58 protein-coding genes, 1 rRNA gene, 7 pseudogenes and 2 riboswitches (1 of these 68 running past the window's edge) are annotated in these 49,586 nt (G+C 41.2%); of the genes and pseudogenes, 13 read left to right on the top strand and 53 right to left on the bottom strand.

Annotated features, from left to right (window positions below; translation table 11 throughout):
• Window positions 1-132 (bottom strand): 16S ribosomal RNA (locus JMN17_RS12565); the annotation flags it as partial.
• A gap of 463 nt (window positions 133-595) precedes the next feature.
• A riboswitch (TPP riboswitch) is annotated at window positions 596-697 on the top strand.
• A gap of 100 nt (window positions 698-797) precedes the next feature.
• On the opposite strand from JMN17_RS12565, the gene thiT reads away from it, so the two are divergent.
• Complete coding sequence (gene thiT, locus JMN17_RS12560) at window positions 798-1,376, top strand: energy-coupled thiamine transporter ThiT (RefSeq protein WP_087993345.1); 579 nt, start codon at window positions 798-800, stop codon at window positions 1,374-1,376.
• A gap of 42 nt (window positions 1,377-1,418) precedes the next feature.
• Here the strand turns inward: thiT and JMN17_RS12555 are convergent, their stop codons facing one another.
• The 3 genes from JMN17_RS12555 to JMN17_RS12545 are packed head-to-tail and all read right to left on the bottom strand — an operon-like array spanning window position 1,419 to window position 4,036.
• Complete coding sequence (locus tag JMN17_RS12555) at window positions 1,419-1,940, bottom strand: GNAT family N-acetyltransferase (RefSeq protein WP_087993346.1); 522 nt, start codon at window positions 1,938-1,940, stop codon at window positions 1,419-1,421.
• A gap of 17 nt (window positions 1,941-1,957) precedes the next feature.
• Window positions 1,958-3,493, bottom strand: a complete 1,536-nt coding sequence (gene floT / locus JMN17_RS12550; protein WP_202328222.1) for a flotillin lipid rafts scaffold protein FloT — start codon at window positions 3,491-3,493, stop codon at window positions 1,958-1,960.
• An 18-nt stretch (window positions 3,494-3,511) separates the two neighbouring features.
• A complete protein-coding gene (locus JMN17_RS12545) occupies window positions 3,512-4,036 on the bottom strand; it encodes an NfeD family protein (protein ID WP_087993348.1) in 525 nt (174 codons plus the stop codon).
• A gap of 169 nt (window positions 4,037-4,205) precedes the next feature.
• Between JMN17_RS12545 and JMN17_RS12540 the strand changes: the two genes are divergently transcribed.
• The gene (locus JMN17_RS12540; protein ID WP_202328221.1) at window positions 4,206-4,694 is read left to right on the top strand and encodes a DinB family protein; all 489 of its coding nucleotides are present in this window, start codon (window positions 4,206-4,208) and stop codon (window positions 4,692-4,694) included.
• Window positions 4,695-4,698: 4 nt separating this feature from the next.
• Here the strand turns inward: JMN17_RS12540 and JMN17_RS12535 are convergent, their stop codons facing one another.
• The 3 genes from JMN17_RS12535 to betB all read right to left on the bottom strand — a co-directional run bounded on the left by JMN17_RS12535 (window position 4,699) and on the right by betB (window position 8,062).
• Window positions 4,699-5,277 (bottom strand): MOSC domain-containing protein, encoded by a 579-nt coding sequence (locus JMN17_RS12535; protein ID WP_202328243.1) that lies wholly within the window; start codon window positions 5,275-5,277, stop codon window positions 4,699-4,701.
• A gap of 88 nt (window positions 5,278-5,365) precedes the next feature.
• Window positions 5,366-6,574: a choline dehydrogenase gene (gene gbsB, locus JMN17_RS12530; protein WP_202328220.1), complete on the bottom strand. Its 1,209-nt coding sequence runs from the start codon at window positions 6,572-6,574 to the stop codon at window positions 5,366-5,368.
• 15 nt (window positions 6,575-6,589) lie between these two features.
• Window positions 6,590-8,062: a betaine-aldehyde dehydrogenase gene (gene betB, locus JMN17_RS12525; protein WP_202328219.1), complete on the bottom strand. Its 1,473-nt coding sequence runs from the start codon at window positions 8,060-8,062 to the stop codon at window positions 6,590-6,592.
• A 198-nt stretch (window positions 8,063-8,260) separates the two neighbouring features.
• Here betB and cudC point away from each other — a divergent pair, with 198 nt between their 5' ends.
• The 4 genes from cudC (at window position 8,261) to JMN17_RS12505 (ending at window position 11,937) form a co-directional block, all read left to right on the top strand.
• A complete protein-coding gene (gene cudC / locus JMN17_RS12520; RefSeq protein ID WP_087993352.1) occupies window positions 8,261-8,803 on the top strand; it encodes a choline uptake/conversion transcriptional regulator CudC in 543 nt (180 codons plus the stop codon).
• Window positions 8,804-9,009: 206 nt separating this feature from the next.
• A complete protein-coding gene (gene bslA, locus JMN17_RS12515) occupies window positions 9,010-9,555 on the top strand; it encodes a biofilm surface layer hydrophobin BslA (protein ID WP_087993353.1) in 546 nt (181 codons plus the stop codon).
• A gap of 147 nt (window positions 9,556-9,702) precedes the next feature.
• A riboswitch (cyclic di-AMP (ydaO/yuaA leader) is annotated at window positions 9,703-9,851 on the top strand.
• A 73-nt stretch (window positions 9,852-9,924) separates the two neighbouring features.
• Window positions 9,925-10,593 carry a potassium uptake protein KtrA gene (gene ktrA / locus JMN17_RS12510; protein WP_202328218.1) on the top strand — a complete coding sequence of 223 codons (669 nt, stop codon included), beginning with the start codon at window positions 9,925-9,927 and terminating at the stop codon, window positions 10,591-10,593.
• 6 nt (window positions 10,594-10,599) lie between these two features.
• Window positions 10,600-11,937: a TrkH family potassium uptake protein gene (locus JMN17_RS12505; protein WP_202328217.1), complete on the top strand. Its 1,338-nt coding sequence runs from the start codon at window positions 10,600-10,602 to the stop codon at window positions 11,935-11,937.
• Between the two features lie 36 nt (window positions 11,938-11,973).
• On the opposite strand, the gene JMN17_RS12500 is transcribed toward JMN17_RS12505, so the two are convergent.
• The 3 genes and pseudogenes from JMN17_RS12500 to JMN17_RS12490 all read right to left on the bottom strand — a co-directional run.
• Window positions 11,974-12,237 carry a YiaA/YiaB family inner membrane protein gene (locus JMN17_RS12500; protein ID WP_087993356.1) on the bottom strand — a complete coding sequence of 88 codons (264 nt, stop codon included), beginning with the start codon at window positions 12,235-12,237 and terminating at the stop codon, window positions 11,974-11,976.
• Between the two features lie 107 nt (window positions 12,238-12,344).
• Window positions 12,345-13,193 (bottom strand): glucosaminidase domain-containing protein, encoded by an 849-nt coding sequence (locus tag JMN17_RS12495; RefSeq protein WP_148963916.1) that lies wholly within the window; start codon window positions 13,191-13,193, stop codon window positions 12,345-12,347.
• A 284-nt stretch (window positions 13,194-13,477) separates the two neighbouring features.
• Window positions 13,478-13,699: pseudogene (locus JMN17_RS12490) on the bottom strand (MFS transporter); the annotation flags it as partial.
• 667 nt (window positions 13,700-14,366) lie between these two features.
• Here JMN17_RS12490 and JMN17_RS12485 point away from each other — a divergent pair.
• The gene (locus JMN17_RS12485; RefSeq protein ID WP_202328216.1) at window positions 14,367-14,555 is read left to right on the top strand and encodes a hypothetical protein; all 189 of its coding nucleotides are present in this window, start codon (window positions 14,367-14,369) and stop codon (window positions 14,553-14,555) included.
• A 27-nt stretch (window positions 14,556-14,582) separates the two neighbouring features.
• Here JMN17_RS12485 and JMN17_RS12480 read toward each other — a convergent pair whose 3' ends face one another.
• The 7 genes and pseudogenes from JMN17_RS12480 to JMN17_RS12445 form a co-directional block, all read right to left on the bottom strand.
• Window positions 14,583-15,047, bottom strand: coding sequence for a hypothetical protein (locus JMN17_RS12480; RefSeq protein ID WP_202328215.1), 465 nt, complete (start codon window positions 15,045-15,047; stop codon window positions 14,583-14,585).
• The gene (locus JMN17_RS12475) at window positions 15,035-15,448 is read right to left on the bottom strand and encodes a hypothetical protein (RefSeq protein ID WP_202328214.1); all 414 of its coding nucleotides are present in this window, start codon (window positions 15,446-15,448) and stop codon (window positions 15,035-15,037) included. The genes JMN17_RS12480 and JMN17_RS12475 overlap by 13 nt, the downstream gene beginning before the upstream one ends.
• 40 nt (window positions 15,449-15,488) lie before the next feature.
• A complete protein-coding gene (locus JMN17_RS12470) occupies window positions 15,489-16,571 on the bottom strand; it encodes a hypothetical protein (RefSeq protein ID WP_041336177.1) in 1,083 nt (360 codons plus the stop codon).
• A 131-nt stretch (window positions 16,572-16,702) separates the two neighbouring features.
• Window positions 16,703-16,948: a helix-turn-helix domain-containing protein gene (locus JMN17_RS12465; protein WP_202328213.1), complete on the bottom strand. Its 246-nt coding sequence runs from the start codon at window positions 16,946-16,948 to the stop codon at window positions 16,703-16,705.
• Window positions 16,949-17,408: 460 nt separating this feature from the next.
• Window positions 17,409-17,963 carry an SMI1/KNR4 family protein gene (locus tag JMN17_RS12460; RefSeq protein WP_202328212.1) on the bottom strand — a complete coding sequence of 185 codons (555 nt, stop codon included), beginning with the start codon at window positions 17,961-17,963 and terminating at the stop codon, window positions 17,409-17,411.
• An 18-nt stretch (window positions 17,964-17,981) separates the two neighbouring features.
• The gene (locus JMN17_RS21765; RefSeq protein ID WP_242519882.1) at window positions 17,982-18,962 is read right to left on the bottom strand and encodes an HNH endonuclease signature motif containing protein; all 981 of its coding nucleotides are present in this window, start codon (window positions 18,960-18,962) and stop codon (window positions 17,982-17,984) included.
• Window positions 18,963-19,082: 120 nt separating this feature from the next.
• Window positions 19,083-19,184, bottom strand: a pseudogene (locus tag JMN17_RS12445) (peptidoglycan-binding domain-containing protein); the annotation flags it as partial.
• A 140-nt stretch (window positions 19,185-19,324) separates the two neighbouring features.
• Between JMN17_RS12445 and JMN17_RS21930 the strand changes: the two are divergent.
• The 3 genes and pseudogenes from JMN17_RS21930 to JMN17_RS12435 all read left to right on the top strand — a co-directional run.
• Window positions 19,325-20,702: pseudogene (locus JMN17_RS21930) on the top strand (ribonuclease YeeF family protein); the annotation flags it as partial.
• Window positions 20,703-20,869: 167 nt separating this feature from the next.
• Window positions 20,870-21,358 carry an HNH endonuclease gene (locus JMN17_RS22140; RefSeq protein ID WP_242519901.1) on the top strand — a complete coding sequence of 163 codons (489 nt, stop codon included), beginning with the start codon at window positions 20,870-20,872 and terminating at the stop codon, window positions 21,356-21,358.
• A 15-nt stretch (window positions 21,359-21,373) separates the two neighbouring features.
• Window positions 21,374-21,841, top strand: coding sequence for a DUF6985 domain-containing protein (locus JMN17_RS12435; protein WP_202328210.1), 468 nt, complete (start codon window positions 21,374-21,376; stop codon window positions 21,839-21,841).
• 60 nt (window positions 21,842-21,901) lie between these two features.
• Here the strand turns inward: JMN17_RS12435 and JMN17_RS12430 are convergent.
• From JMN17_RS12430 to JMN17_RS22010, 3 genes and pseudogenes are all read right to left on the bottom strand, one after another.
• Window positions 21,902-21,997 (bottom strand): annotated as a pseudogene (locus tag JMN17_RS12430) (peptidoglycan-binding domain-containing protein); the annotation flags it as partial.
• A 549-nt stretch (window positions 21,998-22,546) separates the two neighbouring features.
• The gene (locus tag JMN17_RS21925; protein ID WP_257962800.1) at window positions 22,547-22,678 is read right to left on the bottom strand and encodes a hypothetical protein; all 132 of its coding nucleotides are present in this window, start codon (window positions 22,676-22,678) and stop codon (window positions 22,547-22,549) included.
• Entirely contained in the window at window positions 22,678-23,751 is a 1,074-nt protein-coding gene (locus JMN17_RS22010) for a tetratricopeptide repeat protein (RefSeq protein ID WP_207194256.1), read from the bottom strand. Before JMN17_RS22010 ends, JMN17_RS21925 begins: the two co-directional genes overlap by 1 nt.
• 266 nt (window positions 23,752-24,017) lie before the next feature.
• Between JMN17_RS22010 and JMN17_RS12420 the strand changes: the two genes are divergently transcribed.
• The 3 genes from JMN17_RS12420 to JMN17_RS12410 all read left to right on the top strand — a co-directional run bounded on the left by JMN17_RS12420 (window position 24,018) and on the right by JMN17_RS12410 (window position 26,828).
• Window positions 24,018-25,910: a T7SS effector LXG polymorphic toxin gene (locus JMN17_RS12420; protein WP_202328242.1), complete on the top strand. Its 1,893-nt coding sequence runs from the start codon at window positions 24,018-24,020 to the stop codon at window positions 25,908-25,910.
• Window positions 25,911-25,931: 21 nt separating this feature from the next.
• Window positions 25,932-26,291 carry a ribonuclease toxin immunity protein CdiI gene (gene cdiI / locus JMN17_RS12415; protein WP_202328207.1) on the top strand — a complete coding sequence of 120 codons (360 nt, stop codon included), beginning with the start codon at window positions 25,932-25,934 and terminating at the stop codon, window positions 26,289-26,291.
• 96 nt (window positions 26,292-26,387) lie between these two features.
• Entirely contained in the window at window positions 26,388-26,828 is a 441-nt protein-coding gene (locus JMN17_RS12410; protein ID WP_202328206.1) for an SMI1/KNR4 family protein, read from the top strand.
• A 46-nt stretch (window positions 26,829-26,874) separates the two neighbouring features.
• Here the strand turns inward: JMN17_RS12410 and JMN17_RS12405 are convergent, their stop codons facing one another.
• From JMN17_RS12405 to JMN17_RS12255, 33 genes and pseudogenes are all read right to left on the bottom strand, one after another.
• Entirely contained in the window at window positions 26,875-27,696 is an 822-nt protein-coding gene (locus tag JMN17_RS12405; protein ID WP_202328205.1) for a peptidoglycan recognition protein family protein, read from the bottom strand.
• Window positions 27,697-27,748: 52 nt separating this feature from the next.
• A complete protein-coding gene (locus JMN17_RS12400; protein ID WP_100276292.1) occupies window positions 27,749-28,012 on the bottom strand; it encodes a phage holin in 264 nt (87 codons plus the stop codon).
• Between the two features lie 15 nt (window positions 28,013-28,027).
• On the bottom strand, window positions 28,028-28,306 hold the full coding sequence (locus JMN17_RS12395) for a hemolysin XhlA family protein (protein ID WP_445291678.1): 279 nt from the start codon (window positions 28,304-28,306) through the stop codon (window positions 28,028-28,030).
• A gap of 77 nt (window positions 28,307-28,383) precedes the next feature.
• Window positions 28,384-28,641: a hypothetical protein gene (locus JMN17_RS12390; protein ID WP_202328204.1), complete on the bottom strand. Its 258-nt coding sequence runs from the start codon at window positions 28,639-28,641 to the stop codon at window positions 28,384-28,386.
• A gap of 10 nt (window positions 28,642-28,651) precedes the next feature.
• Window positions 28,652-28,822, bottom strand: a complete 171-nt coding sequence (locus tag JMN17_RS12385) for an XkdX family protein (protein WP_202328203.1) — start codon at window positions 28,820-28,822, stop codon at window positions 28,652-28,654.
• A 16-nt stretch (window positions 28,823-28,838) separates the two neighbouring features.
• A complete protein-coding gene (locus tag JMN17_RS21915; protein WP_277986979.1) occupies window positions 28,839-28,961 on the bottom strand; it encodes a hypothetical protein in 123 nt (40 codons plus the stop codon).
• Window positions 28,958-29,350 carry a hypothetical protein gene (locus JMN17_RS12380; RefSeq protein WP_202328202.1) on the bottom strand — a complete coding sequence of 131 codons (393 nt, stop codon included), beginning with the start codon at window positions 29,348-29,350 and terminating at the stop codon, window positions 28,958-28,960. The genes JMN17_RS21915 and JMN17_RS12380 overlap by 4 nt, the downstream gene beginning before the upstream one ends.
• 14 nt (window positions 29,351-29,364) lie before the next feature.
• Entirely contained in the window at window positions 29,365-32,781 is a 3,417-nt protein-coding gene (locus tag JMN17_RS12375) for a phage tail spike protein (protein ID WP_202328201.1), read from the bottom strand.
• Between the two features lie 12 nt (window positions 32,782-32,793).
• Window positions 32,794-33,558: a distal tail protein Dit gene (locus JMN17_RS12370; protein WP_202328200.1), complete on the bottom strand. Its 765-nt coding sequence runs from the start codon at window positions 33,556-33,558 to the stop codon at window positions 32,794-32,796.
• A gap of 338 nt (window positions 33,559-33,896) precedes the next feature.
• Window positions 33,897-37,202: pseudogene (locus JMN17_RS12365) on the bottom strand (tail tape measure protein); the annotation flags it as partial.
• 4 nt (window positions 37,203-37,206) lie between these two features.
• A complete protein-coding gene (locus JMN17_RS12360; RefSeq protein WP_242519881.1) occupies window positions 37,207-37,542 on the bottom strand; it encodes a hypothetical protein in 336 nt (111 codons plus the stop codon).
• A 20-nt stretch (window positions 37,543-37,562) separates the two neighbouring features.
• Window positions 37,563-38,075: a tail assembly chaperone gene (locus tag JMN17_RS12355; RefSeq protein WP_202328198.1), complete on the bottom strand. Its 513-nt coding sequence runs from the start codon at window positions 38,073-38,075 to the stop codon at window positions 37,563-37,565.
• A 54-nt stretch (window positions 38,076-38,129) separates the two neighbouring features.
• On the bottom strand, window positions 38,130-38,375 hold the full coding sequence (locus JMN17_RS22135; protein WP_202328240.1) for a fibronectin type III domain-containing protein: 246 nt from the start codon (window positions 38,373-38,375) through the stop codon (window positions 38,130-38,132).
• 13 nt (window positions 38,376-38,388) lie between these two features.
• Window positions 38,389-38,721: a fibronectin type III domain-containing protein gene (locus JMN17_RS12345; protein WP_242519880.1), complete on the bottom strand. Its 333-nt coding sequence runs from the start codon at window positions 38,719-38,721 to the stop codon at window positions 38,389-38,391.
• Window positions 38,645-39,157: a phage major tail protein, TP901-1 family gene (locus tag JMN17_RS12340; RefSeq protein ID WP_202328196.1), complete on the bottom strand. Its 513-nt coding sequence runs from the start codon at window positions 39,155-39,157 to the stop codon at window positions 38,645-38,647. Before JMN17_RS12340 ends, JMN17_RS12345 begins: the two co-directional genes overlap by 77 nt.
• 13 nt (window positions 39,158-39,170) lie before the next feature.
• Window positions 39,171-39,569 (bottom strand): DUF3168 domain-containing protein, encoded by a 399-nt coding sequence (locus JMN17_RS12335; protein WP_202328195.1) that lies wholly within the window; start codon window positions 39,567-39,569, stop codon window positions 39,171-39,173.
• A gap of 18 nt (window positions 39,570-39,587) precedes the next feature.
• Window positions 39,588-39,761 (bottom strand): annotated as a pseudogene (locus tag JMN17_RS21750) (HK97 gp10 family phage protein); the annotation flags it as partial.
• Window positions 39,762-39,944: 183 nt separating this feature from the next.
• Window positions 39,945-40,625: a hypothetical protein gene (locus JMN17_RS12330; protein WP_202328194.1), complete on the bottom strand. Its 681-nt coding sequence runs from the start codon at window positions 40,623-40,625 to the stop codon at window positions 39,945-39,947.
• A gap of 122 nt (window positions 40,626-40,747) precedes the next feature.
• Window positions 40,748-40,990 (bottom strand): annotated as a pseudogene (locus tag JMN17_RS12325) (HK97 gp10 family phage protein); the annotation flags it as partial.
• Window positions 40,977-41,321: a phage head closure protein gene (locus JMN17_RS12320; protein ID WP_202328193.1), complete on the bottom strand. Its 345-nt coding sequence runs from the start codon at window positions 41,319-41,321 to the stop codon at window positions 40,977-40,979. The pseudogene JMN17_RS12325 and the gene JMN17_RS12320, both read right to left, overlap by 14 nt.
• A complete protein-coding gene (locus tag JMN17_RS12315) occupies window positions 41,318-41,617 on the bottom strand; it encodes a phage head-tail connector protein (RefSeq protein ID WP_202328192.1) in 300 nt (99 codons plus the stop codon). Before JMN17_RS12315 ends, JMN17_RS12320 begins: the two co-directional genes overlap by 4 nt.
• Before the next feature lie 8 nt (window positions 41,618-41,625).
• Window positions 41,626-41,877 (bottom strand): hypothetical protein, encoded by a 252-nt coding sequence (locus tag JMN17_RS12310; protein WP_202328191.1) that lies wholly within the window; start codon window positions 41,875-41,877, stop codon window positions 41,626-41,628.
• A gap of 1 nt (window position 41,878) precedes the next feature.
• Complete coding sequence (locus JMN17_RS12305) at window positions 41,879-42,214, bottom strand: hypothetical protein (RefSeq protein WP_202328190.1); 336 nt, start codon at window positions 42,212-42,214, stop codon at window positions 41,879-41,881.
• Window positions 42,215-42,218: 4 nt separating this feature from the next.
• Window positions 42,219-43,136 carry a phage major capsid protein gene (locus JMN17_RS12300; protein WP_202328189.1) on the bottom strand — a complete coding sequence of 306 codons (918 nt, stop codon included), beginning with the start codon at window positions 43,134-43,136 and terminating at the stop codon, window positions 42,219-42,221.
• Window positions 43,137-43,150: 14 nt separating this feature from the next.
• Window positions 43,151-43,732 (bottom strand): DUF4355 domain-containing protein, encoded by a 582-nt coding sequence (locus tag JMN17_RS12295; RefSeq protein WP_202328188.1) that lies wholly within the window; start codon window positions 43,730-43,732, stop codon window positions 43,151-43,153.
• Window positions 43,733-43,829: 97 nt separating this feature from the next.
• The gene (locus JMN17_RS12290) at window positions 43,830-44,069 is read right to left on the bottom strand and encodes a hypothetical protein (RefSeq protein WP_202328187.1); all 240 of its coding nucleotides are present in this window, start codon (window positions 44,067-44,069) and stop codon (window positions 43,830-43,832) included.
• Window positions 44,070-44,083: 14 nt separating this feature from the next.
• Window positions 44,084-44,350 carry a hypothetical protein gene (locus JMN17_RS12285; protein WP_202328186.1) on the bottom strand — a complete coding sequence of 89 codons (267 nt, stop codon included), beginning with the start codon at window positions 44,348-44,350 and terminating at the stop codon, window positions 44,084-44,086.
• Window positions 44,351-44,352: 2 nt separating this feature from the next.
• The gene (locus tag JMN17_RS12280; protein ID WP_202328185.1) at window positions 44,353-45,276 is read right to left on the bottom strand and encodes a phage minor head protein; all 924 of its coding nucleotides are present in this window, start codon (window positions 45,274-45,276) and stop codon (window positions 44,353-44,355) included.
• Entirely contained in the window at window positions 45,263-46,666 is a 1,404-nt protein-coding gene (locus JMN17_RS12275; protein ID WP_202328184.1) for a phage portal protein, read from the bottom strand. Before JMN17_RS12275 ends, JMN17_RS12280 begins: the two co-directional genes overlap by 14 nt.
• A 4-nt stretch (window positions 46,667-46,670) precedes the next feature.
• Window positions 46,671-47,879, bottom strand: a complete 1,209-nt coding sequence (locus JMN17_RS12270) for a PBSX family phage terminase large subunit (protein ID WP_202328183.1) — start codon at window positions 47,877-47,879, stop codon at window positions 46,671-46,673.
• Window positions 47,869-48,582: a phage terminase small subunit gene (terS, locus tag JMN17_RS12265; protein ID WP_202328182.1), complete on the bottom strand. Its 714-nt coding sequence runs from the start codon at window positions 48,580-48,582 to the stop codon at window positions 47,869-47,871. The genes JMN17_RS12270 and terS overlap by 11 nt, the downstream gene beginning before the upstream one ends.
• A 167-nt stretch (window positions 48,583-48,749) precedes the next feature.
• The gene (locus JMN17_RS12260; RefSeq protein ID WP_202328181.1) at window positions 48,750-48,905 is read right to left on the bottom strand and encodes a hypothetical protein; all 156 of its coding nucleotides are present in this window, start codon (window positions 48,903-48,905) and stop codon (window positions 48,750-48,752) included.
• 267 nt (window positions 48,906-49,172) lie between these two features.
• Window positions 49,173-49,586, bottom strand: the 3' portion of a protein-coding gene (locus JMN17_RS12255; protein WP_041850216.1) for a sigma-70 family RNA polymerase sigma factor. The gene runs 48 nt beyond the window's last position; 414 of the gene's 462 nt are visible here — the last part of the coding sequence; its start codon lies beyond the right edge, outside the window; its stop codon occupies window positions 49,173-49,175.

The following is a 49,586-nucleotide window of genomic DNA, read 5'->3' as shown; positions in this document are numbered from 1 at the left end:
GCAGGTTACCCACGTGTTACTCACCCGTCCGCCGCTAACATCAGGGAGCAAGCTCCCATCTGTCCGCTCGACTTGCATGTATTAGGCACGCCGCCAGCGTTCGTCCTGAGCCAGGATCAAACTCTCCATGAAGTAATGGAGCGCAGATTAAGTTCGTCACATCCTGTGACAACATCTGCATGACCTGCATCGTGCAGGCCCCTGACTACGCACATCGCTGTGCGATTTATATAAAAAATGAATTAACAGGTACGTTTTGTCTTGTTTAGTTTTCAAAGATCATCCGTTACCTCTCAACGAAGCAGCTTTACTAATATAACATTTCACTTCTTTATTGTCAACAACTTTTTTCAAATTGTTTTGAAGCTTCTTGTTTTGTCCGCTGTTCATCAGCGACGTTTAATAATATAACATCTGTATTTATTTATTGCAATAGTTTTGACGAAAAAAATTCTATAAAACAAATAAACTATAATCCTCGTCATGTCATCTATCGTGTATTTATCATATAACTATATTAAAAGAACATCTACATCAGTAGAATGATCTTGTTGTTTTTTTCTTTTTCTTGTATAGTAGAAACGAATTAAATATTGATGACCACAAGGGGAGCATTAAAGCTGAGAGTGAGCGGTTTCGTTCTGACCCTTTGAACCTGTTAGTTAACGCTGGCGTAGGGATGTGGCAAAGTCAAATGAATTGCAGATCGTAAAGCAGTGCGTGGAACTTTTCTCATCCTTCCGCGTGCTGCTTTTTTGTTGTCCTTTTGGATTGTCTATCGATGGAAGGGGATTTTTATGAATCAATCTAAGCAACTGGTTCGCCTTATTGAAATTGCAATTATGACTGCGGCTGCTGTCATTTTAGACATCGTCTCAGGAATGTTTCTCAGAATGCCTCAAGGAGGCTCGATCTCCATCATGATGATTCCGATCTTTTTGATTTCGTTTCGATGGGGTGTTAAAGCAGGCCTTACTACCGGCCTGCTGACAGGACTAGTTCAAATAGCAATCGGAAACTTATTCCCACAGCATCCTGTACAGCTATTTTTGGACTATATGATCGCGTTCACAGCAATTGGGATAAGCGGCTATTTCGCTTATCCTGTCCGCAAAGCAGCAACAGCAAAAAATAAAGGGAAACTGATTGTTTCAGTGGTCAGCGCAGTTTTTATCGGCAGTTTCCTGCGTTATGCCTCGCACGTCATTTCAGGAGCTGTGTTTTTCGGCAGCTACGCTCCAAAGGGAACGCCGGTATGGATTTATTCTTTAACTTATAATGCTACTTATATGGTTCCTTCATTCATCATCTGTGCAATTGTCCTTTGTTTATTATTTATGACAGCACCGCGTTTACTCAAAATAGACAAAGCCTAACGTGACAACCCCCAGCGCAATCCGCCGGGGGTTGTTTTTTTGTTATCTGTTAAGAGATCTTTTCAAAGCAGAAAGATCCGGCCAGCCAAACCCTATTTCTTTCAGCCTTTCTCCGGCAATTTCAAAGCTGTCCTCCGCTTTTCTTTCAGGAGAATAGGCCTGATAAAATGAAATCGAGGGGTTTTGCTCAATTACCCAAACAAACATGCTTGAAAAGCCATGATGAAGCAAAAACTCTGCTCCTTTTGCTAAGAGCGCTCTGCCTGCACCTTGCCGCTGATGCTCCTCTAAAAGGTAAATCGCATATAGCTCGCTGTCATAGCCTTCTTGTTCAGAGCGAATAGGGCCAAATGAAGCAAAGCCGAATATTGAGTCTTTTTCATCTTGAGCGACAAATACACCTTTTAACGAGCGGCTTTTCCATTTGTCTTCAAATTCCTTGTAGTCCAAACCATTTAAGTAGTCAGCCGGGATGATGCCGCGATATGTTGTTCTCCAGCTGTCGACATGCACTTTTGCAATGTCTTTTATATCCTTTAACTTTGCTTCTCTCACAGTTGCCATTTGGTTCTATCCTTTCATTAGTCATTCTTCTCTTGTTTGGACCCGTTTGCTTCTTTTATTTCATTTGTTAATTCGTGAAGGCTTTGTTTTACGTTTCCTTTTCCTGAAAAGTTTTCAATCATTTCTTTTACGTCAATTCCCGATGAGGCTTTTAAGCTTTCTTGAAGGCTTGACATTAAGTTTGTCGCATAGCTGGTTACTTTGTTGGCGCCGCTTGAATCACCGCTTCCCCCTGTATCAACAACAGTGATTTTATCAATATTTGAAAGAGGTGATGCCACTTGTTTCGCGTATTCCGGAAGCATTTTTACGATCATATCGAAAATCGCAGCCTGTCCGTACTGTTCAAAAGCAGCGGCGATTTTCTCTTTTGCTTCCGCTTCAGCCAAACCTTTTAGACGGATAACCTCAGCTTCTGTTTCCCCTTTCGCTTTTTCAGCTTCTGCTTTTGCAAGTCCGTCAATTCTGACTTTCTCCGCTTCTGCCTTCGCCATTGCTTCTATACTGTACTTGTTGGCATCAGCTTCCGCGAGTTGCTTGGCTTTCTCAGCTGCCGCGGACTGTTCGACTGAATAACGTTCTGCATCTGCTTTTTTCTTTACTTCTGAGTCGTATTGACGTTCACGGCGAAGAATTTCTTTTTCTTCTAGTTCGATTTGTTTTTGGCGTTCGATAATTTTAACCTGCATTTCCTGCTCTGTGACTTGCTTGCGCGCTCTTGCAGTCTCTAAATCGTATGCCTGATCGGCATTCGCTTTTGCCGTATCTTGTTCTCTGCGGTATTCAGCCATTTTGAGCTGATTGGTTTTTTCAGCTTCAGCGATTTCCGTCGCCCGTTCAAGTTCTGATTTTTTTGCATCTTTATCTGCTTCCGCCCGCTTAATCCGGGTTTCTTTATCAGCCTCTGCTGTTGCGATATCAGCATCACGTTTTACTTGAGCAATTCTCGGTTTCCCTAATGATTCAAGGTAACCGTTTTTATCACGTACATCTTTAATGGTAAAGGAGACAATCACAAGCCCCATTTTTGCGAGATCCTGTGAAGCGACACGCTGCACCTCTTGAGAGAATTTTTCTCTGTTTTTATAAATTTCTTCGACTGTCATTGAGCCGAGAATGGAACGAAGATGGCCTTCTAAAACCTCACGCGCTTCCTGCTCCCGGTCATCTTTTGATTTTCCTAAAAATTGTTCGGCCGCTGTAGCGATTTCCCCTATAGAACCGCCTATTTTAATAATCGCAGTTCCATCAGCCATTACAGGTACTCCTTGTTCTGTATAGACTTCAGGTGTCGAAACATCAAGTTTGCTTGATAATAGGCTTAGCGGCTCTGCCTGCTGGAAGACGGGAAGGACAAAGGTTCCTCCGCCGCGAACGATTTTAAGACGGTTGCCCCCTTCATCGACATGAACATTTTTATTACCAAGATAGCTCCCCGTTACGATTAACGCTTCGTCAGGCCCTGCCGTACGATACTTTGTGATAAAAACGGCTAACAGTGCAATTAATAAAAAGAATACAACTCCGATGACAATAATGATCGGCATAGTCATTTCACATTCCTCCTTGTTTTAAATAGATTCATGCGGAGTAACCGAAAGAACTCCGTTGTCGATATCTACGACCAAAACCGTTGTTCCGTAACTGATCTGCTGATTCTCAAAGCTGACCGCTGACTTCGAGATGGTGCCGCCTATCCCTTCAATGACCACTTCACCAAACCCGTCAACAGGAACAGCTGTAATCACTTTACCGATTCTCCCTCTTAGATCATCTTCTTTATAAGCCAATGATTCCTCTGCGGATGATAATGGTACCAGAACAAAAATGTGAAGCAATATCACCAGAATGAGCGAAAGGATGCAAGAGAAAAGAGCGGTCAACAGGCTGGACAGGGGCAATATGAGCTCGCCTATATACCCGCCTGCTGAAAAACATGTGAAAAACGCGAGCACCAATGTTGGATTAAGAAACGGAATGCCTTCTGACAGTCCTGCAAATACATCTCCGAAAAATAAAAATAATAGCGTAAGACTGCCCGCAATAATAAGCGTATAAAGATAAATCGTTTGTATAGGTACGCCAAACAACTCCAAATTCCTCATCCTTTCTTCATCAATGCATTGGTGAACGGCTGCCGTTACCATTTATACGAGACATAACGAAAAAAGGTTTCGAAATTTTTAGATAAAACACCCGTTTCGAAGTGCTTTATAAATGATAATTGCTTATATATATGGTAATGTCATTTTAGGAGGAGATATGATGAGTATCTTTAATGAAGCCAGATTAGAGACGTGGAACGAAGTAAAAAGACTTTCTGATGAAAGGCTGAATCAAAAGCCTTCTGCTGAAGAATGGAGTATAAGGGAAGTTCTTGATCATTTGAAAAAAATCGATATGGCCGCACAACAAATGCTGAAGGAGCGTGTAAAGGAAGCTCCTGTTAAAGAAGTTGAAGAAAAAACGCTTGAGGTTGCACAGGACAGAAACAATAAGCGGAAAGCTCCGAGTCACCTAGAGCCTGAGCATGATTTTATTTCAGGCAGCCAAATGAAACGCGAGCTTGACGTGGTGAGAGAACAGCTGACAGCTGCAATTGCCTCGCTAAAAGAAGAAGATTTTGAGAGAGTGCTTCCGCATCCTGTGTTTCAGGAGCTGACTGTCAGACAGTGGATCGATTTTATCGGTCACCACGAAAAACGGCATCTCAGCCAGATTAAAGAAATTAAAGAAAAAGTGGGAAGGGCCTGATTATTCAGACCCTTTCTGCTTTTCGTTTGACTTTTCTATGATAGGAATAAACTTCGATTTCATCGCCTGCGTAAACAGCGCCCGGTCTCTCCACAATACAGACAATTCCTCTTATGCCCAATGCGTGGCGGACGAAAGCCGGCGCCAGCTTCGGCTTGTCCGGATAATAAGACTGAATGACTTCACCCGGCTGGATACACGGATCATTTTCTCCCTCACATAGCAAAGCGGCACCGCTTGGAAAAATGAGCCGGCTCCCTTCTTTTAATGAAGTGAAATCGTGTATTCCGCTGACTGCGATATTCGCCCCGAGCCATTCCGGCAAAATACTCGACACTCCCATTTTTAAAGCCAACTCATCACATTCCTCTATTGAAACAATTGAAATTTGTCTGCGGTTGAAAATTTCGGTCCCCCTTGAAAACATTGGTTCTCTGGCTCCCGCTTTTTTGGTCAGTCCAAAATGCAAGTCACCGGGGATGCCGCCATAATCAATATCGAGCTTGTCCATTCGCTTTGTTACGAAACTTTCTGTATCTGCGATATACAAGCCTTCTGTTTTTGCAGTCATACGCTTCCACATCATTCGGCACCTTCCTTCTTCTTTAACATGTCCATTTATGTTTCATTATCCAAAAAAATCCCGCTCTGTAAAGGAGCGGGACATCTGATTATACAGTTTTAGGTGTAAGGTTAAAACAGCGCTTGTAGATCCAATTGTATGCTTTTTCATTTAAGTCTCTAGGGTTTCCGTAGGTTTGCGGATCTTTCATCGCTTCTTTTGACAAGCGTTCGATCATATCAGGCGATACTCCCTGCTCTTCTAAAGTCGGTACTTCTAAGTCTCCGACCAGGTCATACATCCAATTGACAGATGCTTTCGCAGCTTCTTCTGTTGTCATATTGCTAGTATCAATACCGAACGCTTTTGCAATACGTGCAAATTTCTCAGGATAGCCCTTCCAGTTGTATTCCATGACAGGACCCATCATCGCAGCCACACATTGACCGTGAGCGACTGGAATAATGCCGCCAAGCGTTTGGCTCATCGCATGAGCCGCGCCCGCTGATTCACTGCCGTAAGAAAGACCTGCAAGCATCGCAGCCTGCGCCATTCCGTATCTTGCTTCCAGATCCTCTCCGTCAGCAAATGCTCTTTTAATGTAATGAGCGGCATATTCAATCGCCATTAAGGCAACTGCATCCGTGATTGGCTGAGCAAATTTCATTGTATAGCACTCAATGGCATGAGCAAGCGCATCAATTCCCGTCATGGCTGTTACATGCGGAGGCATTGAAATATGAAGCTCAGGATCAATAATGGTCAGGTGCGCTGCGATCAGCGGACCGCCCGTGTTGAACTTGAATTCTCTTTCTTCATCCGTGATAACAGCCCATTGGGTTACTTCTGAACCTGTTCCGGCTGTTGTCGGAATTGTTGTCAGCGGAGGGATCCGGTTTTCCAGCGGTTTTTTTCCATCTGCCGCTTCATAATCAAGTACGCTTCCTTCGTGTGTTGCTTCTACTCCAATTGCTTTCGCTGTGTCCATGGAGCTTCCGCCTCCGACTGCCACTAAACCATTACAGTTCTCTTTTTTGTATAGCTCAGACCCTTCATTCACAAGACGGACAGGCGGGTTTGGCTCTACTTTATTAAAGAGCACAACTTCAATGCCCGCTCCTTTTAGTGATTCGATTACAGGGTCAACGACGCCGGCTTTATAAATCCCAGGGTCTGTGACAAGGAGTGCTTTCGAAACGCCCAGCGCAGCTATTTCTTCTCCCGTATGCTTGACGGCTCCGATTCCGTGCTTAATCACAGTCGGAATTTCAAATGTGTGGAATTTGTGCATGCTTTCTACTTTCATATTTAATGTCATTATAATCTCTCCCTCTTATGAATTGAACCAATTAACCGCTGCCGGTTTTGTATTGCGATACACATGTTTGACTTCTGTATATTCTTCAAGGCCTATTTTTCCAAGCTCGCGTCCGAATCCGGACTGCTTATAGCCGCCCCATGGCGCCTGCGCAAAATACGGATGGAAATCGTTAATCCAAACCGTTCCCATTCTCAAGCGGGCTGCTACGCGTTCACACTTTTCAATATCTTTAGACCATACCGCTCCGGCCAAGCCATAGATGGTATCATTCGCAAGCGCGATTACCTCATCTTCCGAGCTGAAGGTTTCGACGGTCAATACAGGACCGAATACCTCTTCCTGAACTATTCTCATATCCGATTTACAGTTTGAGAAAATAGTAGGTTCATAGAAAAAGCCGTTTTGCAGCGCAGGGTCTTCCGGACGTTTACCGCCTGTCTCGAGCTTCGCGCCTTCTTCTATTCCGATCTCTACATATTTTTCTACCTTTGCCCTGTGCTCTGCAGAAATAAGCGGACCGCTTTCAGTCTCTGCGTCAAAACCATTTCCGAGTTTTATGCGTTTTGCCCGTTTGACAAGCTCTGCTAAAAATTGATCGTAAATAGCATCTTCAACAAGCAAGCGGGAACCGGCGGAGCATACTTGGCCGGCATGGAAAAATACAGCGTTTAATGCCTGATCGACCGCAACTTCTAAATCTGCGTCCTTGAAAACGAGATTTGGATTTTTCCCGCCCAATTCAAGTGCGATTTTTTTGACGTTTCCGCTTGCCGCCCGCATGATTTTTTTGCCTGTTTCGATTCCCCCTGTAAACGAAACCAAATCGACGTCTTTGTTTGCGGCAAGCTCGTCCCCCACTGTTGCTCCCGGTCCAAGGACGAGATTTGCGACACCTTTTGGAACACCCGCTTCTTCCATCAGCTTGAACACTTTGATTGTCGTTAGCGGCGTGATCTCACTCGGCTTCATGACGATCGTATTTCCTGCAGCCAGTGCAGGCGCGATTTTCCAGCTCGCTTGCAGGAGCGGATAATTCCATGGAGTAATCTGGCCGCAAACCCCGATTGGCTCTCTGATGATTTTGCTCTCTGAATCAGGGATCGGAGAAGAAATGATCTCTCCGCCATCTTTGTCTGCCAATCCGGAGTAATATTGAAATACATTGGCGATATCGTCCATATCGGCCTTACTTTCTTCGAGTGTTTTTCCTGTATCAAGAGATTCAAGTTCAGCCAGCTCATCAAGATCACGTCTAATTAATCCCGCAATTTTCAGAACAATTTTCCCGCGTTCAAGCCCGGATAGAGATGACCACTCTCCTTTGTCAAAGGCTCTTCGCGCGGCTTCGATCGCCTTGATGGCGTCCTCTCGCCCTCCCTCGCTTACGGTTGCAATTTCTTCTTGATTAAATGGGTTGATAATGTTGCGGATCTGCTCTTTTTCGGCGCTGATCCATTCACCGTCAATGTATAATGTTTGACTCATATAAGCCTCCTTGACGTAAGTAAAGTTTGTTAAATAAAAATTTAATGTTTTTAACAACCTTAATCTAACATATGGTTTTTAAACTGTCAAAGCCCCATTTTGATTTTTCTTTTTGACTTTTCTTTATGTTTCGTTAAGATAAAGAACATAAAGAAATAACTTAACGAATTTAATTCTCTAAAGGAAAAGAGGGTCAGTATGGATGAAAATCCAGAATTTGCAGTTATAGAACAGGCTCGGGATCTTGTTATCGACTCCATTGCTGAAACGATGGATCTTTACGGAATTACCCGCAGTGTCGGGATTTTATATGGGACGATGTATATGCGGGATGAGATGACGCTTGACGAAATGCGTGAGGAATTGCAAATGAGCAAGCCAAGCATGAGCACAGGTGTCAAAAAACTTCAGGACTTAAATGTGGTGAAAAAAACTTTTCACCGGGGCATCCGCAAGCATACATTTGTAGCTGAAAAAGATTTTTTCAAATTTTTCACGAATTTCTTTCCGCCTAAATGGGAGCGGGAAGTTCAAGTAAATGTAGCAGCGATTGAGGAAGCCCAGGCTGATTTACAAGAGGTTTTAAACAAGGAAGGCCTCAATGAAGACCTCAAAAATGAAGCGCTGCAGCTTTACGAGCAGCTGGAAAGCTCTAGAGCCTACTATGATTGGCTGAAACGGCTTGCTGAATCGGTGCAGAGCGGGGAAATTTTTAAGTTTATACCAATCGAAAGAAAGTAAAGAAGAAAACGCCTGGGAAACCGGGCGTTTTTCTGTTCGTTTGTATGTAATTACTACAAATTTGAAAAATACGGGAAAAACACCCCATTTACTTCCAAAATATTTGATGTTAATTTTATGTAGGTAAAATTTGTATTTGGCCATTCAGTGGAGGTGAAAAGCGGGCAGGCCTGTATATTTTATAACTTTTAAGGGGGAATTTTATTATGAAACGTAAATTATTATCTTCTTTGGCAATTGGTGCATTAAGTCTCGGTTTACTCGTTTCTGCACCTACAGCTTCTTTCGCGGCTGAATCTAAATCAACTTCCGCTCATACTGAGTCTACTATGAGAACACAGTCAACAGCTTCATTATTTGCAACAATCACAGGGACCAGCAAAACGGAATGGTCTTTCTCCGATATCGAATTGACATACCGTCCAAATACGCTTCTCAGCCTTGGCGTTATGGAATTTACATTGCCAAGCGGATTTACTGCAAATACAAAAGACACAATGAACGGGCGTGCGTTGCGTGAAACACAGATCCTTAATAACGGGAAAACAGTAAGAATCCCTCTGGCACTTGATTTGTTAGGAGCTGGCGAATTCAAATTAAAACTGAATAACAAAACTCTTCCTGCCGCTGGTACATATACTTTCCGTGCGGAGAATAAATCATTGAGCATCGGAAATAAATTTTATGCAGAAGCCAGTATTGACGTTGCTAAGCGCAGCACTCCTCCGACTCAGCCATGCGGCTGCAACTAAACATGAAGACCGGTTAACGCCGGTCTTTTTTTGTGTTTTGACCTCCCCTTTACCCTCTATTTCCAATTATCTTTTTTCTTGATAAAAATTTAAATTGACAAACTCTAGAAACAGGAGTAAATTCTTGAGTGTTCAATTTCATAGAAGTCTCTTTTACCGCTTAATCAAACACGAACGGGGGAACCAACGATTGGCTGTTTTATTCACAGCCTAGGGGTGAATCTTACTTAGTAAGAGGGGGTACTCTGAATCCCTAATCCGACAGCTAACCTCGTAGGCGTATCCAGAGAGGAGGTCTATTAACGGCCATTCTTCGAGATGGTCTTTTTTGCTTCAAAAACGTTAATTTTACTAAGGGAGTTATGAACATTGGGAAAAATAAAAAATAAGCAATTTGCCGTGATCGGGCTGGGCCGGTTTGGCGGAAGCATTTGCAAAGAGCTGCACAGAATGGGGCATGAGGTCCTTGCAATTGATATCAACGAAGAAAAGGTAAATGCATACGCTTCTTACGCAACTCATGCGGTGATTGCCAACGCCACCGAAGAAAACGAATTGCTATCGTTAGGAATACGCAATTTTGAATATGTGGTTGTTGCGATCGGAGCGAATATTCAAGCAAGTACCCTGACCACCTTATTATTAAAAGAATTTGACATCCCGAATATTTGGGTCAAAGCTCAAAACCATTATCACCATAAGGTGCTTGAAAAAATCGGCGCTGACCGTATCATTCACCCTGAAAAGGACATGGGCGTCAAGATCGCACAAAGCCTTTCTGATGAGAACGTTTTAAATTACATTGATTTATCTGATGAGTACAGTATTGTCGAGCTGCTGGCAACACGCAAGCTTAATTCAAAATCAATTACTGATCTGAATGTAAGAACGAAGTACGGCTGTACAATCCTTGCCATTAAACACCATGGAGATATCCGGCTTTCTCCAGCACCTGAAGACATCATTCACGAACAAGATTGCCTGGTGATCATGGGGCACAAAAAGGATATTAGACGTTTTGAAAACGAAGGGATGTAGACAAAGGTGACACTTCAAAAGGATAAAGTGATCAAATGGGTTCGTTTTACACCACCTCAAGTGCTTGCAATTGGTTTTTTTCTGACCATTATCAGCGGGGCTGTGCTGTTAAAGCTCCCGATTTCTGCAGCGAAGCCATTGTCATGGATAGATGCCCTTTTTACTGCAGCTTCCGCGACAACTGTAACAGGGCTTGCAGTTGTCGATACCGGTACAGAATTTACACTTTTCGGGCAAACTGTCATCATGGCCCTGATTCAGATCGGCGGGCTTGGATTTATGACTTTTGCTGTTTTGATCGTCATGATATTAGGAAAGAAAATCGGATTAAAAGAACGAATGCTGGTTCAGGAAGCCTTAAACCAGCCGACAATCGGCGGTGTCGTAGGTCTTGTCAAGGTTCTGTTCCTGTTTTCGATCAGTATTGAGCTGATAGCAGCTCTTATCTTATCCATCCGGTTTGTGCCCCAGTATGGCTGGGCATTCGGCTTGTTTGCCAGTCTGTTTCATGCAATATCTGCTTTTAACAATGCCGGGTTTTCGTTGTGGCCGGATAACTTGATGAGCTTCGTTGGAGATCCTACAATTAACATAGTAATTACTTGCTTGTTTATTACAGGAGGGATCGGATTTACAGTTCTGTTTGACATCATGAAAAACCGGCGATTTAAAGCCTTTTCCTTACATACGAAGCTCATGCTTACAGGTACATTGATTCTGAATGCAGTTGCTATGCTGGTGATTTTCACTTTAGAGTATAGCAACCCCGGCACGCTCGGCCACCTGCATATAGGAGATAAACTGTGGGCTTCCTATTTTCAGGCTGTAACGCCGAGAACCGCAGGCTTCAATTCCCTCGATATTGGGAGTATGAGAGAAGGAACGATTGTATTTACGTTATTATTGATGTTTATCGGAGCAGGCAGCGCTTCAACAGCGAGCGGTATTAAACTGACCACGTTCATCGTGATTTTAATGTCTGTTATCGCTTATCTGCGAGGAAAAAAAGAAACGGTTATTTTCCGCCGCTCCATCAAATACCCGATTATCATAAAAGCTCTAGCTGTCAGCGTCACCGGCTTGTTCATTGTGTTTTTAGGGATTTTCGCCCTAACGATTACAGAACAGGCTCCGTTTATTCAAATTGTGTTTGAAACCTTTTCTGCATTCGGTACTGTCGGTCTATCAATGGGATTGACTCCCGAACTCACAGAAGCGGGAAAATGTATCATTATTGTCATCATGTTCATCGGAAGAATTGGTCCTCTGACGTTCGTGTTTTCATTCGCGAAAACAGAGAAATCAAATATTCGTTATCCTGATGGTGAGGTGTTTACGGGGTGATAGCAAAAAATCCGGCGTGCAGGCGCCGGATTTTTTTTATGATTCGATATGAGATTGATTATGTCTTTTTTCCTGCTCCGCGATGATTTCGTTATCTTCTGCGTTATCACGGGTCACTTTTTGTGTAAGAATCGCACCGACCGCTACAAGTATCATAACGGCAATATAATAGCCTTTTTCATTGAGTTCCAGATTATCAGCATTATAGAGTCCGACACTAAACAAAAATACTCCCGCAAAAAAAGTGAAATAAGCTAATACTGTAAAAGCAACCGTGTTTCTCCGTCTATATTTCTGCATCTTTGTTCCTCCTGAAAACATAGTCAATAAGTGATAACTTCCGTGGAATATTATACCTCAAATTCCCCTGAATGGAACATAGAAATAAAAATACCAGTAAAAACAGCTTAGGTTGCTTCCTTTATTTCAACAGCTGAATCGTCAATCCAGCCGATGAGCTTATCATTGATTTGAAATTGGTACCATACGGACTGGCCCTTCTGCTTTTTAGATACTACCTTTATGTCCTTTCCGATGTAAGATTGGGCAGAGGTAAGTCTTATGGACTGCTCATCAGTAGAAGGCTTGGACCATACGTCTTGAACGGCACTGTCTTTAATGGAGCCGATGAAATCCACAGATTTCAAGGATGGATTGACCTCATCGTACGCATCTAAATCATATTTTTCCACAATAGCGCTGAGTTTGTCAGCGTAATCAGGATCTGTAGCATATCCTGCTGTTTGCAAGGCGGTTGCCGCTTCCTTATAATCCCCAGCATCAAGCACCGGTTTATACTTCTTTTTATTCCATGATGTGCCGCGGACAAACAATTGGGCATGGTCATCCATAGATTCAAAAAACGTGCTGTATTTGCGAAACTTTGCGCGAATGGTTTTTCTTTCCCCTTTTTCAAATTCATCCGTTTCCATCGTGACGTGATGGCCTTTATAATTTCCTTTTACACCAAAAAGGTTATTGGCCTGAGCAGCAAGCTCGCTGTTCCCCCAGTCAGATTCGAGAATGGCCTGAGCGATCGTGATGCTGGGGAGGACATGATATTTCTCATACAGAATTTGCGCATGCCCGGACAGGCTGTCAATAAATACTTGCTGTTCATCAATTTCTTCGGGTTCTTTGGATGTTTCAATCGGCTTTGATAAAGTTGTGGCTAAAACAAAAAAGGCTAACGGAATCGATACAATGAAAAATAGTGTAATCAAGAGTCTGCGTTTTTTCAGTTTTTTACGGGCCATGAATACCTTCCTTCGAGTTAAAAGATTACGAATGTAAAAGAATCTACCTTTTAGAATTTTACTTTGACTTCTAATATTTTTCAATTCTTTAGGCAGAAAGTTGGGAAAAGATTGCAAACAAAAAACCTTTTCACTAGAAATGGTTCAGATTGTTGACAAAATCCTTGAAGTCTAGGAAGGACGACATTGGAGCCGACTTCCGCAGAATACGGTGACAGCAGCGTTTGAGCAGGACACTCAGGACAAAAGAAATCATGATAAGGAAGCATCATAGAATCTTGCAGAGCTAGATAGATCGGACAGGCGCCGAATTTTTTTCTCAGCAGCGGACCTGCCGACAAAAATAATGCAAAGGCCATATTGCCGATTACTATTGGATTCACTGATGTGAAGTCCTCCTTCTGAACAAGGCCTTAAACTGACGACAATGCCGTGTTAGACATTAATCCCGGCTCGACAGCTAAAACAGCGAGCAAAGAAATCATCCAACAGTGTTTTGTCTTCATGTTGTCATTCCTTCCTATAAATGCATACGAAACACCATTTTAAAAACAAAAGAAGCTAATAGATTTTGCATGCCATTAGCTTTCATTCTAATACTCTCCCTATCATGGGAAATGATATTAATTTAAATATGTAAAAAAGTGAGCATATGTTCAAATATTGTTCCTAATCGATTAGGTTTTTCCAATGACAGAAATTTCAAGTATAAAAACGAAAGCCTGAACAGCTTTTGCCCGATATCGTAATTTTGAGCCAAAGCGGGCTAAAACTCCACTTATGAGTCCCTGCTTACTCCCTCAGGCGACCATTTTAAAGTTCACCGGAAAATCCTGTCGTGACATGTTCAACAAAAGTTCAGCGAACGAACCTTTTCCTCAAAAACAAACAAAAAAACCCTTATAGAATAAGGGTTTAAAGGTATGGAGCCAAGGGGGCTCGAACCCCTGACCTCTACACTGCCAGTGTGGAGATGTGTTTCTGATACGAACAGAAGTTTTATATTCAAACCCAATTTTTATAGGGTTTTCTTACATAAGTTTCTGATTAAAAATATTCCTTTTTGATTAAAAATGAAGAAGTTGGTCCCCAATTCGTCCCCATCTGTCCCCAAATCCAACTTATTGACAAAGAAACATACGTTTGAATATCATCCTTGTAGGAGATGATCAAATGACTGATCTTGAACGGAAAGTATATCAGATCATAGTGAATATGCATCTATATGCAAAGAATCCAACTCTGAACGATTTGAAAAGGAAAACTGGAAAGAGCGAAGAGGATATTCGTGCAGCTGTGAAAAGCTTAATGATGAAAGGTGAATTGAAGTGGGATAAAAAGCAGAAAAAGTGGATAATATAAATATAAAAAGCTCACAAATAAGTGAGCTTATATTGTCAAACCAAAAAATCTTGCGATTGTCGTTAATGATCCAACAGTGCCGATAGCTCCTTGTATCATTGGGATTAAATTTTTACCTTTTTTTGAATCTTTTTGATCTATTGCCTCTTTTAGTTCCTTTGCAATATTCTTCGTCAGATTTCGTATATTCTCATCTTGAATTTTTTCAATTTGAGTTAAAAGTTCTTCGTATGCTTTATTAGCATCTTGTGTGTCTGCACCCGTTACTTTATTGAAATGGTTATCATCACCCATTACGTTAATATTGTCTCCGGTTGCAGTTACATTACCGATACGTCTATTATCAGTCATATTATTTCCCCCATAATTATTGGTAGTAGTAATACTTATGTTTACTTCCCCACTATTACAAGCCTTATCAAAGTTAGGTGATATTTGTTTAAGAATATCCAAACTGTATTGATCAAACAAACCATTTTCTACAATAGACACGGGACTAGGACTTTGTCCTCTTTTTCTGTTTCTTTCCCTGGTTTTAGTGCCACTGCTTTTTTTTTTATCGATGTTTTGTATTCCGGGGAAAATTCAAAAACCGGAAAAATGCAATCTGCTGTTATTTCATGCTCTTCATGACAAAGTTCATTACAATAAACAGTCTTTCCATTAACTAAATCAGGAAAATCATCAAGCGTGGCTAACGTATAATAGCATTCAGGGCACCTTATTTCCCATTTTAAGTTCAACTTGTTATCCTTCGATAACTCTAATAGCCTACCGAAAACCACTGAAAGGGGTATATCTGTGTCCCTAGATACGATAGTGGGATAAAAGCTTTTTATCATTGAGCTGGCTTTATCTTCAATCCAATAATCAACTTCCCATTTATCCGACACAACAGATCCCTCCTTCAGTTTAAAAGCTGAGTTAATAATATCATATAACTATTCTTTCGCGCACATAATTCATTACATTTTCTGTAGCCGGTTTAACGAAATAAATGCTATTCACACTTGTTCCTACCCTAATAGTATACTGTTCAACAGTACCAGTTTCCGGTTCTTTAAAAGGAAACCGAATAAATCCAGTCTGGTGTTGTAAATAAGGTCTCAAGAAATCATAAAGAGGCTGACCTCTTAACTCTTTATTAGATCCCATAGATACCTTTTGAAGCCCTGTTAGGATTATTGCCGTAAAAGGCGTTTCCAATAAGTTTTCCCCAAAAGTTTTTTGAGCTTGCTCTAAATTATGACTTAATTTCTCTAAATCATTCTCTCCAAAAAATTCATCCAAAGCTGCTAAAATGTTGACTGTCGCTTCTTCTTGCTCGTCTGAAAACTCTTCCAATAAATATTCAGGCTTAGATATTGTATCTATTACTTCTCCATCGAGTGCATCAGCAAGTTTTTCAATATCATCACCAAAAGGAGCTAAAACACGTTGTTGCTCCATGAAATTTTCTTGTCTTAGTAAATTAAAAAGGACTGAAGTGATTTCTTTCGATGCTTTATGGTCTGCTCTTATTTCAACAATTCCCTTTTCTTCATTAACATAAACTGTACACATTTTAGTTAAAGGTCTAGTTTCAACTTCACTATAGTAGTCCCTAACGACTCCTGATTTATAAATAAATCTTAAATAATATTCACTCTCATTACTGCCTTCAGCAGCAGCAAATAACACTGGTTCATTTGTAAGTTCATTCCGATCAGGTAAATTTACTGTCTGAAATGGATTAAAACTTAAATTATTGATTATAAGGTCTTTTGCGCCTAAAAGTGAACCTTCAGCTTTATACCACGTTACAGTCGTTTTCCCTGAAAGTATTCTTGACTTTACAACGCTTAATACCTCATCTTGAACCTCTCTATCTCCCTTTATTTCTTCCCAAATTCTGCTGGATAGGTCGCTTATAGTTCCCTCAGTAGGCAAACCAGCTTGTTTACAAATATCAACTAATGAATCCTTCGGTAAAGTTACGATGTCTTTTATAAGTGATATATTCTGGATTGACTGCAAGTATACCCCTCTTTTTCGTTTTTAATGCAATTATACACCAACAATGAAAAATTTGGATATTTTTTAAGGAGTTTTTTAGTTAAGTGGCAAACGTATGACAAACAAAAACCCTCCTCATCTCGAGAAGGGCTTCAGTCATCATACGGTCGGTATTTCTTCCGGCCGGCTTCTAATTCTTTTTTCTTTTCCTCTAAATCAGTCCGAAGAAACAAACTGATTCCCCTCAGCTTTTTAATTGGATTAAGCTTCCCGCTGCTTATAAGCTGGCTCATGCGCGCCCGATTAACCCCGAGTAACTCTGCTGCCTCGTTAGTGGTGAGGACTTCACGCCTGATGAAGTCCTCGACCTCCTGACGGCTTTTAAGATGATATTCCATGTTATCTTCTCCTTAAATCCTTAATGATCGTGTAAATGGTTAACGCTAAGACAAAGATCATAACGCCTGTTGTAAAAGGGTTTGTCCAAAATGAGCGCAGACCAATGGATGCAACACTAAGCAGTATCATGGAAAAAATGAATGTTTGTTTTCTCTTCATATTGTATGCTAGACTGTTTATAATTATATTGAGAAGCGAGCGACCAACTCGCTTCCCTTTACACTTAGTCCTTCTTATTATTCTTCTTTGCATCGTGTGATTGTCGGGCAATCCATGCGATTGATGCAACATAGAAGATAATTTGAAGGACTTTTAACATATTGTCTAGCATTTCCTCACCTCCTTATACTCTTATTATACACTATCTATAAACAATTGTATATAGGTTTAGCAAAAAAAGAGCAAGTATTACACCTGCTCTCTCTATCTTAATAGACTGCTATTGACTGTAGGAAGGGTTTAGTCCTCAGCACGGTGAGTTCTGTAATAATTCTCAGCGGTATAGATTCCCCAATCCCAAAAATTCGATCCCTGAGATAAAATATACCGATCTAAAAATATCTCAAAATTAAGTTGCAGTGGTTCATAATCTACAAACCTGAGGAACCATAAATAGTTTGGATCTGTGGAAATTCTGGTTTTGTCAATTAACAAATAACATCCGTCTAACAGATGTGCGACGGGAATAAACTGAGGCTTTAAAAAACCATTTTGCATATACTTTTCAATCTCTTCTAAATTAAGAATATGCAACCCCCCACCTACATTCTCGCCGTAAATCAACAAATCAAATATTCTGGCCCCGTTATGCAGTTTTAAAAAGGTTTTATAATCTTCAGGAAGTGACACTTTTATTTTCTTCTCAAAACTCTCAATCTCTAGATCTGTTGCACCTTTAGAGAAACTACATTCTGTTTCTAAAAGAGCTCCTTCATCCCCTAAAATTTTCAAACGTCCTTTTTCATCAATTAATTCTTTTAGACCTTGGATCGTTTTTTCAACAAAAACTGTCATTAAGCCACCTCTTACTTACTAATATTTATCCCACCAACGATTTAATACGTTTTGGTGTATATCACGAGGAAGAGGGAACAAATTATCAAAGTTATTCTTTCCCCCATACTTTAACGGAAGTACATGGTGAACATCTAATGCTGACCAATTCCACTTTGGATCACCGTATTTGTCGATGTACTTCTTTATATAGTTGCCTCTTTCCTTTCTATTCCATTCTTCTCTTTTATCTGCAGGTACAACTGGGAAATTCGCTTTAGCTGGTATTGGCATTGTCTTTTTGCTGTGGTTATTTCTTATTTCTGGATACAGCCATCCTATTTTATTGGCAAGAACAGGAGCCAACGTTCCAGTGGAAGTATCAGGTACTGTTCCTTTCCAACCGGCTACCGTAGTATGTTGGGACATATAAAACTTTGTCTTTTTAGGATAATAGGACTTTGAATATGATTTACCTACTTTAATATCCTTCCCTAAGAATTCTCTGCTATGGACAAAAACCCTTCCATATTTTCCGCTATAAGTGTTGCTATCGTATAAATCATTTCTAGCTTCAATAACTATCGGCTTTTCGCCAACTACGCTTGCTATTTTAATTGTAGTTGTGATGGATTTTTTGTTGGGGTCATATATTGTTGTGTAGGACATCGAAACTAAGCTGGCTGCTTTGGGATGTGCTTTCTCATCTTTTTTCTCAACGACTGGCACATTAACAATGTTGTTTTCTTCTTTAGCTACAGGATTTTTATAGGTTATTTCATTGTGATCACTCTGGTTAGCAAGTTGTCGTGCTTTCTTAATGACAGAAGCCTGATCATCATTTTTGCTCTTAGCCACACCATTCTTATCTACTGTTAAAGTTTCTTTTTCTTCAATGGTTACTGGTTTTGCTAACCCAAATGAGTTATCTTCTGATGCTTTCGTTTGTGGTGAAAATCCAATAGTAGCAATCAATAGAGTTAAGACGAGCAAACAAATCGAATTTTTTAACAATTTCATGTAAATCCTCCTTAATTTGTTTTCTAGTCTAACATACTATATTTTTACTTTTATTTCAATAATATGGAAATAACATTTATGCTATTATTAGGCCTTCTCTAAAGAGAAGACCCGGCAGAACTATTTTAGTAGAGATTCAAGCTTCGCTTTCGTTTTCGGTCCATAAATGCCATCAGGATTTAGTCCATTCATCAGTTGGAACCGTCTGACTGATTCATCAGTTCCCAAACAAACAAGCCAAGGTAGGTAAATTGACACAGATCAAATTATTCATTTCGCACTTTTGAATCACATCGCTGTCTTTTTCTTCATTCCCCCATGGTAAAATCTAGTTGAAGATTTTCACATGAAAGGATATGAACATGAAAGTATTTGAAGCCAAATCACTGCTTTCCGAAGCAGATAAACGTGCAAAAGAATACAAAGAGCTAAGAAGTCAGATGATCAATCTACAGAAAGCCTTTAAAGCTGTAGCTGATTTAGATGACAGTGAGTTTTCCGGCAAAGGCGCCGACAACATTAAAGCATTTTATCAAGATCACGCTGGTGTAGCTGACAATTGGATTGACTTACTTGATATGAAAATTGCTTTCTTGACTAGCATTTCAGGCACTCTAGAGGACGCCAGCTTATCTGATGCATATATAGAAGAATCCTTCTTAGAACACGAGCTGGCTAACGCCTACACAAAATCAAAATCGATTATGTCTGAACAAAAGAAAGCCATGAAATATATCTTACATGATATTGACGACATCCTTCCGCTTGATCTGTTTTCAACTGAAGACTTTAAAGACGAACTCGCCGATGCGGAGAACCATCGCAAAAAAACAGTCAATAAACTAGACAGCGTGGACGAAGCACTTGTTTCTGAATATGCCCAGTCAGAGCCTAACGAGCAATTCATCAAGAAGGACTTCCAAAAGCTTGAGGAATCCACAGGCAAGGGCAAGAATGCCACACCCATCCACTACAATGCTAAAGCTTATCGAGAAAGTGATATACATAAGAAAAAAGGCGATATTGAGAAACAGACTGAAGCTTATTTGAAGATTAAGAAAGATGAAGCAAAAGAACGAGAAATCAAAAATTTAAAGAAGAAGCTAGCTGACGGAGTGACGGATCCGGATGAATACTTAGACATTGCCAAGAAAATCGGCTATAAGAATCTTACCCCTGAACAGCTTGAATTTGTTTCATTTCTTAAACAGCGTAAAGCTTTCATGGATAACGGAAAAGAAGTGTTGCGAATCATAGGTGATGGCGCTAAAGGTGCGATTGTTGGTGTATATGATCTTGCCAAGGATACCGGTGAAGGAGCTATTCAATTCGGATGGAATATCGGTTGGACAATTGACAACTTAAACAAAGATCCTCAAAAAGTGCTGGATACCGTTCTGGAATACGACTATCAAGCTGCCTTTCTTAGCATGGTTGACACACTAAAGGATAATTGGGATAAAAAAATGATTCACGGAGATGCATACACGCGGCTACACTATGTTACTTACTTGGGCGGAAGTCTTCTGTTATTGAAAGGCGGAAAGTCCTCTGTCTCAACAGGCTCGAAGGATCTTGCTAAAGTTGGAAAAACAGCTGGTGGCACAATTAAGAAAAGTGGTCAGTCCGTAAAACAGTTTGTCAAATCTCCTGTCAATCGGTATACTCCTGCATTAGAAGGAATCCTTCAAGATGCTGAGAAAACCATTAACGTGAAAAATACTCCGCTGCTAAAAAGCATTGCGGAAGATAAAAAAGAGAGTGTTCTTAGAAGATCTGAACGTTCTAACAATAAGGATACGGGTGATGTGGGTTTAGTTAATCGGAATACGGATATTCCTCCAGCCTTTAAACAAGAGAAATTTGCCAGTACATATGAATCAAGACTGAAACAAACTCCTGCAGAAATGAATGCAAAAGTCGTTTTTGAAGGGAAAAGAGGAGAGTCTTTATGTACTCTAAAACCACCACCAGACCCCAAGTTACAGCAAATTTTAAGTGAAGCTGGTATTAATGGGATTGAGTATAGAAATGGAGTGCCTGATTTCTCACCTGTAGCAAAAGGCCAAGTTGAGGTTGATTATATGTTAGGTGGGAAAGGGCCTAAAGGAAATGCTGCTAGAGGTTATAATTTTAGCCAAGCAAATGAAAAATTAGCAGAACAACTTAATAATTCGCCAGAATTGGCTCACAAATTTGGAATGGAATCTGGTGCAATCAGAGCAAAAGACATAGAAAAATTCCGAGTGAAAAATAACTTAACATGGCATGAACTAAATGATGGAGTTACTATGCAACTTGTGCCAACGGAAATAAATGCTAAGTTTGGTCATGTTGGTGGAGTTGGTGAGATAAACGCAGGAGCTTTTAAACCTGGAGGATTTGCAAATAATTAATAAGGAGATTTGAAAATGACATTAAATGATAAAGTATTTGGAGAACTTGATTATCAGTATCAATGGGTAGGATACAGAACTATAAATTTTTTAGAGAAAGACACAGAAATAACGTTATTAATAGGCGGGGAAGAAGATGGAGAATTTGATGAAGGTCAATATGTAGCATATAATTCACTAGTGGATAATTGGGAGCAAGTCCAACATAATATATTACGACCAATTCTTGATTATTATAAACAAAAAAGACAGGAACTCGGTTATGATGTTTCAGTGAACGAAGACTATCCATTAATTGAGACAATAGATCAATTAATTGAACATATTACATTAGTCGGTATTTCTGTTCCTTATGATTTTCTTCGTGAAGGACGTGATATTGGATTATCGTTTGATTGTACTTGGGACGAAGAAAATGGTTTAGGAGTTCGTCTCATAAATGAAGAAGTAGAAGAGGTAGGTTATCAAGATGTTGCGATTTAATTATCGCTATTTGCTAGTCAACATATAAAAGATAAAGGCCCCATTTTAGAGAGGGCTTTTTTATATTACTTCAATTTTCGCTTTAGTCTTAGGTCCATAAATGCCATCAGGATTTAAACCGTTCATCAGGTGGAATCGTCTTACTGCGTCTCCAGTTGTTTTGAAAGACATTACTTTTTTAAAAAAAAGAACCTATCAAATTTGATAAGCTCTCTCTGTAAGTTTTAATGTTCGAGGCAGCCTTTCCTGTCACCTTGAGGTGGCGAATACATCCATACAAACATCTTGGAGCAAAAAAGGATTTACTATGGTTAAATTTTGTTCCTTCTTTTTTTCAAGAACCATCTAACAATTAAATAAATGATACCTAACCAAACAATAATCGGAATAATGATACCTAAAGTTTCCATAGCAAATCCCTCCTATTTTTTCTTTATTTGACAATTAACTCTATGTTTTACCTATTTTTTTCAAGTATACTATGAATGTATCAAACGTATCAGATTATTTTTAATATGACCCATTTAGGAAAAAATCCTTCGTTGGATCAATTGAAGAGAAAAACTGGGAAGGGTGAACGAGCTATACGGGAGGCCGTTAAGAATCTTATGAGGCAGCGTTTGTTAAAATGGGATAAGAAAAAGAATAAATGGATTGTGTAAAAACCCCACCTTAAAAAGATGGGGTTTAACAGGATAATATTACTTAGATATTAATAGCTTTTTCGGCTACATAGAAAGTTCCAGAATCATTCATAGCAGCATATACATTTTCCACATTTAATAACCCTGCAAAAAGAATACCGATTAAAGCGGAGCTGATTAAAAATTTTTTCATTATATAGCCTCCGTAACCTTAAGTATTTGTGTTTGTGCATGTATAGTTCTCTTTAAGAAGCTTCTTCCCTCTGCATAGTTTCTTTGCTCATAATGAAAGTCACCCAATTTTTCCGTTAATTCTGCAAAATCAGACCACAGACGTTTCTTTTCCAAATAGTCTAAGCTTCGATCTACTTCTGTTTCATTATATTCTTCATATATTGAATTAATGATCTTTAACTTCGCCATATATTCTTCTTCATTAGAATCTTTAGCCCGTTTTAATGCTGTCTCATAATAGAAACGTGCTTCCTTTGGTTTGTTGCTTTGGTAAAGTACATTTGCCATCATATATAATGACCTTACACCATACACTGTATCAAGATGTTCTTTCATATCAATTGCTTTTTTGAAATGCTCTTCAGCTGCACTTAGGTTGTGGGTCCTTAAATAAACTAAACCTAAATTATGAAAGATCACTCCAATGATTCTTTTTGCCTTTTTCTCATTCATTCCCTCAGCGACACTTAGAGCTTCCCGATAATATGATTCCGCTTCTGTCAACCGGTACATATCATACATATTAGCTCCAAACATCATATTACATCCGACCACTTTCACCTTATACAATTGATTCTTTTCAAACAAATGCTTAGCTTTTTTCAAATGGTTCAGAGAAACAAAATGCTGATCTATTTGATAGTAGGCATCCGCTATTTTATAATGAAATTCAGCTTGTTCCATTTCATCTGAAACTGCAGTCAATTCTCTCTCAGCTTTACGATAATAACTTATCGCTTCAACGTATTCTTTATGATCAAATTCATACATCCCTCGGAAAAATAACGAGTAGTATTTTAAAAGGCCTGTAAGTCTTTTTTGTGGTTTTTCTATTTTTTCAAGTAGTTCTTCGACTGTGGGACGATCCCGATACCTGTCCTCTGGCTCTAATGAATCTAACATCAATTGATGACGGAAACACATCAACGAATAATAGACAAGTAAATCCTGATCTTCTTCCATTTCCTCTATTTCTTGCTCCACCTCTGACTTTAAAATCTCTGCATCCGGGACACTAAATTGACGAATCATTTTATACCATTCATTGATCTTTACGCCAACTTCTGACGATGATAAAACCGGATTCACAAGACCCCTCCTTTTACTCCTTTTATGTAATATTCTAACATTTCCAAAATTATGTATGACCGCAAAAAAACCGCAAACTTTTTCTTCGGTTCATTTCGTTGAATTACTCATCTTCCTAATAAAAGGGTTTATTGTATTTCTCACTCTCTTTATATGGTGAAATTTTGTTGATTATTGTACCGCAAAGCTTAACAAGAAAGGATATGATCATGAAAGTATTTGAAGCCAAATCACTGCTTTCCGAAGCAGATAAACGCGCAAAGGAATACAAAGAATTAAGAAGTCAGATGGTCAATCTAAAAAAGGCCTTTAAAGCCGTAGCTGATTTAGATGACAGTGAGTTTTCCGGCAAAGGCGCCGACAACATTAAAGCATTTTACCAAGATCACGCAGGTGTAGCTGACAATTGGATTGACTTACTTGATATGAAAATTGCTTTTTTGACAAGCATTTCCGGCACTTTAGAGGAGGCCAGTTTATCTGATGCTTACATAGAAGAATCCTTCTTAGCACACGAGCTGGCTAACGCCTACACAAAATCAAAATCGATTATGTCTGAACAGAAGAAAGCGATGAAAGATATCCTACTTGATATCGACGATATTCTTCCGCTTGATTTGTTCTCGACAGAAACCTTTAAAGACGAACTCGCCGATGCGGAGAACCATCGCAAAAAAACAGTCAATAAACTAGACAGCGTGGACGAAGCACTTGTTACTGAATATGCCCAGTCAGAGCCTAACGAGCAATTCATCAAGAAGGACTTCCAAAAGCTTGAGGAATCCACAGGCAAAGGCAAAAATGCTTCCCCTATCCAGTACAATGCCAAAGCGTATCGAGAAAGTGACATACATAAGAAAAAAGGCGATATCTCGAAACAGACTGAAGCCTATTTGAAGATCAAGAAAGATGAAGCGAAAGAACGAGAAATCAAAGAGCTGAAAAAGAAGCTAGCTGACGGAGTGACGGATCCGGATGAATACTTAGACATTGCCAAGAAGGTCGGATATGAGAACCTTACCCCTGAACAGCTCCAGTACGCAGTGCAGCTGGAACAAGCAAAACAGCTGAAGGACGTCGGTGAAAGTGTAATCAATGCCGGTAAGACAGTAATTGATTTCGTCGATGGGGTTAATGATGGAATTAACGATGCGATTGACGATACGATATATGGCGTCAAAGACTTGGTTGTGGGCGCATGGGACTATTCACAGCTCCCTACCGAACTAAAACTCGCACAGTCAATTACAACTGTATTGAGCGTACCTTCTTATTCAAAAATCATCTGGACAAACCTTGTCGACTCATGGAATGATAAAATGATAAATGGTAGTGCATACGAAAAAGGGCATTATATCAGTTATGTGCTAGGAAATATCGTTGGCACAAAAGGTGCGGGTTCCGCAGTGCAAACCACGACCAAACTTTCTAAAGTAGGTAAAGTGGTTGAAGGTGGATCAGCCGCTGCTCATGTCAATAAAGGGCTTTTAAAAGGAAAAGACTTTATTAATCCTTTATTAAAAAACAAATATGAACCTGCACTTGTAGGGATAGCTCAAGATATAGAGAATACTCATAATGTTAAGAACACACCACTATTAAAAAGTATAATTGAAGAAGAAAAAAATAATGCTTTTTCTAAAATAAATGTTACCTTTAGGCATGGATATGATACCCATTTAGTTGAGGTGGAAGATATAGTTAGAAAGAAAAATAAAGGCATTGTCGGTGGTCACAATCTACAGAATTTTGAGAAGGCATTTATTGATAAAGGTTGGAATTTAGAGAGTTGTATAATTTCAAAAAGGAAACACCCCACAATTGATGGTATCTATGAAATTGAGTATGGATTACCTGCATTAGATAGAGAGGGGAATATCAAACCTGGAGAACTAAAAAAAGTTCGTACTCCAAAGACTGTTTATGATCCCGAGAAGATCTCAAACGAACAAATGTTACAGTGGGGAGAAGAAGCAATGAAAAATGGAGAAGTAGTTGGGAGAAAAGTAACTGGATACGCTAAAAATGGTCTCAAGTTTGAAGGTTATATCGATGAAGCAACTGGAGAAATAACAAATTTTTTCCCAACTTTAAATGATTAAATTATTCGGAGTGAGAATGAAATGGATAATAAAAATAAAGAATTAATTAACTATTTCTTTAAGGTTATGGGTGATGATCGATTTTTACGAATCTTAGAGAAATACTCTAACGGTGAAGGTTATGGTATAGAGAATGTCTGGTGTGTATTTGCTGATGATTATGAAGAGTGGGAAGAAGATTACTTTGGAGATGAAGGTATAGCTTTTTATTTCGATTACCCAGCAGTTGAAGAAGATGAAGAAGTCATATTAGATTACGAAAACTTCTATAAATATTTAAATGATATTGTTGGTCAATACCTAGAACGTCACCCAGAAAATAAATCAGAGGTAGAAAAATACATGGGAAGAATTAAAGAGAAATATAGTATTAAGATATAAGGAAAAGCATTGATAAACATATTATATTTTTTTGAAGCCGTCACCTCAAATCATGATTGCTCCCTCATAAAGTAAGAGTAGATAGGAGTTGAGCATATGTCAGAGTGGAGATTTGCCGAAAAACCTATCGGGGAAACAACTGTTATAAAAATCGAAAAGGCATTAGATATTAAGTTCCCTAACGACTACATTTCAACTATACTAAACAACAATGGGGCGCGCCCAAGTAAAAAGATATTTGACTTTGAAGATACAAAAGGTGCGGTTTTTAATCGATTACATGGTTTAACTGAGGATAGTTCAAGTTTTATTTTAGAGATCTTTGAAGATTACCAGGATGGAAGAATGCTTTCAGGAATAGTTCCTTTCGCTTGTGATCCTTTCGGTAACGAAATCTGTTTCGATTATCGTCAGAATAAAGAGAATCCCTCAGTAGTATTCTGGGATCATGAAATTGCATATGAAGATCCTGATGGAGCTTTAAGTCATATATGTGATTCATTTACCGAGTTGATTAATAAACTATACGAGGAATAAGAGGAATAAACGGATAAATCCCTTCTCATAACGAGAAGGGATTCTTTTATTTTAAAAGGGATTCAAGTTTCGCTTTCGTTTTCGGGCCATAAATGCCATCAGCTTTTAACCCATTCATTAGCTGGAATCGTCTGACGGCGTCAGCGGTTTTCGGACCATAATAGCTATCGATACCAAAGTTTTTTGCTTTCTTATCTGGGTAGAAATGCAACGCTGCTAGCGCAGTTTGAATCTGTTCAACAGCATCGCTGTGCATCAATGGGCTTTTCACTTTAAAAATGCCTGAAGGCAGATTAAAGGAAGATTTCTTTTTGCTTAAGCTTGGTTTTTTCACTGTCTTGGACGAAGTTGTTTTCTTGCTAGATGATTTGCCACCAAGCGCTTTTAATTCATCATCAATCGCCGCTTTGACTTCATCCCAGCGCCCTTCTGACAAGATACGATGCGGGCAATACTTTCCGCTCCAATCTTGGTGCTTCCGCACACGATCAATGCCCCATCCGCGTTCTTTAAGCAGTTGCGCCACAAACTTGATAGCCAACTTTTCAGCAGCCCTATATCGCGCGCCTCCTGACTTGCTGTAGCAGATTTCAACACCGATAGACTTACGGTTCCCGGTGCCGTTTGTACCGTCTCCAGTGTGCCATGCATTGCGATTTAACGGCAGTCCTTGAATAACCTCTTTGTCATCAACTGCAAAGTGGAAACTCGTTGAACTGGTGTTTCCGGTCATGTAGCTGACCTCGTTAGCAGCAGATGCATCATTGTAAGTGTTATGAATGGTGATGTATTCCGCGGTCATCGGATTAGGGCATTTTAAAGCATATTTTGCTTCTGATACAAGGTTCTTTTTCACTGCGATTGTCATGAAAATCTCTCCTATTCTGTTTTTGAAATAGAAAGAGCCGCCAGCTGGCAGCTCATTTGGTTAGATCGTGATTTTTCAGGACGGCTTTTTGCTTGTGTCCTTTTGCTGTCACGTAGTTGTTTTTGAACCATGCAGCAAGTGTCGTACCGATAGTGAAGATCAGAGAGCCGGCAGTGTACAAAGCATCAGCAAGCTGATTCACTTGTGCATCAGTGATATCCAAGGGTGATTTACCGAACATCAGCATTGTTTGGTTGATCAGCGCAATTAAAAGAAGCGCAGTCCGGACGACTGTGCCTTTGTCAAAGTTTTTCATATGTCATTTTCCTCCTTAACGTTGCAGCACGTTATAAAAAATAGCGATTAATCCCCCTATAACTCCGGTGGAAATCGCTGTGATGATAGCGCCCGTAATTGTGCGCTTGATCCATGTTGTATTCTCTTCAATTTTGTTGAGCTTTTCGTTCAGCGTCATTATTTGCTGGTCTTGTCGGTCAGACACTCGTTCCAAAGCGAAAACCCGCTGCTCAAGCGCTTTATGCTCACCTTTCAGATCTGCTAAATCCTGCTGAAACACATTCATATCCGGTACCTCCGTCAATTGTGACATTAGTACGCCCCCCTTTTATCTATTTCATACGATTTCACCTCCTTTGAGGCAAAATAAAAAAGCCGCTTCTCCGCCGCTTACTTTTTCTGATGATTTATTTTTACTGGACCTTTCAAGTTGTTCAGGTTCTTTTCTAATTTCTCAAGGTGTTCCTTCAGATGCTGAATTTCTTGATCTTTTTCCGCTAAAGTCTGTTTGTCTTTTTCAATCATGTACTGGTATGTCATGATTATATCTTCAGCATTCATCCAGTTTTGACGATAACCTGCCGCTTTTCTTTCGAATAACTCAACTTTCGTTTCTAAATCCATTTCGTTTGATTTCTTTTCTTCCATATTGATTCTCCTATTCTGTTTGGTCTGGATAAGCGTTTCCGCGCTCAAGGGCAGTAATCTCGTCAAATTCTTCTTGAGTGAGGCGGCCCCTTTGAACGTGTGTTTTTAGCTCAATGGTCATGACAGTTCCATTTTTCCAGCAATCTTCAAAAAAGTTGTAAAATGCGCTCAGTCCTTCCATTGTGTTACCTCCGATATTAAGACTGATTCACCATTAAAACATTACACATTCTTTGTAAATCTAATATTTGCTCTTTCATCTGCTCTTCAGTAGTCTTCGCGTCATTTTGATGTGGAATGTCGATTGGCTCCAGTTTCATTGTTCCAACTCCTTTTGATGATTATAAAATGTTGCCTCTTTTTCTCCATTTGGATAAATGGTAACACTTAGGATATTTTTCATTAGGAGGAAATCTTCGTTACTCTCAATAAAATCATAATTATAGCCGTCTTGGTCAGCAAGCCTCCGAAAAAGTTTATACTCCATTTTGCGAGTTTCTTTAACAAGATAAATGTGAAGACCGTAAGCGACATCCCTTTCCGAATCAGGCATAACATCAAATTCAACGACATCCATTTGAAAGGGTTCATCAAATCCAACCTCGAAATTAAGACAGGAAGAAAGAGTGTATCCATTCTCATTCTCTGTTACTTTCAATCCTTCGATATATGAATATCTACGCGGGTGTAAATCAATAGTTTTTATCACTTATTTTATTCCCCTTATACTTTTTCATATAACACAAGTAGGCGAACTTTAACATCAAGACCCGCCACGTCAGCAGCGCCCGTCCCCCTTACATATAGTGTGAATCCTTTTGATGTTTGGTTTTCCACCCCTGCTGTTACATTACTTGTTTTCGGTCCGTAGGGTTGTGCGAAAACACCGAAAATATTTTCAACATTGTCATAGTTATCAGCTTCGATGAAATCTACATGTACACTGCCGTAAGAATGAGATCCCGTGCTCTTTGACAAAATTACATTTCTTTCTGTAACAGCCAAGCATAGATTGTTTTGCAACTCCCCATGTATGTCCGTCACTAACTTCGAGACACTGCCCCCCATTATTTTTATAGGGTCAGAAAGTGACTCATCCCCGGCTATAATTGTTGATTTTTTTGTCAACTCTACGGGTGCACCCTCGAAAACAGTTCGCTTTTTCGATTTCATACGTATCCCACCACCGACAACCGTTTCAAAGTTTAGAGGTTGTAAACTTAATAACGTAGAACTTCCAGAAATGACTGCCCTATTAGTGAAAGTGGCGTTGTACGGGTCGTTCACTTGTATGAACTCGCGATACCCCTTTAATGTGAAAATATCTTTCGGGATGCTATCAGTCGTGGTATTCGTTATGTCAAATACCCCCACCCCATCCCCATTTCCATTAAAATCACCATACATTTGCACGACTGCCATATTATCAGCGTTTGTAAATTCTCCCGAACTCTTAACAGAAATTTTCCCGTCACCGATAGAAACACTCCTAGTAACTTCTTTGTCGCCATCGTCATAATCTCTCCCAGATTCTTGGTAGAATAAAGAAGAATTAATCTCTGTCAACGTGTATTGGTAACTCGTAGACGACCGCTGATATTGATAAAATTTACTTCCATCAAAATAAGAATCAAAATTGTTGTTCGTGTTCAGCGCTTGGAATTTGCCGCCTTTAATCAATGAACCTGTAATATTAATTGAATTAATTGTACCGGAATTTATTTTGTCAGCTGACAGGTTGCCGATCTTGGCGTTTGTAATGGCTCCGTCAATGATATGAACGGTATCAATTATCGCTGTTTTCAGGTGAGCTTTTGCGATAGCAGCGTTTTGAATTGCTGCTGTTCCAATTGCCGCCTCAGCAATTTGCGCGCTTGTTATGGCTGCTTTTTGAATATGCGCTGTTCCTATCGCTGCTTTTTGTATATGAGCAGATCCAATAGAAAGCGCTTGGATGTAATCGCCGTCAATAACGTTGTCTGTCAGTTGTGTATCAAACGGGCTATACCCATAATCAGCAATGACATCACCTTTACGCACCTGAACTTTGCGAATAACAAAGCTACACGGCTCTGTGTTTCCATTCCGATTGTAACCGCCGATTCCGATTGTATAATCAGATCCACTTTCCGGCGCCGTAAATTTGATATTCACTCTAACGAATTGATCAGATGGATGACTAGAAATATCACTCAGATCACTGCCGCTTATTTTGGTGAAAGTGTTGAATTTTTTTAAATGAATATAGTTCAGATCGGTTGTATTATTCCGTTTAACCTCAAATGACAAGGTATATACTTCATCTTTAACCAATGACATCCTTTGAATGTTGACAGGTGGGTTTCCATAGCCACAAACTCCAAAACTTGGTTTCGTTGTGTCAGTAATCACTTGGGTAACAGTCATTTCATTAAATTCTTTTTCTTCTACTCTATGGGTAGTGCCGGGATAGTCGTAAAACCATTTTGCCTTCAGCAGAGAACCAGGGAAAATATTGCCTTGATCAAAGTTGCGTGCCAGTTTATCAGCCGTGACCGCCAAGTTTGCCAGACGATCCGCAATAATGCTGTTGAACATAATATCATCAGTCAGAATCCGCTGGGTTTTTGCTGAGAACTCAGCTGTAAATTCGCTTGCTTTGCCGTGATAGTTAACAGCCCTAATGCGATAGTACAAAACGTTATCAACGCCAGCGTTTTCATGCAGGAAACCGCTCTGCTTGCCTCGCCATAGTCGGTTTTCGATAGAAGGGGTGAAGCCTTTTATTTGCGATCCGTATACCTCATACGCCGCAATATAAGAAGAAGGATCATAGTCCCATGTGATACTCACACCTGAAAAAAGCCCCTTAACAGTTACGTTAGAAGGGACTTTCGGGATAATGTCAGGGAAACTGCCGTCAGTGACTTCGCCGACAGACGGCTTTCTTTCCCAAGTACCTCGATTCTTGTCGAGTATATTTTCTATTTGATTAATCCGCTCATCACCTTGAAGCACTGATAAAAACTGACCAATCTCCACAACACAGGTATTGTCTGGATCTGTGATGTCATATTCCATTGAAATGATGCGCTGTGACGTTTCTATCGGAATAGCAAAGTTTCGGTCTATGGCAATTGTCGTATCGCCCAGTTCAACGTGCTCATGCTCATAACCTGGTACATTCTGAAGCAATTGAACTGATAGCTCATAATTCACCTCAGTTTTTGATGCTGTCGTAATGAGATGGTTGTATGTGGCTTTTAAAAGCTCCGCTGGATCAGTTATATCTTCATTGTTGTATTGCCCTTCTCTGTGGATCAATTCACCGTTTTTAAGGCGTCCCAGCCTTTTTAATAGATCCGGATCGCCAACCCATTCCTGACCCAGTGGTTTATCGACAGGATCGCCTTTTGATTTCTTCCACTCTACTTCTGAGAAGTCAATAAACCGCGAATAACCACCCGTCTCCTCCCCGGCTTCGTCTGTTGAGGCAATAGAGGCCCCATACCCCCAAAGAGCTGTCAATGGGTAGCTGATGACCGTCCTTTTGATTTTCTCTGTATCTTTATCTATCTCAAAGCGTTTCCCGCCTTCTTTTCCTCTTCGTGGCAATATCTTAATAATTCTCTTTGTGATCTTGTTTCCATCAAATTCAATAGAATCTTGAAGCTCGCCGCCCCAAATGTTTATCACTTCGGCAATACATTCCAAAGCTGTTTTTTTATAAAATGAGGTGGAATTATTGCCAAGTTCTGCGCTTACCTCAGCCACCCACCGAGAACGAGCAAGTACATTGTCTAGAACAAATTGTGCTGTTTTGTCAGTTGGCCGGAAGTCTTTCACAAAGGTTTCAGCCAGCTCCATCATGGCAGCTTCACATGTTACTAGAGTGTTGACCTCTGAGTTTTCGTCCGTGTCGTCAAGTTCCTTGATCACAAACAAACGAAGAATGCCGTCCTTATCTCTAAAAATGACTTGATTCTCTTCAAACAAACAGCGCGCATCGGGATGGGAAGCATCTGCTACAAAAGAAAAAGAAGAGCCTTTATTCAGCTCTTCTTTGTATTTGGCATCCCAAAATCTGCACGCTTCTTGTCCGTCGCTGGACAGCACTGTCAGCACTTGATCATCTGGTGAAAGAATATACATGTCAGCCATTAACGGACCTCCTTACAAATAAGCCTCATCGAATTTGATGCGGCTAGCGTGGCTTAACTTCAATTTAGTTGGTACTTTTGGTGGCAGCGTGAACCACTCAGATTTTATTTGCAGAGCAGTCATGATTAATTTGCCGCTGCATGTCACTTTTCTTTTTGATGAATCAATAATGAGAGTGTCGCCGGCGATGAAGTTGTAAACGACTTTTATTGTCTTAGAAACAGATCCATCACCATTTAAAAGAGCCACCTCATATAAAGTGGCCGCCTCTTTAAAAACACATTCGATTTTTGGTTGAATCTCCGCATACCCCGGGTTTGTGAAAATCTGCACCCCGGCATTCAGTTCTGATTCCGCAGCCGCTCCATACTTTTTGGGATCAGGGCAGATAAAGGTCAATGTTGCCTGTTGAAAGCCTTCCTGCTCTTCGCCTTCAGATACACTCTCAAAAATTGCATAATAAGTTCTGTCAGGCTCATCATGGAAAATGAGTGGCTTCGGCTCGTCTGTATGCAGAATATAAGTCAGTTCTTCTTGTTTCTTCTTCAATTCTTCTTCACTGCTGAAAGCAAAAAGAACATCTATCGTTATCGTTCTAATCGGTAGTCTGGTCCCTCGAAAGAAACCGCCCGGACGGTTCCCGATCGTAGCTGTATTTACCTCTCGGCTCATTACTCCCCGCCCAGTGGTTGATTTCACATAAAAGAAGGGTGAAATATCGATCCCATTGAATGTAATTTTCCACTGATTGGGCAAAATCTCCTGATAGTTGATCAATTAATTCTCACCCTCCTTGCATTTGATCTCCTTTGTGCGTCTGTCACAGGCTTCTCAACACCCTGCCCGACTTTCTTGCTGTCCATTTCAATAACGATAGTTCTTTCCGGCAGTTCAAGGTTTTTGACATCTGCACTCAACTCTTTTCTGACAACGCCGAGGTCGCTTTTAGATATGGATGTATCGTATGCAAGATTCATATCTTTCTGTTCGATATACATCGCATCTCCGATTGTACTTATTGCATTCTGAACTGCATTGATCCCATACTGAATCCCCGCTGCTATATTAGCAGAAACCGTATTGCCTATATCAAAGCTTTGAAGAGTTGTCTTCTTTTCTATCGTCTTAAGTATCTTGCTGTAAGTATCTACAGCAGTGTTTTGAGCTTCAAAACTAATCATCGTGCTATTTACTTTGTTGTTTACTTCCACCGCAGCCGCTCTCTGTGCAACCTTGGCCGCACTGGCCGCAGCCGATTTTACTTTAGTTTGTGATTTATCAATACCAGCCGCCATACCGGTGCCGACGTGATAACCGACCTGATCGCGCATAACCCTTGATGGAGAATGAATTCCAAGAAGTTTTTTCATACCGTTAGGGATTGCATTTGCCATAGCTTTCACTTTGCTGGCTAATGCCCCTGCCATACCGCCGATACCATTTATTAGACCTTGGATAATGTTACGACCGATCGATTTCAGGTTGATTCCTTTGAAAAAGCTCACAACACTGTTCCAAATGCTTTTAATACGAGATTTGACGCTGTTCATGATGTTGGAAATAGCATTTTTCATTGCGTTAAAGCTATTCTTAGCCGTTGACGTCAAAGCTTTCCAAACGGCCGTCACAGCTGATTTAATCGCATTCCAGATCGTCTTCCACATGTTCTTTTGAGCATTTAGCCATGAAGTAAAGAATGACTTCAATCCATTCCAGATTGACTTTCCGGCGGAAACTAAACCTCTCCAAACCGCGGATACAGTTGACTTCACAGCATTCCAAATTGTAGACCATATCTTTTTTTGGAAATTTAGCCAAGCCGTAAAGAAAGTTTTCAAACCGTTCCAGACAGTTTTTCCAGTGCTTATAATCCCCTTCCAGATGGAAGATAACGCCGACTTTATGCCATTCCATATTCTTGTTGCAGCAGACTTAATCGCATTCCAAACGGTCATGACGACCTTTTTTTGCAATTCGAAGTTTGCCTTTATAAGCGTGACAAGAGCCGACCATACTTTTGATGCTGCATTCTTAATCCCTGTCCAAGCAGAAGAAAGCCACTTAGAAACAACACCCCAGACTTTGATTGTATAAGCCTTGATCTTGTCCCAGTTCGCAATGATGAGAACAACCAAAGCCACTACAGCCGCTGTGATCCATCCAATAGGTCCCATAGCGATGACCCAAGATGCCGCCATTCTCGCCGCATTTGCAGCTGCCTGAGCCGCAAGAATAACGAGGCGCTTTCCGAATGCAATCATTTGTGTGATTCCAGCTGCCAACATAGATGCAAATGAGCTTATTTGAGCCGCTGTCCACGCTGCGGCCATGCGCGCAGCTTGAGCAACAGATTGAGCCGCCATGACAACCATCTGTTTGATCCAAAGGCCCATCTGCACTATCCCAGCTTTAAGGGAAGTGACAAAAGAGCTTATTTTCATAATTGTCCATGCCGTTGCAGTTCGTGTTGCCTGTGCAATAGACTGCGCCGCCATAACAGTCATATTCTTGATCCACAGACCCATTTGAACTATGCCGCTCTTTAGGGAAGATACAAGGGCAGATATTTTCATCGCTGTCCAAGATGCTGCCATTTTTATGCCATTTGCTGTGGCTTGAGCAGCCATGACCGTGTATTTTGCGATGAATTTACCGACCCAGATTATTCCGGTTTTCAGCTGAGATACCATTCGAGCGAGTGTAAATCCTTCGGTACCAGTGACAAACGTTCTTATCCACTTAGCCGCGGTAACAAAGTCTTTTAACCCGTTTGTGACTGCACTAACTGCGGCAATCGCAGGCACTATTGCTCTTAATGCTCCAAGTAATGAAATGCCCACCGCAATGAATTGCCCAATAGCAGGGTTAGCTTGCATCGCAGCATTAGTGAATTTTAAAAATCCGTTTACAGTTTGCAAGATGGATTGCCCTAACGGAGCCATACCAACGAGCAAATTGATTATTGTTTTGGCGATTTCACCAATCGTACTCCAAACAGTCGGACCGTTCGTTTTGATGTAGTCAATAAACGATTGAAATTCTTTTGTTTTCGTGACGCTGCCGGCCCATTCATTAAACCTCTGAGTCATGTTGACAAGGGATGTCATCATGTCCTGAGACATCGGGGCAAAACCGGTAAATAACTTTGTCAGACCGCCTGATAAGTTCCCGATGATCTGCAGCAGTTTAGGACCGTTTGTTTTGACATATTCAATAAACGTTTGGAACTTCTTTGAAGAACCTAAATTAGCTGACCACTTCACCCATGAAGCCGTGGCCTTTTCCAAACTGGCCGACATGTCGTTCCCAAGAGGACCAAAAGCAACAATCAGATTCATAACTGTTCGCAATACGTTTCCGGCTATTTTCCCAAACGTCACAAAAGCCTGGCCTGCATTTTTATTCATGAAACCAATGAAACGTTTCATGTCTGCATCTTTAAATGCTGCATTCATACTTTTAGCCAGTGTAACGCCGCCATTCGCCACGCTTTTGAACATAGGTCTTAAACTATTCAGAACACCTTTGAACGTTGTCAGCGAGCTTGTGAACGTTTTTAGGATAGGCTTCTGAACAGATTCGGAAATGCTCTTCCAGTTCGCTTTGAAATCTTCTAATGTGGCAAGCGCCTTTTTCTCTTCTTTTCCAAGAGACTGCTGAATGCCCTTGATCTTCTCCATGATTTTAGCGCGCTCTTTGGCGTCAGTGGTTTCATCCAGTTTTTCTTGAAGCTTTTTCAAGTCCTCAGAAGCTTTGAAAACACCACCAAGTGAAGATACCGCCAGTGCCCCAAATGCAGCAGCTCCTGTCCCTGCTGTCGCAAACGCACTACCAAGCCCCATAACACCACCAGCTGCCACACCAAGCATCGGGCCCAGTGATCCTATGGCTCCAGTAATACTGGCAAGAACCGGAGAAATCGCAGGCAATGCAGATGTGAAAGCGCCCGCAAGTGAATGGCCTATGACAGTAGAAACGGAGTTAGTGATTTTCGCCAGACGATTCATAGAGTTTTCGAAGCGATCAGTACGGGCTTCTATGAAGATCCATACTCTGTTTGGTAAGGATCTAGTCTCAGTTTGAGCTGCAGCTACTGACCTCGTTAAATCTGATGAATCGCCGTTGATATTGGTTGTAACCCGGTTGGGCAACGAGGCAATCTCAGCCCTTGCTGCTGAAACGGCCCTTTGTACGGGGTCAGCGTCTGCGTCTAAATCGACTCGGGTTCTTTCGTGTCGATGAATAAAGTTGTCGATCTGCTGTTCTGCCTGTCTAACTCTTGCTTGGAAGCTTGCGGTTTCTGCTTCAACTTCAACTGTATGGGTATCAGCCATACGCCGCATCATGTCATTGACTCGATCCATACTCCTGTTGAACCTCTGCGTCTGAGCTTCTACAACAGCAGTAAGCCTCTCGATCATGCCCTCACCCCTTTTCTTTTGATTGTCTTCCGAAGTAAGAACGTACAGCGTCGTTTAACATCTGCACGCCTTTAGCTCTCGGACCAAGCTTATTTATGTCTGATTCACGCCATTTGTTTTCCTCGCTTGTCAGAGAACGCTCAAGCTCTCTGCGCGCTTTTCTGGCGTCAAACATCTTTGACTCTTTTGGTCTCTTTTCGTTTAGTGCATAGCGATGAAACATAGCATTTCTCGCCAACTTTTCCATCTCGTCAATTTCACGGAGTTTGGCTGCTTTTAACTTTCGTTTATACTCATTTGGAGTCCATGACATAATGACATCGTTATCATAGACACCCATCCAACGAGCTGCATTTTCAATTACTTGGAGATAGTCGATCCCGTCTTCTCTTTGTACGCTTCTTCCATCGTCTTTAGCATGTCCTTGTTCATTTCGTCTTCCTCCAGACGCTTCGCTTCCATTTCCGGAGTCTCGTTCGGGCTGACCTTCTTCGGTTTCGACAGCTTGTTCATCATCTTCCATTGCTGACGGATCTTTCCTTTGAAAAAACCCGCTGAATCCAGTGTGTTAAAAGCTTCTTTCACCATCTCATCAACGGCGTTTCCAGTTTCATCTTCTTCAATGATCTTGGCAATAGCATCTTCAATCTGTTCAACAGATGGTTTGCCTTTTTTCAAGTGAGCCAGCGCGCAATCCCAAAATGTAGAAAGGTAAACAGCGTCATCGTTCAGCAAACTGTTGTAAATCGTTAATGTACCGCCTGATTTATCACCGTTTTTATCTTCTTTCGCATATTTCTCATTCGCTGTTCTATCAAATGCGAAATCACAACGCGCAGCATAATCTTTTCCGTCAATTGTTAAATGAGCCATATATAAAACCTCCAAAATTTCGTATTAAAAAGAGCCCTAGCAATAGCCGGGCTCCTATACTTCTTCTTTATTTGTGCGAATCGTGAATTTCTCTGACCATGCCGACTCACCTGCAACGTTAACTGCGGACACATTGAAAATGTATGAACTATCGGGTTTAAGAGTCGGATTGGAGAGATATGAGTTCGTCGTGACAGTTGCTATCTTTGCGTAGTATCTGTAAATGTTGTACGAGGTCGCCCCTTTTACCGCGTCCCACTTGAATCCCACTTGATTAGAAGTGACACTTGTCGTGGTTATATTACGGGGTATATCAGGGCGCAGTCGCTTGAGTTCTCGTAATAATCTCTGTCATTGGTGATTCCCCAGCATCGTTAACCGCAGAGACATTGACCGTCAGCTGGGTATCTGCCGCAATGTCTGTCAATGTGTGGGATGTGCCTGTGACAGTAGCATCAAGTTTCTTTTCTGCCCCTCTGTACACTTTGTATGACGTTGCCCCATCTACCGCATCCCAATTCACGGTCACGCTGTCAGTAGTAGCTGTGAACGATAGATTTTGGGGCGCCTTAGGGTGTAGTCGTGCCGCCAAACTGCTCAAATTTCGTTGCACCAGCTGAAGACTCAATTGCTGCAAGAACTTCATCAGGTAATGGATCAAGCTCGCCTTTAAAAGTTTTGCCCAATACCGGTAATGTCACTGATGTTTCAACGAATCCATCCTGTGGCTGACTAACCTCTAAACTCTCAATAATTGCATGACCATAAACTGCATTATGCTTCCCGTTTGCATTTTTATTTTTATTAGCCTTCCATACTTTGATAGCTTGTTCATTGTCGTAAGCAGTCTCAATTGCTTCCTGTCCCGGATCTGAAACAGCAGCATAATAAGTGAGCTCGAAGTTTTCGTTTTTTGTTCCGTAACCAACAATCCGTCCTGATTTCGTGGATTCATCAAGAGTGTCCTGTTCTTTTGTATGAGATCCTTCTGTCTGGAAAGCAATGAACAAACCATCAGTTCCTGTTGCGTTCATTGGCTGAACGAAATAAATCTCATCTTTACCATTCAATAATTCTGGCATTTCTTTCATCCTCTCAATTGTTTATTGTGTATCGCATCCTGAGAATGCCGTGTCTGGTGTATCCATCGATGTCGGTGATCACCTGCATGCCGCGCATCTCACAACGGCATAAAGAAAAGCCCTCTATTTCTAGGGGCTCTCTCGTTATTGCTTGCAGCATCAAATCAAGGATCTGCATCGCTTCTTTTTTGCCGTTGTAGTCGCTCCAGCAATGGAGAACAACATTGATGATTTCACCTTTAGACGTTTTTGTTTCAAATGGCGAAACGTCATCATCGCCCGTTGTTACATACGGCTTTTTCTGATCTTTCGAGACTGCATCAAGCACACCAGTGACGCGTGCATTCAGCTCTTCATCAGTTGATAGCCTTTGAAATATAGCCATTTGCAAGGGCCACATGGCTGACCGCATAATGACAGCCCCTTTCTATCACATTTGACTGGCGAAGTACCGCATACCTTCCTCAATGGACGGATTCCAGAACGGCTGGGCCCGCATGCCTCGTGTCATAACCCATTGGTTAAGCTTGGTGTCATAATAGACCCAAGGAGTCTGCCGGCCGCCGCCCGATTCGCTATAAATTCCTGTTCCATACTCTACATACCAAGTTGTTATCGTATGGCTTTTTATCCATACTTCTTACTGTCACCAGCAAGTTCGGCGTACATTTTCAACCAATAAAAAAAGACAACCCTTATTTATTGGTTGCCGGACACTCTTGGGAACATTATATTTATTCAGTTCCTACGCTCTACGGTGCTTGGTAGCCTTTCGCAATCTACCAAGTTACCTCGGTGTTGTCTTGACTGGATTAAACAATTCGGGTGGTCTCATACCGCTTCTATAGTACCTAGAATGCAGAGTACCATAATTAATACCAAGCTTTTCTGACCAGTGTTTTAGATTCAGACGTTCACCTTGATACTCCACCCAAACAGTCGATCTTCTATTGACTGCTTGTTCTTTTATCTGAATCCAAGTGCAATTATCAGGAGAATATCCTTTATTAACATCAATTCTTTCAATAGATAGATTGTCACTATAACCATTATCTAAAGACCATTTCTTAAAAGTATCGAAGCTTTTCTTCCATTCATCACAAACATCAATTCCTCTACCACCATATCTTTCATAAGCTTTGTCAGATTTGTTATAACAACGCTTCTTCATATTCATCCATACAATATAGAGGTGCTTACCGCTTTGTTTATGTGTGTGATTCTTAGTTAAATTTATTTTGTCTTGCTCTTTTTTTAAACAACCACACGATCTAATTGAACTTTTAAGAGAGTCGCTTCTTACCGTTTTAGTTTTACCGCAGTCACAAACACAGTCCCAAAACGTTTTTCTCCCAGAACGTTTTTCAGATAACTTTATAACTCTCAATCTCCCAAATTTCTTTCCTATTAAGTCACTAATACCTTCCCCTTTAATGAATTGGCCCTTTGTATTACGATTTTCTGGCATAATATCACCTCTAAATAATATTATACCTGTGCCAATTTCGATAAAAAAGCTTCAACGCAAGACTTCCACCGATTTTGCCCAGTTTATTACCCCGTTATTACTAACGAGGACGGCGTACGTTTCACCGCATAATCAGCCCCAACAGAAATAACGGCTGTTAAGCCGCCATCCCGATAGTCGATTTCTATTGAATTTTTCAAGTTCCCGCCGTCTATCATGGCCGTTGGAGCATTTAAAACGGCGTTGCTGTAAATCAGCTCGGCCGTGTCAGTTACAATCCGTTTGGTTTCTTCAATCACATTGTTCCTGAACTCTTCAGTCGCTCTGCTCATTTGTCTAACCCATCTGCCGCTAACTCTCGCCATCAGACTCCAGCACCCCCGTCACTTGGCATTTCAAATTCAAGACCTCATGCATGCCGCCTTGATCAATTGGCTCTGATTTGAGAATGAGAATTTTGCTTTCATAAATGATCCTCATTGTTTTCTCAATGTCAGTACGATAAGGGAAATACACGTTGCATTCTATCGGGGTTTGCAGCTGCTGAGCCTGATAAAACTCCCGGGAACTAACGCCACTGACTAAAGCTTCTGTTGTGATGTAGTCAACGTAACCTTCTTCATAACCACCGCCGCCGTCCGGCACCTTTCCCATCCGCTGAAACGTGATTTCATGGGGAAATTCCTCATAGATCATTTAACTCTCAGCCTTCGATATGGCGTAAGGTGCTTTGTAATATACCGAGGAAATTCTGTATTGTACGAATACGATACATCCCCCATGCTTCTTCCCGAGAGTCCAGAAGGAGTTATGTTATATTCTGCAGCCTTCGCAACAAAAAGCTTCACGCCAGCTGGCAAAGTCTCCGGATCGAAACTGTTATTACAAAAGTCACTCGCATACTCAATCAAATTAGGGACTATTTCAGACAAATATTCGTCATGCCTATCTGTCTTAATCCCTGTCATTCGCTTTACTTGTCCGATGTCCACCGAATCACCTACTCTTCACCCAAGACAATCCTAATCAGTTCGTCTTTAGGCGCTTTTGGATCAAACTCGTATTCATTCTCTTTCAGGAAAGCAATAATCTCATCTTTGTTTACTTTCTGCAGTTGAGCCTCAGTCATATCAAAAAGATCGGCAGCTGGCTTTTTGATTTCATCAACTCTCTTAAAGCCAATATGTGAGTAAACCACCTCAAAAGCCTTTTCAGTGCATTCAATGGTTTTGGAACCGTTAGATGCTTTCATATCACGCGCCGCCTCCTTCCAGTGCTTTTATCCGATTCTCTAAATCAGAAAGTTTAGCTGTCACATCGTCACCGAGCTTGGCAAAAGTAACTGCCTTGGCACCGATGTTGGCATTTTGTACACTACCGGTGCCGATGTTACGATTTTGGACAGATCCATCACCGATATTGATGTTTTTCACTTCTCCGTCGCCGATCATTTCTGATTTGATGCTTTTATCAGCAGGCGTTGAACCGGGCAAGCCGGTCACCTTCGCGCCCTCTTTTATTTCAAGCTCGCCGCCGATCACCAATTTGTCTCCGTTATTAGTTTTATAGTTTTTAGATGTGTATCCCATGAACTTACGCCCCCGTTGCTGGTGTAATAGCTGCAAACGCATCATCAGTCAATGTCATGAAACCGACTTGCTGAGTGACACGAAGAGCAACCATATCACGCTCATACAAATTGATTGGGTTGCCATCAGCATCAACAATTGTTGTCAATGTTGCATCCTCAGAGATTTTGTATTCCATACCTTGAGGGATGCCGTACCGTGTGTAATTCCAGTCAGCCGCAAGTAATGCCGCTTTTTCGTAATCCCATGACTTAGAATCAACATAGCCGATCGGAAGGCCAAGAGCCTGTTGTGTTGCGCCGCCTGTTGCATCATTGAAGATTGGAAGCCCGTTACCGTCTTTAGTACCGCGAAGTTTTTGACGGAATCGGCGTGTTGTTGTAAAGCCGTTTATATCCTTATCCGCATCCTCAACTAACGCCATTACTCCATTAAGCTCGTCATATAGGTTGCCGAGTGAGTTTAAAGCAACAGTGTTACCGGATTCCTTAATTTTTTCAAATACAGAAACACCTTGACCAAATGGTGAATCAACACCGAATAACGCAGCCTGATCGAATTTAATAGCAAAGGCTTCAGCGATAGCCGGGCGCATTTGTGTGAAGAAATCAGCGATGGTATAACGCAAGAATTCTTTAGAAACAGGGATGATGACACCCAATTTCTTTGAAATCATTTTTGCTGTTAACCATTGGGCCTTAGAAGTTTTGATTCTCTCGCCTTCTCCAACCCAGTAAGCCCCTGGTCCAGAAGCCAAGTATGTGAATTCTTTCTCCGGCTTAGTCATTTCTTCATATTTTGCGAGTTTTGTAACAGCAGATTGAGTCATAAACTCTTTTAAAACTAGAGTACCTTGTTCAGTTGGGACCTTTCCGTTTACTGCGTCTTGCATCAATGCATTGTTTGGATTAAATGTTGGCATAAAGATAGCCCTCCTTATTTTCTGATGCTTGCTTCAGCTGCAAGCGAGCTAATATCTAAACTCTGATTTGTCGGTTCATTGCTACCGGACTGAACGTCACGGCCATTCTCTTGAAACTTGGATTCAATCGCATTTTGAAGTGCAGCGTTGTACTTCTCTTCGAACGCCCCGAGGTTCTTCATCGTTGATTCTTCATCCTCACCGATAAAGAATTCCACTACATCTGCCGGCAGTTGCTTTTCAGAAGCATAAGAGACAGCTTTATTTAAAAGCTTTTCACGTTGTGCTGCTGTCTTTTGATCCTTCAGCTCTTTCTCCAGCTTCCTGATTCGCTTTTGTTCCTCTGTTTCTTCCGGATAAAGCTCTTTTACCTTTGCATCAACCAGAGCATCGAGGTTGTTCGCCTTCCATGTATCAAGGCCTTTCGTAAAATGAGAATCCAACCGAGGCTGAATGAGGCGTTTCCCTTCTTCTGTATCTAAAAACCCATTCACCTTGTCAGCAGACACGGCAGAAAGTTCATTCAGATACGACTTCACTTCTTCGCTCTCTTTATTTTCTTCGAGAAATTTTTTCACTTCTTCTAATGTTGGCATTACAGTTCTTCCTCCTTTGCCCTCTACAGTGCGCGCCTGTTATGAGTGCATGAAAAATAAGCCTTTTAACGTCATGCTCGGGACAAGGATAATTGATTTACTCTTTAACTTCTTTGAAATCAGCATCAAATTCGTGTTTATTCCAATTCTTGATTTTCACGTATTCATTTTGCTTTAGCTCCCACTGCCATATATTTATTTCAACAGGTGGATACTCACCATTTGACAACTCATTTGCTTTCTCCATAGCTTTTTCGAACGTAGGGTAAATCCCTACCTGATGAGGATAACAGTCATAATAATCGTCACTTGTGTACTCAACTTCAAAGAACGTCACTGTTTACACCTCGTTTATTTTTCTTCACTTTGACTATTTTCTTTATGAATCATTTGCAACGATGCAAGAGTTTCAGCATCTATGTCGATATGTTCTGTCGTAAATCTAATAGTGCATTCATTAAATGTTTCCGTTGACATATGCAGCAATAAATCAGTTATTAAGCTAGGTTCTTGGCCATCAATCAATATGTCATAATCACTTATCCTTAATGGATGCATGTAAGGTGATTCAAGCTTTTTTCTACCCTCTTCATTTAGCTTGATTTCTAGTTTAGCCATCATTATTTCCCCTTTTCCTCGATGGATTTGTACCACTCTTCATACGTCTGGTACGGGATAGTCTCGCCAGCTCCATTGCCGCGCTTACGGGCCCTTCTTGTATCCGGAAGCACGCCGTTTACTTTGAAAGCAATCGTACAACGGCAGTTAATATCATCCTTGGCATTATTCATGTGCCCCGGAGCCGGCCCGACGCCGCCATATATAGATTTGAATAGCCCGTTTCGTTCAACGGTCTTGCCATCCAGCTTCCTGTGCCCCGAACGAGTTTTCAGATCAAGAGTTGCATTCCACATCTTTTCGAGTTTGCTCTTTTTAGAAGCCTGCTCAGCGCTTTTCATCCTCGCCGAGACTTGTACCCTATGAGTCTCAGTTCTCGCCACGTCACGAGCCTTTCTGCGGGCAAATTCGGTCGTTTGCTCAATACGCCGGGCAATCTTCGAGTAATCTTCACCAGCTTGAATCCCTTGAGCAATTGAAATCTGTATTTGTCGCACGTAGTCATCCCTGTGGCGCTTATATAAGGCTGAGAGAGTCAATTCAGCTATCGGGTTTAATATGGCCTGCTTTATTACTTCGACTGTAGGGATGCTGAAGCCTAAATCAACCGCAGCTTCCATCTCGTACAAATAGGCAGAGCGCATGTAACTCTCAAGGAATTGTTTAGCAGCCAATGCCTCAACGATTGTGAGGATAGTTTTGAATGCCTTGCTGGATTCCTCAGTCATGAGCTCCATTTCTTTTTTAAACCTGTTGTATTTATTCATATCAGCCATGGATAGCTGACCATCTCTGCTGTACTTCGCATAAAGGGCCGCGATTTGTTGATTGATTTCTTTCAGCCGTTGAGCAAAAACGACATCAATCTTTTTCGCATCCTCTGTGATCATGTCATCCAGGTACTTATCAATATCACTCTGGTTCATCTTCATCACCGCCCGTATCTGTTTCGATATCAGTCAACGGTGGCATGCTGTTCCTGTACTCCTCTTCCTCCTCTTTCATCTTATGAAGCTCATACTGAACATCATCGACAAAAGACAAGAGAGAAAGGCGTGTTTCTTCGCTGATTAATCCTTTAAGCTGCGATGTTGTCTGTGCCTCTTCAAGAACGTTGGCTGGAAGGTTACGCTTGAATCCGAACCAGACTTTCAAGTAATCTTCTGCTTTGGCTATATTTTTCGTTGCCCAAGCCGAAAAGATCAACTTGTATTGATAACGTAGGGCAGCAGTCATTTTCCGTTCCATCGTGATGCATTTATTCTCAAGCGCCATCAATTTAAATTTCATTGCAACGCCAGTGACATTCCCGCCAAATGATTCATCAGAGAAATTGACCGACTTTGCAAAACGGAGAATGTTTTCTTCGAGCCGATTCAAGTGATTTTCAATGATTGCGTCATTTATATCCTTTGTCAGATAGCTGACATCATCTTTTTCATCGTAAAGCTCAAGAATCCCAGTCTTTTTAAGCTGCTGGAGTGTGTCCTCATCTGCTCCCAGTCCCTTTAGGATCAAGTACGCCAGTCTGTACTGCTCAATTTCATTTGAGGCGTCTGACAGTGTCCGGTCATAGGCATCAATAAGAGACAATACCTTCTCGGCATCGCCTTTGAGCTCTTTATTGTTTACCAGCCCGAATAAAGGGCAGCCATCAAACATATGGGGCTGTTTGTGATCCAAGGTAAAAGCTGAACTATCCTTCGTACTGAAATAATAAATCGTTTTGCTATCGTAAAATTCCGCTTTTTGCTGCCCGTTATATGTCTCGTAATAACGCAAAGCATATTCTGGTTCATGAATATTCCCATCGCTGAGGAAAACAGCTTCCCATGGTTCAATGTTTTTGACTCTTTCATTACCGTTCCGGTCGATATATGCAAGCCGCGCTCCGTAGCCGCAAATGGTAGCCATCTTCCCCCATTCACTATCTTCGTCAGCAATATTATTCAGAGTGTTGAAGTCATCAATCATTTGCTTTCCGGGCGATGTAGTGCCAGCCTCTCGCTTGTCATCAAACTCATAAGTGATTGGATGCCCGAAGAGATAGCCCACTTTTGTATCAACTATGTCTGAATCAAATGAGTTATTGAGTTTGTTATTTACCTTATGATCTATCCGCTTAACATGGCCGGTCTCGAAATCCTCATACTCAATGGCTTCTCTTGTCAAGATCGGTACGCCCTGAACCTCTGCCTTGTATCGGTCGTATAAGTTTTTCATTCTATCATGATCGTTTTTATGTGCTTCGATGATGTCTGCAATCAACTCAGGTGTAATCCCTGAAGCTCTGATCTTATCTATCAAATGATTCACATGATCACCCCTTCCCTTTTCGTCTCATTGGTTTGTTGTTCGTATAAAGGGCATAACGTATGGAGTCCAGAACATCGTCCCATTCCTTAACCGGTTCGCCTGTCTTCTGATTCCAGACATACATAAAGATTTCTTTTTTAAACCGGTCAACTTTATCTGCAACGACAAAAAGCTGTTCTTGCTTGAACAGCCGTGCCACTTCCTCTATACCGGATACAACTGCTTTATCAGCATTGATGGCCCGAAGTTTTTCACGTCGGAAACGAACAACATGTTCTGGCCGTGCTGTATCACAATAGAAATTAATGTTGCCGTATCGCTCTTTGATGTCCTTTGCTACCTTCACCCAGTAGTCAATCTCTTCGTGCTGCTTGGAATGTTCTTCGAGCAAATAAAAACACCCTTGGTCATCTTGTCCGATTACGACAATAGAACCCGAGTGCTCATATCCCCAGTCAACGCCAGCAAAGTATTTTGTAAACCTGCCCTGTTTCTCTTTTAACTGGTCTGAATTGATATAGTGCTTGTCTTTGTTGAAATCCTTGTATATTACGCCTTCTGGAGCAACCCAATAGCCGTAAATGTCCCGGTCTGTAAACATGCCGCTCGGTGTTGAAGCAACAATACTTTCGACATACTCAGGATCAAGAAAGTTGTTATCGAATAATGAGAAGTGAAAAGATCGGATATTCAGCCGGCCATTTTTCAGCCGCTGCCCGTCTTTGTCGATATAGTCCGTTTTGACGGTGTGCATCGGGTTTTCAGGGTTTGTATCCATCATGACCATTGCGCCTTTATAGGAGCAACGAGAAATGACTTCCTTCACGAATGAGTCATGCAGGGCCGTCGCTTCGTTTAAGAATGCGCCAGCTGATGTGAAACCCCGCGCCTTTTTCCAAGAGTCTGCATTTGCTCCATCAAAGCAATAAACACGATTGCCGAATATCTCAACTGCATTGGCTTTATCGAGACGCAATTCTTTCCCCAGGATCAGCTCTAAATCATTTAGGATATTCCGCTTTATAGAAGCCTGAGTTGCCCCGCCAATGATAAAAGAAAGCCCCATGTTTTGATATTTGCTGATGTGCCCAAGGAACGTCAAAAGGAGCACGAATGTTTTCCCTGCCCTTTTCGCCCCGCTGCATATTAAGATTTTCGGCTGCTCTTCAATAAAGCTATTCCATACCTCTTGTTGCTTGGAGTTAAGTTCCATGAGGTTTCACCATCTTCCGCAACATGGCAGCAACTTCATTTTCTTGAGAGTTTCCGTTATCACCGTCAATATCTTTCTTCGCCTTCTCGATATTCAAGCGCATTTGCTCCAATTTAAGGCGCCGTTCATCTTGTTCATGGGCCAGCTGATCAAATTGCTTTATCAAGCTCCGGAGCTCACCCATTGCCCGAGACTGAGCGTTCAGGAATGTTGCATGACGATCCCAAGCGAATTGGAACTCCCATTCTTGCTCATCACCAAACGCACCCGGCTTCTCTTTTTTCAAAACTTTGGTCATGTCATCCTTATCCTGCACGAACATAATGCGCTGCGCCCGGAGAATAGCTGCATATTGAATCTGTATCTGATCCCATATCATATCGGCAGGCGAACGTTCCTGAATCTCTTCCATGATTTCAAGCGTCTCTTCTGGCAAGAATTTAGAGAAAAAGCCGTGAGTCACAGCATTTTGATTCCTCTGTGGTGCGCCGCCGTTATTCCCGACTGCATTTTTGTTGCCCGGTTGCCCGCCTTTTTTTGTGTGCACCCTTTTTTCAGAGGGTGCACCCTTTTTCCTTTCCCAACCATGCCGCTGTTTCCATGATTTAATGGTGTTCACTGACACTCCGTATTTTTCGGCAAGGTCCTTGTATTTCATGCCTTTGACGTAATCCTTATACGCCTGAATGTGCTTTTCGGTCATCTACATTCACCGCCGCCCCCTTCTGATTCGTGTTGTTTTGGAAAAGATATTCCCTCTAAACCACCACCGTGCTCAAGCCGTTAACCGCCAATTGTCTATCCTGAGGCTTACCGGAAGCAGTTTACAGGGAACAAAAAAAGCACCCCGTAGGATGCTCTTTCGCTAATTTATTTCATTGTATAGAAGCTTTTTTGCTCTTCTTCTTTTTGCCCTCTTGGCGTTTTCGGAGAGATTGTCTCCACTTTTGAAGATATAATACCGACTGTTACTGTTACTAATGCACCGATTAATGCTACGACTATAAGTATTATGAAATATGACAAATTTCCCCCTCCTATTCAGATAATTATCCAAATAGTCAGGAATTTGTCTATGATTTGCAGAATTTGTCGAACGAAACTGTTGAATAAAACCATATTTTGTCGGGGATATTAATTTGTACGCAATACCGCTGCTGTTTTATCACCCGAATTCACTGTGTAAAGTCTCCCAGTTGAGTTGATCCTCGCTTATCGTTGGGAGGTTTTACTCATTGTACGAAATTGGTGGTGACGCAGGAATAATCCGCCGCGCCGATCCTGCCTCCCATTTTACACCGCCGATTTAAACGAGTTCAAATATTGCAGAAAGTTGGCTTCTTTGACTTTATTGACGATGTTGCCGATTATGGCTGTTTTGATCTTTCTGATGGTATCCCGGGAGCAATCAAGGTGGTTTGCGATAGCAGTGTAGCTCATGCCCTCCATCATGCAATCATAAACGATACGGTGCTTTTCTTCTTCGATGTGTTCCATGGCGTTGTCCAGGTAATGCACAATAGATTCATATTTGTGAAGCCGTCTTTCTCTTCGGTCCATCTGTCGCAATTCTGCCTGACTGACGCCTGCTGATCCCCTTGGCATGCCCGCTTCATCCCCGTATGTTGCAGTGAGCTTTGTGCTAATAAAGTCTACTTTGTTCAACACACGGTTGAGCCTTTTGATCTCCCGGAGCATGAATTTATA

The sequence above is a fragment of the Bacillus sp. RHFS10 genome (genome assembly GCF_016757475.1).
GTDB lineage: Bacteria > Bacillota > Bacilli > Bacillales > Bacillaceae > Bacillus > Bacillus subtilis_G.
This window is presented reverse-complemented; position numbering and strand designations above follow the sequence as displayed.

Excerpts from the sequence above, each read along its gene's own strand:
- thiT (WP_087993345.1), top strand. The coding sequence starts at position 798 with ATGAATCAATCTAAGCAACTGGTTCGCCTTATTGAAATTGCAATTATG.
- JMN17_RS12555 (WP_087993346.1), bottom strand. The coding sequence starts at position 1,940 with ATGGCAACTGTGAGAGAAGCAAAGTTAAAGGATATAAAAGACATTGCA.
- floT (WP_202328222.1), bottom strand. The coding sequence starts at position 3,493 with ATGACTATGCCGATCATTATTGTCATCGGAGTTGTATTCTTTTTATTA.
- JMN17_RS12540 (WP_202328221.1), top strand. The coding sequence starts at position 4,206 with ATGAGTATCTTTAATGAAGCCAGATTAGAGACGTGGAACGAAGTAAAA.
- JMN17_RS12535 (WP_202328243.1), bottom strand. The coding sequence starts at position 5,277 with ATGTGGAAGCGTATGACTGCAAAAACAGAAGGCTTGTATATCGCAGAT.
- gbsB (WP_202328220.1), bottom strand. The coding sequence starts at position 6,574 with ATGACATTAAATATGAAAGTAGAAAGCATGCACAAATTCCACACATTT.
- betB (WP_202328219.1), bottom strand. The coding sequence starts at position 8,062 with ATGAGTCAAACATTATACATTGACGGTGAATGGATCAGCGCCGAAAAA.
- cudC (WP_087993352.1), top strand. The coding sequence starts at position 8,261 with ATGGATGAAAATCCAGAATTTGCAGTTATAGAACAGGCTCGGGATCTT.
- bslA (WP_087993353.1), top strand. The coding sequence starts at position 9,010 with ATGAAACGTAAATTATTATCTTCTTTGGCAATTGGTGCATTAAGTCTC.
- JMN17_RS12500 (WP_087993356.1), bottom strand. The coding sequence starts at position 12,237 with ATGCAGAAATATAGACGGAGAAACACGGTTGCTTTTACAGTATTAGCT.
- JMN17_RS12495 (WP_148963916.1), bottom strand. The coding sequence starts at position 13,193 with ATGGCCCGTAAAAAACTGAAAAAACGCAGACTCTTGATTACACTATTT.
- JMN17_RS12485 (WP_202328216.1), top strand. The coding sequence starts at position 14,367 with ATGACTGATCTTGAACGGAAAGTATATCAGATCATAGTGAATATGCAT.
- JMN17_RS12465 (WP_202328213.1), bottom strand. The coding sequence starts at position 16,948 with ATGGAATATCATCTTAAAAGCCGTCAGGAGGTCGAGGACTTCATCAGG.
- JMN17_RS12460 (WP_202328212.1), bottom strand. The coding sequence starts at position 17,963 with ATGACAGTTTTTGTTGAAAAAACGATCCAAGGTCTAAAAGAATTAATT.
- JMN17_RS21765 (WP_242519882.1), bottom strand. The coding sequence starts at position 18,962 with ATGAAATTGTTAAAAAATTCGATTTGTTTGCTCGTCTTAACTCTATTG.
- JMN17_RS22140 (WP_242519901.1), top strand. The coding sequence starts at position 20,870 with ATGAATGCAAAAGTCGTTTTTGAAGGGAAAAGAGGAGAGTCTTTATGT.
- JMN17_RS12435 (WP_202328210.1), top strand. The coding sequence starts at position 21,374 with ATGACATTAAATGATAAAGTATTTGGAGAACTTGATTATCAGTATCAA.
- JMN17_RS21925 (WP_257962800.1), bottom strand. The coding sequence starts at position 22,678 with ATGAAAAAATTTTTAATCAGCTCCGCTTTAATCGGTATTCTTTTTGCA.
- JMN17_RS22010 (WP_207194256.1), bottom strand. The coding sequence starts at position 23,751 with ATGATTCGTCAATTTAGTGTCCCGGATGCAGAGATTTTAAAGTCAGAG.
- JMN17_RS12420 (WP_202328242.1), top strand. The coding sequence starts at position 24,018 with ATGAAAGTATTTGAAGCCAAATCACTGCTTTCCGAAGCAGATAAACGC.
- cdiI (WP_202328207.1), top strand. The coding sequence starts at position 25,932 with ATGGATAATAAAAATAAAGAATTAATTAACTATTTCTTTAAGGTTATG.
- JMN17_RS12410 (WP_202328206.1), top strand. The coding sequence starts at position 26,388 with ATGTCAGAGTGGAGATTTGCCGAAAAACCTATCGGGGAAACAACTGTT.
- JMN17_RS12405 (WP_202328205.1), bottom strand. The coding sequence starts at position 27,696 with ATGACAATCGCAGTGAAAAAGAACCTTGTATCAGAAGCAAAATATGCT.
- JMN17_RS12400 (WP_100276292.1), bottom strand. The coding sequence starts at position 28,012 with ATGAAAAACTTTGACAAAGGCACAGTCGTCCGGACTGCGCTTCTTTTA.
- JMN17_RS12395 (WP_445291678.1), bottom strand. The coding sequence starts at position 28,306 with ATGTCACAATTGACGGAGGTACCGGATATGAATGTGTTTCAGCAGGAT.
- JMN17_RS12390 (WP_202328204.1), bottom strand. The coding sequence starts at position 28,641 with ATGGAAGAAAAGAAATCAAACGAAATGGATTTAGAAACGAAAGTTGAG.
- JMN17_RS12385 (WP_202328203.1), bottom strand. The coding sequence starts at position 28,822 with ATGGAAGGACTGAGCGCATTTTACAACTTTTTTGAAGATTGCTGGAAA.
- JMN17_RS21915 (WP_277986979.1), bottom strand. The coding sequence starts at position 28,961 with ATGAAACTGGAGCCAATCGACATTCCACATCAAAATGACGCGAAGACT.
- JMN17_RS12375 (WP_202328201.1), bottom strand. The coding sequence starts at position 32,781 with ATGGCTGACATGTATATTCTTTCACCAGATGATCAAGTGCTGACAGTG.
- JMN17_RS12360 (WP_242519881.1), bottom strand. The coding sequence starts at position 37,542 with ATGGGTGTCTATGATAACGATGTCATTATGTCATGGACTCCAAATGAG.
- JMN17_RS12355 (WP_202328198.1), bottom strand. The coding sequence starts at position 38,075 with ATGGCTCATTTAACAATTGACGGAAAAGATTATGCTGCGCGTTGTGAT.
- JMN17_RS12345 (WP_242519880.1), bottom strand. The coding sequence starts at position 38,721 with ATGAAGTTCTTGCAGCAATTGAGTCTTCAGCTGGTGCAACGAAATTTG.
- JMN17_RS12340 (WP_202328196.1), bottom strand. The coding sequence starts at position 39,157 with ATGCCAGAATTATTGAATGGTAAAGATGAGATTTATTTCGTTCAGCCA.
- JMN17_RS12335 (WP_202328195.1), bottom strand. The coding sequence starts at position 39,569 with ATGCGGTCAGCCATGTGGCCCTTGCAAATGGCTATATTTCAAAGGCTA.
- JMN17_RS12330 (WP_202328194.1), bottom strand. The coding sequence starts at position 40,625 with ATGCCAGAAAATCGTAATACAAAGGGCCAATTCATTAAAGGGGAAGGT.
- JMN17_RS12320 (WP_202328193.1), bottom strand. The coding sequence starts at position 41,321 with ATGATCTATGAGGAATTTCCCCATGAAATCACGTTTCAGCGGATGGGA.
- JMN17_RS12310 (WP_202328191.1), bottom strand. The coding sequence starts at position 41,877 with ATGAAAGCATCTAACGGTTCCAAAACCATTGAATGCACTGAAAAGGCT.
- JMN17_RS12305 (WP_202328190.1), bottom strand. The coding sequence starts at position 42,214 with ATGGGATACACATCTAAAAACTATAAAACTAATAACGGAGACAAATTG.
- JMN17_RS12300 (WP_202328189.1), bottom strand. The coding sequence starts at position 43,136 with ATGCCAACATTTAATCCAAACAATGCATTGATGCAAGACGCAGTAAAC.
- JMN17_RS12295 (WP_202328188.1), bottom strand. The coding sequence starts at position 43,732 with ATGCCAACATTAGAAGAAGTGAAAAAATTTCTCGAAGAAAATAAAGAG.
- JMN17_RS12285 (WP_202328186.1), bottom strand. The coding sequence starts at position 44,350 with ATGGCTAAACTAGAAATCAAGCTAAATGAAGAGGGTAGAAAAAAGCTT.
- JMN17_RS12280 (WP_202328185.1), bottom strand. The coding sequence starts at position 45,276 with ATGAACCAGAGTGATATTGATAAGTACCTGGATGACATGATCACAGAG.
- JMN17_RS12270 (WP_202328183.1), bottom strand. The coding sequence starts at position 47,879 with ATGGAACTTAACTCCAAGCAACAAGAGGTATGGAATAGCTTTATTGAA.
- terS (WP_202328182.1), bottom strand. The coding sequence starts at position 48,582 with ATGACCGAAAAGCACATTCAGGCGTATAAGGATTACGTCAAAGGCATG.